The following is a 51,040-nucleotide window of genomic DNA, read 5'->3' as shown; positions in this document are numbered from 1 at the left end:
AAAAAATGGGCCGCCGGAGGCAGCCCATAAATGTGATGTGTTGTTTTGATTTTATAAAAATTAAATCAGGCGGCGTGCGGCTTCGACGACAATCTTCACCGCATGGCTTTCGGTCTTTTTCATGGTTTCCGCGTTAGGAATTTCCTGCTGCGTGCGGTTCACGATGACACCCGCAACCATACCTGCACGCAGACCCTGGCTTGCACACATGGTCAGCAGAGTGGCAGATTCCATTTCGTAGTTCATCACGCCCATTTCCTGCCACTCTTTCATCGATTCTTTGAAACGACGAACAACACGGCCGGAGTAAGTATCATAACGTTCCTGACCCGGATAGAAGGTGTCAGAAGAGGCAGTTACGCCGATATGTGTTTGTGCGCCCACGGCTTCTGCCGCAGCGACCAGCGCTGTAGTACAGGCGAAATCGGCCACTGCCGGGAATTCCATCGGTGCAAAGTGCAGGCTGGCGCCGTCAAGACGCACAGCCGCCGTCGTCACCAGAACGTCGCCGACGCTGATATGCGGCTGAATGGCACCCGTGGTGCCCACGCGCAGGAAAGTGCGGATGCCGAGCTGTGCCAGCTCCTCGACTGCGATAGACGTTGACGGGCCACCGATACCGGTTGAGCACACGATCACAGATTTGCCGTCAAGCTCAGCGCGCCATGATGTAAATTCGCGGTGGGAAGCCAGGCGAACCGGGTTTTCCATCAGTTTGGCAATCTTCTCCACGCGCTCAGGGTCGCCGGGAACAATCGCCAGCGTCGCGCCGTTTAAATCTTTTTTGGTCAGGCCAAGGTGGAAAACTTCAGGCTGAGACATAACAAACTCCTCTGTGTGTAAGGTCAATTATTGGCAGGAGGAACACCCGGCAACTGTACTGAACATTGTGACGTCATTTCGTGACGGTCGTCACTATGATGTAACAACAAGAATAACGCATACATTTAATTTGTGACTCACATCACAAATTATGCCGCTAAAGAGGAAATTTTATACGGCGATGCCTCCATTGCGGACATAAAAAAGCAGACATCGCCCCGTGAGAGGCTCTGCCTGCATAGATATTTACTGTAAATCAGGCGGGAACGGCGTCAGCTGCAGCGCTGCGTGACCAGATCCGGTGCTTCGCCAAATCTTTCAGGAATGCCTTCAACAGGGCACCTTCAGCTTTTTCGCCTTCGATAATCCCCTCTTCTTTCACGTCATCCTTCAGCCCCAGCAGGGATTTAAAGCGGCGCGCGTCACCGCTCAGGCCAATAACTTTCAGATGTTTATAGGCTTCAAGAACGAAATGACGTGCGTCCCCGCTCATCAGCAATGCATCAATGTGCCCGTGGGGCACTATCACGGCGTCAACGGTGATTGACGGCGAACCGGCAAACGTCGCGTCAATCGGTAACGTCGAACCATCATCTGCGGTCACTGTCCCCAAATGGCTGGCCAGTAGTTTAGGGTGAACGCCCGCAGCCTGAAGCGCCTGCAAGGTTTCCAGAACATCGGCCGCGTGAACGCCGTCACCCAGCAGCAGCGCAACCTGACGCCCTTTAATCACCCCTTTGCCGCTGGCATAGAGGCTGAGCGACGGATCGCTGTCCAGACCATTCACCGGTTTCGGGGGTTTGATTTTCAGCGTGTCTGCTGAAAGCGTCACGCCGACGTTTTTCGCCACCTTCTGCGCCAGCGACTGATCGACACGTGCCAGCAAATCCACCACGCGCTCGCGGATATAAGGTCGGGCGACTTTAGATAATTCAAACGAGAACGCCCCGGCAATGTGATCCTGCTCGGTTGGCGTCTGGCTCAACCAGAACAGGCGCGGCTGCGCATAAAACTCAGCAAACGACTCGCTGCGCTGGCGCACTTTTGCCGCATCAATTCGCTCAGGATAACTTTCGAAACCGCCACCCGATGCGGCCGGAGGCGTTTCTCGCGGCCAGTTGTTGTTGATAGAATTCGGCTCGTAGTTTGCCGGATTGGTATCTACATCCTGACGGTGCATACCGTCACGCTGGAAGTTATGGTACGGACAGGTCGGCCGGTTAATCGGGATTTCGTGGAAATTCGGCCCGCCCAGACGGCTTATCTGCGTATCGGTGTAGGAGAAAAGCCGGCCCTGTAATAATGGATCGTTAGTGAAATCGATGCCCGGCACCACGTGTCCCGGATGGAACGCGACCTGCTCGGTTTCCGCAAAGTAGTTATCCGGGTTACGGTTAAGCACCATCTTGCCGATGAGCTGCACCGGCACCAGTTTTTCCGGAATCAGTTTGGTCGGGTCGAGCAAATCGAAATCAAATTTGAATTCGTCCTCTTCGGGGATCAACTGAACGCCCAGTTCATACTCCGGGTAATCGCCAGCCTCGATAGATTCCCACAGGTCACGACGGTGGAAATCCGCATCTTTCCCGGCCAGTTTCTGAGCTTCATCCCACAGCAGCGAGGCTTTGCCCGCCAGCGGTTTCCAGTGAAAACGCACAAAGGTGGATTTTCCTTTGGCATTCACGAAGCGAAATGTGTGGATGCCGAAACCTTCCATCGTGCGGTAACTGCGCGGAATGCCACGATCGGACATCGCCCAGAACACGTTATGCAAGGTTTCCGGTTGCAGGGAAACGTAATCCCAGAAGGAATCGTGCGCGCTGGCGCCCTGCGGAATTTCATTATGCGGTTCAGGTTTTACGGCATGCACAAAGTCCGGGAACTTGTGAGCGTCCTGAATAAAGAAAACCGGCGTGTTGTTACCGACCAAATCATAAATACCTTCATCGGTATAAAACTTGGTGGCCCAGCCGCGAATATCACGGACGGAATCCGCAGAACCCCGCGACCCCTGCACAGTAGAAAAGCGCACAAACACGGGCGTCTGCTTTTTCGGGTCAGAGAGGAAACTGGCTTTGGTGACAGATTTCATGCTGCGGTAAGGCTGAAAATAACCGTGAGCCGCAGCACCTCGCGCATGAACGATACGTTCAGGAATACGCTCGTGGTCAAAATGGGTGATTTTCTCGCGGAGAATGAAATCTTCCAGCAGGGTCGGGCCACGGCTTCCGGCTTTCAGCGAGTTTTGATCATCAGAGATTTTCGTCCCCTGATTGGTGGTCAGCGGCTGTTTTTCACCATTTTTACGATGTCGCTCAAGCGCATCGAGTTTGGCGTTAGTATTCTGCGGACTTTTGGCACTGCCGGAGGCGGTAGGCTCTTTTCCGGGTGGTGTCGGTTGCGGCGAAGGCTGATAAGCGCGATCGGTGGGAGCCAGGTCTCCCAAGCCAGGTTGTGTGGATTTAATGCCCGTGGCGGGGGCGTGGCTTACCGGTAGTGACTCACTTTTCTTGGTTTTTTTTGAAGGTAATTTCGACATTGCACAAGACTCCTAACTTAAGTTTCGGGCGTTCCATGGGTCTTCCGTGACAGTTTTCCTGACTAACTTTTAACTATAGAACATCTCTTGCGCCTTGCTGTTGCCGCTTTCCGGCTATAGTTTTAATCCAAAGCGCAAATTTTCTGTATGGAGACTCCAATGAAAAATGATGAAATCCTCCCCCTGAAACAGGCTCCGACCAGCTTTGCGCCGGCCGTCACGCCGGTTGCGGAAACCACAATCCACACGGATACCGACGGCCTGCACGCCGGACAGACCACCATCCCTTCGCAGGGAGAAGATCTGCCCGCCTACCTTGCTCGTCCGGAGCAGTTCACCGGCAAATTACCTATCATTCTGGTGGTGCAGGAGATTTTTGGCGTACACGAACACATTCAGGATGTTTGTCGCCGTCTGGCGAAACAGGGCTATCTGGCGATCGCCCCCGAGCTGTATTTCCGTCAAGGAGACCCGCGCGATTACACTGAAATCAGCGAGTTATTTGCCAAACTGGTCAGTAAAGTGCCGGATCAGCAGGTACTTTCCGATCTTGACCACGCGGCCCACTGGGCGTCGCAGCACGGCGGCGATATCTCCAAATTAGGCATTACTGGTTTCTGCTGGGGTGGGCGGATCACCTGGCTTTATGCGGCGCACAATCCGCAGCTGAAAGCCGGTGTGGCGTGGTACGGCAAACTGGTGGGCGATAAAACGCTGACCAGCCCGTCGAATCCGGTAGACCGCGCCGCCGCTCTTGATGCGCCAGTGCTTGGCTTGTACGGCGGGCAGGACAGCAGTATTCCGCAGGAAACTATCGAAACCATGCGTCAGGCTATTCGCGCTGCCAATGCCGATGCGGAAATCGTAGTGTATCCGCAAGCCGGGCACGCGTTTAACGCTGATTATCGCCCGAGTTATAACGCGGAAGCCGCAGCCGATGGCTGGCAGCGGATGCTGGATTATTTCGCTCAGTACGGCGTGAAATAAACGCACGTGAAGTGAAAGTTTTCGCATGCGAAAACAGAAAAGGCCTGACGGGTTTTCCCGTCGGGCCTTTTTTATGCGTAAGATTTAATCAGAAATAAAATCGATGATTACAGCGAGAGTTGCCCAAATGCACCCTGCCAGTCTTCTTCGAACTTTTCTACCGCCGCCTGAACCGCAGGCGCACTGATAAACTGCTCCGCCACATCCACCGGCAGAGTGATTGACTGACACCCGGCCAGCAGACAAGCCAGCGCCTGACGCGGCGTTTTAAAACTGGCCGCCAGCACTTTGGCGTGCGGAGCATGCAGCGTCAGTAATTGCTGCAACTCGGTGACCATCGCGATGCCATCACCGCCCTGGGCATCAAGCCGGTTCACATAGGGCGCGACATATTCCGCCCCCGCCAGTGCCGAAAGTAAACCCTGGCCTGCGCCATACACCGCAGTGCCCAGCGTCGGGATTTTACGGGTACGCAGAATTTTGATCGCCGCCAGCCCTTCGGCGGTGACCGGCACTTTGACGACCAGCCCCGGAACACGGGAGTGCAGCAATTCCGCCTCTTCCACCATGTGTTCGGCATGATTCGCCAGAACCTGTGCAAACAGTTTCCCTTCACCGCCCAGCGCATCACGGAGCGCAGGTAACACTTCCCACAATGAGGTCCGCGCTTTGGCAATAATACTGGGATTGGTAGTCACACCCTGCAACGGTAAAATTCGCGACAAACGCTTCACTGCACTGATATCAGCAGTATCCAGATAGAGTTCCATGCCATCTCCTGTCAGAGTTCAAGCTCTTGTTTCAGCAGTGCTTCGATTTGCACCGCCGTCGTTGACTGCATTAACGCATCGCGGAAACTGTCGTGCATAATCCGGCGCGCCAGCTTTGAGAAAATCCGCATATGCTGGTCACCCGCGGCGTGTTTGTTGAGGGTCAGCATGATGACAAACTGCGCCTCTTCATCACCCCATTGCACCGGCTCCTGTAATTTCGCCACGCTGATGGTCGATTGCTCGATGTGTTCAGATTTGGTGTGCGGAATGGCAAAGCCGAAACCAAGACCGGTGGAAAATACCGCTTCGCGTGCCCAGACGTCGGCGGCGAGTTTGCGCGGATAACGGCAGCGACCGGCCAGCATCAGGTTATCGACCATGCCTTTGATAACTTCTTCTTTGCTGCGCCAGTCGGTATTCAGCGCCACGCATTCCGCAGTGATCAGCGGCGCGTCGTTCACCTCCATACGGAACTGCGCCAGCAGGTGTTCAACTTCCAGCGACGTGCGGCACTGCATCGCGCGGTTGAGCAACAGACGGCATTCGCGACTGTCGAGTTTCGACAACCGCGCTTTGGTGACCGGAATCGACGGTGCGCTCATGCTGATTTCATCCAGCCCCAGCCCAACCAACAGCGGCAACACCGAGCCTTTCGCACCCAGTTCACCGCACAGCCCTATCCATTTACCGTGACGATGCACTTCGCGCACAACATGATCGAGGCCGCGCAGGAACGCCGGATTCAGGCTGTTGTAATGACGGGTCACTTTTGCGTTATCGCGATCGACCGCCAGTAGATATTGCGTGAGATCGTTACTGCCGATGCTAAAGAAATCAATCTCTTCGCAGCACTGATCGATGATGAACATCACCGACGGCACCTCCAGCATGATCCCCAGCTGAATTTTTTCATCGAAAGGGATTTGCTCGTTGCGCAGGGACTGTTTGGCTTCTGCCAGACGATCTTTGATCCATAAAATCTCTTCTATCGAGGAGATCATCGGGATCATGATTTTCAGCGTTCCATGTGCCGACGCCCGCAGGATCGAACGCAGCTGAGTGTGGAACAGCGGCAAGAATTCCTGATAAATACGCACAGCGCGATAACCAAGGAACGGGTTATTCTCAGCAGGAATATTCAGATAATGAACCGGCTTATCTCCACCGATATCCATCGTCCGCACGATAATGGTTTTTCCTTTCGCCGCTTCCGTCGCCTGACAGTAAATGTTGTACAACTCGTCTTCCGAAGGCGCACTGACGCGATCCATATACAGCATTTCTGTACGGAAGAGGCCGACCGCTTCCGCGCCGTTGCTGAAAGCGGCACTGGCTTCGACTGAATGCGCAATGTTCGCCGCCACTTCCATCCGCACGCCATCCGCGGTATAGCCCGGTTTGTTGAGATATACGCTCTGCTGCTGGCGCAATGCCTGATGGACGGCCTGCTCCTGACGGTAATAACGACGCACAGGCTCCGTCAACGCGCAGGCTATCAGCCCCAGATCGCCGTCGATCTGCACGTCCTGACGCAGATAAACCTGCAAAGGCTGAGGGTCGACAGCTACCAGCGTAGGAATATTGAACGATCGCGCGAGAATAACCGTATGGGACGTACTGCCGCCGCTGCCGAGGAGCAGGCCTTTCAGATGCTTTTTATCCAGTTCGAGAAACTGGCTGGGGGTCAGTTCATCCGCCAGACAGATGCTGGCTTCACTGAGAGTTTGCTGGGAAGCAAACTGCGCTTCGCCGTAAATATGCTGCAACAGCTGGAAACTGACATCACGAATATCCAGTTCCCGTTCGCGCAGGTAAGCGCTGGACGATTTTGCGAGTTGCGCACTGAAATGCGCGGCGGTTTCCACAATGCTCTGCGCGCAGCTTTTTCCTTCCATCACATGGCTTAGCAACGCGTCGCGCAGGCTGTTATCGCGAAGCAAAGAACGATGCGCTTCAAGCACAGCGGTAATGGTGCCGCTGCCTTCCATTAGCTGTAATTCAATAGATTTTTCGAGCTGTGCCAGCCCGCCGGAAAGCAAACTTTGTTCTTTATCCTTGCCTTGAGACGCAGGCAAATCAGTCAATGCCGCCAGATTCACGTTGGAGAGATTAACCAGTTTGCCCAGCGCACAGCCTTCACTGACGGAACAGGCGCGGTAAATCACCGGGGAAAGATGCGTCAGGGATTCGGGGAGAGGCTCACGATCTGCGGTTTGATCGTGTTCAGGAAGGGCTTCATCACACAGCGGAAACTGATGCTCGATGAAATGCGCCAGCGCTGCCAGTGCTGCCACTTCGTCAACACCTTCGACCGTCACATGGCATTCATCGCCAGACAGAATGTCTGCGCCAATCAGCGACAACACACTTTTACCGTCAGCAACACGGTCAGTGCGAGTGTTATACCATTGAAACGTCGATTCAAATCCATTGCACAACGATTCTATATGGCTCGCCGGACGAGCATGAACCCCATTAACCAGTACGCAGGTGAAGCTCAACTTCTTGGTCATTTCTGAATCCTCATCCCAGATGCCGGTGATCATTACCGGCACTCGCAGAATAGGGTTCCGAGGCTCGCGCTGACTACGAGACAAAAATGACAAACACTGGATAAATGTAATGCATCCCGCTTTTTGCGAGACAGCTCACACTGTACAGGGGTCGATAAACCTCCCGTTATCTCGGGTTATTTGAAGCCGCTCGCATTTTCGATCGAACATTACAAAAGTCCAGTAAAACACAAATCTGTCCACTATTAGCGCCACCGCCCTCAGCCTATTGTTGTCGTCGATACCCTTTTAGTATCTGCGCTTTTTCACCAAAAGAAGCCCTGATATTTGTGATCGTTACGCCCGACACCGGAAGCTCCAGGAGCTAATCATGAAAGACTTGCTCAATATTCTAAAAAATACCCGCCAGCACCTGATGACTGGCGTCTCACACATGATTCCTTTTGTGGTCGCGGGCGGCATTTTGCTGGCCATCTCTGTCATGCTTTACGGTAAAGGTGCTGTGCCGGATGCCTTAACCGATCCGAATCTGAAAAAACTGTTTGATATCGGCGTTGCCGGTCTGACCCTGATGGTACCTTTTCTGGCCGCCTACATCGGTTACTCCATCGCTGACCGCTCAGCGCTGGCACCTGCTGCCATCGGTGCCTGGGTGGGCGCTTCCTTTGGCGCAGGCTTTTTCGGGGCGATCATCGCCGGCCTGCTGGGCGGCATTATCGTTTTCTATCTCAAAAAGATCCCTGTACCGAAGATCCTGCGCTCTGTGATGCCGATCTTTGTGATCCCGATCGTCGGCACCTTGCTGACGGCGGGGATCATGATGTGGGGCCTGGGCGAACCTGTCGGGCTGCTGACCACTTCGCTCACCCACTGGCTGCAAGGGATGCAACAAGGCAGCATTGTGGTACTCGCTATCATTATGGGGCTGATGCTGGCCTTCGACATGGGCGGGCCTGTGAATAAGGTTGCCTACGCATTTATGCTGATCTGCGTCGCGCAGGGCGTGTATACCGTCGTTGCCATTGCTGCGGTCGCTATCGCCACACCTCCCCTTGGCGTCGGTTTCGCCACCCTGATTGGTCGCAAGTTTTACTCCACAGAGGAACGTGAAGCGGGCAAAGCGGCCATGTTAATGGGCTGCGTCGGCATCACTGAGGGCGCAATCCCTTTCGCCGCCGCTGATCCGCTGCGCGTCATTCCTTCCATCATGATCGGTTCGGCCTGTGCAGCAGTCACCGCTGCATTGCTCGGCGCAGAATGCTATGCGGGCTGGGGCGGACTGATCGTACTGCCCGTCGTTCAGGGCAAATTTGCTTATATCGGCGCGCTGCTGGTTGGCATGATCGTGACCGCCCTGTGTCTCAACCTGCTGAAATATCTCGCCGCCAAAAAACAATCCACCAAAAACCACCAGGAATCTGATCTGGATTTGGACTTTGAAATTAACTGACATCAGGGAAAACATTATGACCAACATTATTGCTGTTACCGCCTGCCCGTCCGGCGTTGCTCATACCTACATGGCAGCGGAGGCTATCGAACGTGCAGCCAAAGCTAAAGGTTGGGATTGCAAAGTGGAAACGCAGGGCTCAATCGGTCTGGAGAACGAGCTGACGGCAGAAGACGTGGCCGCTGCGGACATTGTGATTCTCACCAAAGATATCGGCATCAAATTCGAGGAACGCTTTAAAGGGAAAATGACAGTGCGCGTTGGCATCAGTGACGCAGTCAAACGCGCCGACGCCATCATGGAAAAGATTGCCGCACACCTCAAGAACACGGCTGTCACGGATTGAATTTAAGGAGAACAGGATGACTTCCCGCATCGATCGTCTGAAAGCCGCGCTTTTCGCCAGCCCGCGTGAAATCTCGCTGGAACGCGCCTTGCTGTATACCGCAAGCCATCGAAAGACTGAGGGTGAACCGACGCTTCTTCGCCGTGCGAAGGCCACGGCATACATTCTGGATCACGTTGAGATTACTTTGCGCGAAGACGAACTGATTGCCGGTAATCGCACGGTAAAACCACGTGCGGGGATCGTCTCTCCTGAAATGGATCCCTACTGGCTGCTCAAAGAGCTGGATGTTTTCTCCACCCGTCCGCAGGATCGTTTCAACATTTCTGCTCACGATAAACAGGTTTATCGTGAGCAGCTTTTCCCTTACTGGGAATCGCGTTCGATGAAAGACTTCATCAACAGCCAGATGCCGGAAGAGGTCACCGCCGCCACCAAAACGCAGATTTTCAGCATCAACCAGACCGACAAAGGTCAGGGCCACATTATTATTGATTATCCGCGTCTGCTGAACACCGGTCTGGATAATTTAGTGGCTGGGCTACAGCAGCACGTTTCACAGGAGCCAGATAACGCGTTCTACCAGGCGGCGCTGATTCTGTTGCAGGCGGCACAACGGCACATTCTGCGTTACGCCGCGCTGGCGACGCTGATGGCGGAGGAATGTGAAGATCCGCAAAGAAAACAGGAATTGGAAAGAATCGCCGGTATTTCGCTGCATATCTCAGCCAGTAAGCCACAGGATTTCTATCAGGCCTGCCAGTTGTTCTGGTACATGAATATTATTTTGCAGTACGAATCCAACGCCAGTTCGCTCTCACTCGGGCGCTTCGATCAGTACATGTTACCGTTCTATCAACATTCCTTGTCACACGGGGAATCGCCAGCGTTCCTCAAAGAACTGCTGGAAAGCCTGTGGGTGAAATGCAACGACATCGTCCTGCTGCGCTCGGCCTCCAGCGCGCGGTATTTCGCCGGATTCCCGACCGGGTATACCATCTTGCTCGGTGGCCTTACTGAAATCGGGCGCAGCGCCGTAAACGTGCTTTCATTCCTGTGTCTGGATGCCTACCAGAGCATCTGCCTGCCACAGCCCAATCTCGGCGTGCGGGTAAATGAACTCATTGACCGCCCGTTCCTGCTGAAAACAGCCGAAACCATTCGTCTCGGCACCGGCATACCGCAAATTTTTAATGATGAAGTGGTAGTGCCCGCGTTTCTTAACCGTGGTGTGCGGCTGGAAGATGCACGGGATTATGCCGTTGTGGGCTGTGTGGAACTGTCGATTCCAGGGAAAACTTACGGGCTGCACGATATCGCCATGTTTAATCTGCTGAAAGTGATGGAATTAACACTGCATGAAAACGAAGGTAATGCGGCGATCACCTACCCGGATCTGGTGGAAAAGATCTGCCAGAAAATCAGCCACTACGTCAAACTGATGGCGCAGGGCAGCAACATCTGCGACATCGGCCACCGCGACTGGGCGCCCGTTCCGCTGCTCTCTTCATTTATTGAAGGTTGTCTGGAGAGCGGCAAAGACATCACCGCAGGCGGCGCACGCTACAACTTCTCCGGCGTTCAGGGAATTGGTATCGCCAACCTCAGCGATTCCCTGCATGCGCTGAAAGGCATGGTGTTTGACCAGCAACGTCTGACATTTGATGAGTTACTGGCGTCACTGAAAGAAAATTTTGCCAGCGAAGAAGGTCGCGCCATTCGAGCCCGTCTGATTAATCGCTTCGAAAAATACGGCAACGATGTCGATGAAGTTGATCTCATCAGCGCCGATTTGCTGCGTTATTACTGCAAAGAAGTCGAGCAATACCGCAATCCGCGCGGCGGGCAATTTACGCCGGGCTCCTATACGGTTTCAGCTCATGTGCCTTTAGGCGCGGTGGTCGGCGCGACGCCGGATGGCCGCTATGCCGGTGAACAGCTGGCCGACGGCGGGCTTTCACCGATGCTGGGGCAAGATCATCAAGGGCCGACTGCCGTACTGAAATCGGTCAGCAAACTCGATAACACGCTGCTTTCCAACGGTACGCTACTGAATGTGAAATTCACGCCGTCGACGCTCGAAGGTTATCAGGGGCTGAACAAGTTGGCAGATTTCCTCGGCGCATTCACCCGCCTGAAATTGCAGCATGTGCAATTTAACGTAGTCAATGCAGAGCAACTGCGCGAAGCGCAAAAGCGTCCGCAGGATTTCACGGGGCTGGTCGTCAGGGTAGCAGGCTACAGCGCATTCTTCGTCGAGCTGTCAAAGGAGATTCAGGATGACATTATCGGCCGAACCGCGCATCAGCTCTGAGCTGCGCATCCCCATCGTCGTAAAAAGGACCGTCGCAGATAACACCCTGCGCGGACGCATCTTCAACATTCAGCGGTTTTCACTTAACGACGGCCAGGGTATTCGTACCCTTGTTTTCTTCAAAGGATGCCCGCACCGCTGCCCGTGGTGCGCTAATCCCGAGTCTATGTCGCCACGCATACACGTCATCAAACGGCAGGCGAAATGCCTCAACTGCCGGACATGCCTGCAGGATCCGGATGAATGCCCTAGCGGTGCGATGGAATATGTCGGCGAAGACATTACGCTGCCAGAACTCATGAAACGTCTGCTGAAGGACGAAGTGTTTTTCCGCTCGTCCGGCGGCGGCGTCACGCTTTCGGGTGGTGAAGTGCTGATTCAACATGCTTTTGCCAGCGCGTTATTGCAGGAGCTACAGGCTCTGGGCATTCATACGGCTATCGAAACGGCAGGCGATGCGCCGCGGGATCACCTGCTTGCGCTGGCCGATCGCTGCGATCAGGTTTTGTTTGATTTCAAAATAATGGATCCGTCACTGGCACGTTCCATTCTCAACATGAATCAGCCACGCGTGCTGGAGAATTTCAGTGAACTTGCCCGGCGCGGCGTGAAGCTGCTGCCCCGTTTACCACTGATCCCTGGTTACACCCTGAAGCCCGAAAACATGCAACAGATCCTGGATTTCCTTAAACCCTTCCACTTAAATGAAATCCATCTGTTACCCTTCCACAAATACGGTGAAGCCAAGTATCCGCTGCTGGGGAAAACCTATTCCATGCACAAAACGCCGGTGCCTGATGCAGAAACCCTTGCGCTTTATCGTGCGCTGGCGGAAAGCTACGGATATCGGGTCACGCTGGGTGGCTAGGGTGTTAAGCACCGGATCAATGATTTCCGACAAAGGGGCATAGCAATGTCATTGAAATTGGTCGCCGTCACGGCGTGCATCAGCGGTGTGGCGCATACGTATATGGCGGCAGAGCGTCTGGAAAAGCTCAGTGCGCAGGAAAAATGGCAGGTAAAAGTGGAAACGCAGGGCGCCCTGGGCATCGAAAATTCGCTGTCAGAAAGCGATATTGCGCAAGCGGATATTGTCCTGCTGGTCACCGAGATCCAGCTTGAAAACCGCGAGCGATTTGCCCACAGTCGCTGCGTTCAGACGGGTATGCATACATTTTTGCGCACGCCGGAAAAAGTGATGGCTGCCGTCAAAAAAATCGCCACCTCGCCTCAGGGCACGCAGATCGTTTTACCCTAGTTAGGTTAGGGCAGTGCTTGTTCCAACTGGCTACGGTATTGCCGGCGATACTCTGAAGGCGAGCGCTCGGTGCTTTTCTTAAACTGGCGGCAAAAATAGTTGCTGTCGACAAACCCGCAGGCATGAGCGACTTCTTTCACCTTCATGTCGTAGCCTTTCAGCAGATTTTTTGCCTGCTCCAGCCGCACATAATTCAGATATTCATTTAGCCCGACCCCGCCGCTTTTCTGGAACAGATGCGACAGATAATTCGGTGAGATATAAAACGCTTTGGCGACGGAATCGCGGGTCAGCGGCTCACGATAATATTCTTCGATGTGCTGGCGGATCGCCGTGAACAGCGCCTGACTGCGCGACGCGGTCTTAACCGAAGAGCTGAACAGATCCAGCGTATGGCTTAGCAACCCTTTTACCAAAAACTGTGCCGTTTGCTGATCGCTTCGGTGCCACGCGAGTTCATTCAAAGCCTGTAACATAAACGCGCCGACACGAGGTCCGCGCCTGCCAATATTGCCCTTTTCGCTCCCCTCAAAACCTGTACCATCCCAGTGAAGCAAGCTAAATCCAAGCTGCTGTTTGCCAAACAAAATACTCAGCGTCCGCACCGGCTTTTGCCACTGGGGGCTGTTCCAGCCATTTGCCGGAACGAACAATACATCGCCCGCCAGCATTCGCGTCGCCTGACTTTTGCCCTGCTCGTCTTCCCATTCCATCATCTGCTCGCCATCCAGAATCAGTTCCAGACGCGGAAAATCCACCTGATACGCCAGCGCGGGCACCGGATGCTGGGCACCGGCGAAATAGACATGGCGGATCCCTGTGCCGTCTTCAAGTACCGGAGATAAAACAGAAAAAAGTGGATGGGTCATGATCGGGCTACCTCTCAGCATAATCTGGCTATGATAACTAACCCCGGCTGAAGGCAGAAAGGGAACTCGCAGATTTGCGAGGAACGATGGAAAACGGCTCACTGGCCAGCCTTAAGGCCGGGCACAGTGAGCCATAAATATCTTTAAGGGCTGTAAATATTCAGGCTTGCGGAGGCTGGCCATTGGACGCACTCAGGCCACCGTCCACCGGCAGATTCACGCCGGTGACGAATCGCGCATCGTGGCTGGCGAGAAAGGCTATTACATCAGCGATTTCTTCCGGCTCTGCGCCACGGCCAAGTGGGATGCGTTCAGCGAATTTATCCAGCAGCGGCTGGTTGTCTTTAATCCCGGCCGCCATCTCGGTAAACGTCAGTGACGGGCAAACCGCGTTAACGCGCACGCCGTCTTTGCCGTGATCCATCGCAATCGAACGGGTAAAGTTGGTCACGCCACCTTTGGCCGCGTTGTAAAAGCTCATTCCCCAGTCGCCACCCATACCGGAGACCGATGAAATGTTGACGATGTTACCTTTGCTTTTAATCAGCGCGGGCATGAAGAAGCGGGTGCAGTAGAAGACGCCGCTCAGGTCGATCGCCATGATTTTTTGCCAGTCATCGAGACTCGCTTCGGTGACCTTGCCCTGCACCACGACACCTGCGCCGTTTACCAGCACATCCACGCGGCCAAATTTATCTTCGATGACCGAGGCCATGCGTTCAACGTCCTGCGCCGAAGACACATCTGCCAGATGAATATAATACTGCGTGCTGCTTAACGTGCTGGCCACTTTCTCGAGCTTTTCCTTGGTTCGCCCGACCAGCACAACAATCGCGCCCTCTTTGGCAAAACGCCGGGCGGAAGCTGCGCCCATACCTGAACCCGCGCCGGTAACGACAACCACTTTGTCTGTAAATCGGTTCATGTTCTCTCCCTGTCTTAATGAGTTGAAACTTGTATTAAGCCTAGTGGAGAAAGCCGGGCTTTGTAGAAAGCGGCCCGTCACCCCCCCCTCAATCACGCTCCAGCCGCCGTATGCCGCGGGCTGAAAGAGTCGTAACAAAGTACGAATGAACGATAAAAAAAGGGCTCCGGGTATACAGCCCCGGAGCCCAACGTGTCGGCGATTCACCGACATACTTCCACCAACGTACTCTTTACTCACATCCGGTCAGATTTTCTCTGCACGCAGACGCTTAGCCGCTTTCACCATGTTTTCCAGCGACTCGCGGGTTTCCGGCCAGCCACGCGTTTTCAGGCCACAGTCCGGGTTCACCCACAGGCGCTCTGCCGGGATACTGTCCGCCGCTTTACGCAGCAGGTTTTCGATCCACTCCACGCTTGGCACGTTTGGCGAGTGAATGTCGTAAACACCGGGTCCGATTTCATTCGGGTAATCGAATTCTTTGAAGGTTTCGATCAGATCCATATCAGAACGCGAGGTTTCGATAGTGATCACATCCGCATCCAGCGCTGCAATCGAATCCATGATGTCGTTGAATTCGCAATAACACATGTGGGTGTGGATCTGCGTGTCATCTTTCGCAATGGCGGCGTTCAGTTTGAACGCGTCTACCGCCCAGCGCAGATACGCATTCCACTCAGACTTGCGCAGCGGCAGGCCTTCGCGCAGTGCAGGTTCGTCAATCTGGATGATGCCGATACCGGCTTTTTCCAGATCTTCCACTTCGTCGCGCAGCGCCAGACCAATTTGCTTGGCAATGGTTTCGCGGCTGACGTCTTCGCGCGGGAAGGACCAGCAAAGGATAGTGATCGGGCCGGTGAGCATGCCTTTGACCGGTTTTTCGGTCAGCGATTGTGCGTACTTCGCCCATTCAACGGTGATCGCTTCCGGACGGCTGACGTCGCCGATGATGACCGGCGGTTTCACGCAGCGGGAGCCGTAGCTCTGTACCCAGCCGTTTTGCGTGAACACAAAGCCATCCAGATGCTCGCCGAAGTATTCGACCATGTCGTTACGTTCCGCTTCGCCGTGAACCAGTACGTCAATGCCCAGACGTTCCTGTTCTTTAATGGCTTGCCTGATATGTTCGCTGATACCGGTACGGTATTTGGCGCTATCGAGACGGCCTTGTTTGAAATCCAGACGCAGGCCACGGATTTCCGTGGTTTGCGGGAATGAACCGATAGTCGTTGTCGGCCATGCCGGCAGGTTGAAACGGGCACGTTGTGCCACAGCACGCCTGGTGTAAACGTTTGGACGCTCGATATCGGCGGCCGTAATAGCCGCAACGCGTTTACCGACGGCGGGATTATTCACACGGGTCGATTCACGACGGGCGCGAATTGGCGCGCTATATTCCGCCAGTTTTTGCTGTGCTTCTGCGGTCGGATTATTCAACGCAGACGTCAGCAGTGACAGCTCGGCACATTTTTGCAGGGCAAACGCGAACCAGCTTTTCACTTCATCATCCAGACGGCTTTCGACGCTTAGGTCGATCGGGCTGTGCAGCAATGAACAGGAGCTGCCGATCCAGACATGGCGGCCTTCAATCAGTGGTTTCAGGCGGTCGAACCAGGTGCTCAGATCCGCACGCCAGACGTTACGACCGTTGATTACGCCCAGTGAAATCAGCCAGTCTTTTGGCAGCGCGTTGATCACCGTTTTCAGGTCATCGCGACCGGCAACCGCATCAATGTGCAGGCCCTGCACCGGCAACTGACGAACAGTGTCGAGGTTATGGCCGACGCTGTCGAAATAGGTCGTCAGCAGCAGTTTGGTGTGGCCCTGCAATTGCTCATACGCCGGTTTACAGGCATCGAGCCATTCCTGCGGCAGTTCCAGTACCAGCGCAGGTTCATCAATCTGCACCCACTCGATGTCGCGTTTTGCCAGTTCGGCCAGTACTTGCTGATAAACCGGCAGAATATCGTTAATCAGCGAAAGACGGTCGAACTGCTCGCCTTTCACTTTGCCGAGCCACAGGTATGTCAGCGGGCCGAGCAGAACCGGTTTCACTTTGTGGCCGAGCGCCAGTGCTTCGTCCACTTCTTCCAGCAGTTGCGTCCAGGTCAGTTTGAACTGCTGACCTTTCACGAATTCCGGCACCATGTAGTGATAGTTGGTGTTAAACCATTTCGTCATTTCCGCAGCGGCAGCCGGTTTACCGGTCGGTGCACGGCCACGGCCAAGACGGAATAAGGTATCGATATCGACAGACCCGTCAGCATTCTGGTGACGTGCAGGCACGTTACCCAGCAACAGGCTGGTGGTCAGTACGTGATCGTACCAGGCAAAATCGCCGACAGGCAGCAGATCCACACCCGCATCGGCCTGTTGTTTCCAGTGGCGGGCGCGCAGTTCGCGTCCGGTTGCCAGCAGTTCTTCCTGAGTGGAATGACCTGCCCAGTAGCTTTCTTGCGCTTTTTTAAGTTCACGACGCAGACCAACGCGTGGAAAACCCAGTGTGTGATTCAGTATCGTCATCTTTTTAATTCCTGTTTAGCCGTCCAGATGTTTACACATCCATAATCCGCAGGTACTGTATATTGCACAAGCGCAAATTATTCATGTCACAGTGAAGGACTCTCATGATCGAACTGAAACACCTGCGAACGTTGCAAGCACTGCGCAACACCGGGTCACTGGCCGCTGCCGCCTCGCAGCTTCATCAGACACAATCGGCCCTGTCTCACCAGTTCAGTGACCTCGAGCAACGGCTGGGTTTCAGATTATTTGTGCGCAAAAGCCAGCCGCTGCGGTTTACGCCGCAGGGTGAAATCATGCTCAATCTGGCAGAGCAGGTGCTGCCACAAATCCAGCAGGCATTGCAGGCGTGTAATGAACCGCATCAGACTTCACTGCGTATCGCCATCGAATGCCACAGCTGCATTCAGTGGCTGACGCCCGCGCTGGACAACTTCCATCAGAACTGGCCGCAGGTGATGATGGATTTCAAATCCGGCGTGACGTTTGACCCGCAACCGGCGCTGCAACAGGGCGAGCTGGACCTCGTATTGACGTCCGATATTCTGCCGCGCAGCGGTTTGCACTATTCGCCGATGTTTGATTTTGAAGTCCGTTTGGTGCTGGCACCGGATCATCCGCTCGCGACCCAGGCCGTCATCACGCCGGAAGATCTGAGCAGTGAAACGCTGATGATTTATCCGGTGCAGCGCCAGCGGCTGGATATCTGGCGGCATTTCCTGCAACCGGCAGGCGTCAGCCCGTCGCTGAAAAGCGTCGATAACACGTTGTTATTGATTCAGATGGTGTCGGCGAGAATGGGAATTGCGGCGCTGCCACATTGGGTGGTGGAGAGTTTTGAGCGCCAGGGTCTGGTGGTAACCAAAACCCTGGGCGATGGCTTATGGAGCCGGCTATACGCCGCCGTGCGTGATGGCGAGCAGCGTCAGCCGGTCACGGAAGCGTTTATTCGTTCGGCGAGGCAGCACGCGTGCGATCATCTGCCGTTTGTTCGCGACGCGGCACGACCCAACGCCGGTGCACCCACAGTGAGGACATAATCACCGCAGCGCCCAGAATAAAGCTCGGCCAGTGTGGCTGCTGTTGCCAGATAGCCAGATTCACTAACAGCCCGGCCGGGACGTGAAAGTTGTTCATAATCCCGAGCGTTCCGGCATCCACCTGCGTCGCACCGTAGTTCCACATGAAATATCCCAGGCCCGACGCGCCAACGCCTAACCACACCAGAATCCCCCATTGCAACTCCGTGGTCGGCAATTTCTGCGGATTACCCCACAGGAACCACGCCACCACGGCGCACATCAGCGCCCCGATGTAGAACCAGGAAAAGGCCGTATGCTGCGGTACCGGACGGGTTTCCATCAGACGTTTGTATCCCACCTGCCCGATGGCAAAACAGATATTCGCCGCCTGTACCAGCAACAGCCCGATGATGAAATGCTCGCTGATGTGGTCGTAACGGATAATCGCCGCACCTGCCACCGCCAGCAGTGCGCTGAGTGCATAGCCAATACGGATTTTGCGGCCACTGATGAGATCATAAATCAGCGTCACGTACAACGGCGTCATCACGGTAAACAGCAGGAATTCCGGCACCGACAGGTACAGATAGGCTTCGAAGCTGATGAGATACATGATCCCAAGTTGCATCGCACCGACCGCCATGTACAGCAAAATGGTGGTAAGCGCATAGCCTTTCCAGCGCAGGAACGGCAGGAACACCAGCGCCGCCAGCCCCAGACGGACCAACACGGCGAAGACGCTGTCGACCTGTCCGGCGAGATAAACGCCGATCAGACTGAAGGAAAAGGCCCACAAAATGGTGGTGATAATGAGTAAAGGCACGGCAGTTGAGCCCTAAAATGTGAAAGATGGACGATTGTAGCCGAATGAGAAACAATGCGAGATACGAAGGTGGTTTACATCTGATTAATTATAGAACAAACGAGAGCCGCACCACGCTTTGAGGGAAACGTGCCCTCAAATGCCGCGCTCGGGGATGTGATGGCATACACTTAACGGATGACTGGAAATGGAGGATGAACCGATGAAACGCTTATATGGAATGATCGCCGCACTGCCATTGCTGTTGGCCGTTCACGCTGCCGGTGCCGTTGAGAAGGTGCCGAATCCGAACGATCCGCTGCTGACCAATCCGTCGCAACAGCGTATGCAGCAACAACAGCAGAATAACCAGCAAATGCAGAAGCGTCAGCAGGAGCAGGATCTGCGCAGTAATCAGCAACAGCAGCAACTCAAACTACGTTCGCAAATCCAGAGCAATCAGCAACGGTTGCAGATCCAGCAGAATAACCAGACGCTGAATCAGAAATTGAATCAGACGCCGTAATTTTTTATCAGGCGTGGTGTCTTCCACGCCTGATCCCGCCTGTTACCACCACGTTTTATTCAAAATCCGGCCCGATCACATCAATCTTATCCGTACAGATGCAATCCACACCCCAGCGCAGGAGTTCGCGCGCGCGCTCGGGGTTATTCACCGTGTACACCAGAATATGCAGGCCAGCGGCTTTGATTGCGTTTACGCGCGCTTCACTGAGCAGTTTGTGATTGAGGTGCAAAGACACGCATTCCAGTTCGTCGGTCAGCGCTTTCCAGTTTTCGTGCCAGTCGTCGATGAGTAATCCGCGCGGGAGTTCAGGGGCGGCTTTTTTGGCGGCGACCAGCGCGTCGAATTCGAAAGAGGAGAGCAGCGGCGGAACGCTCTGATCTTTCCACAGCTCACGCGCAGCGAGCGCGATGTCAGTGCCTGTTTTTTCATTCAGGCCGGTGGTCGGTTTAATTTCGATGTTCACCATCATGTGGTGGCGCGCACAGCGTTCGGCTACCTGCGCCAGCAAAGGCAATTTTTCGCCTTTAAACGCGGCGCTGTACCAGTCACCGGCGTCGAGTTGCTGAAGTTTCTCCCACGGCTGCTCACCCGCCACGCCCCAGCCATTGCTGGTGCGGTTCAGGGTATCGTCATGCAGCAGGAAGATTTCCCCGCCCTGCGCAAGTTTGGCGTCAAATTCGATCATCGAATGACCGTATTTTGCGCCCACATCAATGGCGGCCAGCGTGTTTTCTGGTGCCAGTGCGCCGCCGCCACGATGCGCCACAATGCGAGGATAAGGCCAGGCTTTCATGTTCATTCCATCCGTAATCCGCTGTGAGTATCGAAAAAGTGTAACGCTTTCGCCGGGAAAGCCAAGCGTAACAGCGAACCCGCCGTCGGGAACACTTCATGCGATAAGCGCACCACGACGCCGCTGCCTGCCAGTTTGCCGTGCGCCAGGTTATCCGCGCCCAGCAGCTCCAGCGTATTGAGTACCATCGGGATCCCGCTTTGTTGATCCTCTGTCAGCTGAATATGTTCCGGACGAATGCCCAGGGTAAGCTCGCGGCCGCCCCATTCCGGGCGCGGGACTGGCAGCGGCAATTCGAAACCGTTTTCCATCACCAGCGACGTGCCGTCCGAGGCGAGCTGACCGGGCAGCAAATTCATCGCCGGTGAGCCGATAAAACTGGCAACGAACAGGCTTGCCGGACGGCGATAGACTTCCGACGGTGTGCCGATTTGCTCGGCGATGCCTTTGTTCATCACGATCACCCGCTCGGCCAGGGTCATGGCTTCGACCTGATCGTGCGTCACGTACAGGCTGGTGGTGCGCAGCCGGCGGTGCAGTTGTTGCAGCTCGAGGCGCATCTGTACACGCAGTTTGGCGTCAAGGTTAGACAAGGGTTCGTCGAACAGGAAAACTGCCGGTTCACGCACGATAGCGCGCCCCATGGCTACGCGCTGACGCTGGCCGCCGGAAAGTTCACGTGGTTTGCGTTTGAGCAGCGGGCCGAGTTCAAGAATACGCGCGGCTTCTTCAACGCGCGCGAGGATCTGCGCTTTGCCGAAACCGCGAATTTTCAGGCCATAGGCCATGTTGTCGAACACGGTCATGTGCGGATACAGCGCGTAGTTCTGGAATACCATCGCGATGCCGCGATCTTTGGGTTCCAGCTCGGTGACGCGCTGGTCGTTGATGTAGATATCGCCGGAGGTAGTGCGCTCCAGCCCGGCGACCATGCGCAGCAGCGTGGATTTCCCGCAACCGGATGGTCCGACCATGACGATGAACTCTCCATCGGCGACGTCCAGATCGATACTCTGGATAATCTGGTTTTTGCCGTCGTAAGACTTAGTTACTGCCTGTAATTTCAAATTTGCCATTTCGGTTTACTTCTCACTGTCTACCAGACCGCGCACAAACCAGCGCTGCATCAGGAGCACCACCGCCAGCGGTGGCAATAATGTCAGGATCATGGCCGCCATCACCTGATTCCATTGGGTCGAGCCGTCGCCTGAGGAGATCATGCTTTTAATCCCGGCTACCGCCGTGCCCATCGAGGCATCGCTGGTGATCAGAATCGGCCACAGATACTGGTTCCAGCCATAGATAAAGGTGATGACGAACAACGCCGCGAGGTTAGTTTTCGACAGCGGCAGCACGATGTCCCAGAAAAAGCGCATCGCACCCGCGCCGTCGATACGCGCGGCTTCCAGCAGCTCATCCGGCAGGGTCATGAAGAACTGGCGGAACAGGAACGTCGCGGTCGCCGAAGCCATCAGCGGCAGCGTCAGGCCGGTATAGCTGTCGAGCATATGCAGATTAGCGATCACCTGTACTGTCGGGAAAATACGCACTTCCACCGGTAACATCAGCGTCATAAAAATAAGCCAGAAGAACAGGTTACGTAGCGGAAAGCGGAAATAGACGATCGCGAATGCCGAGAGCATTGAGACAGAGATTTTGCCGACGGTGATGACGATCGCCATGATGAAGCTGTTGATCAGCAGACGTCCGAATGCCGGACTGTTATTGCCGACGCCCTGCGTCCAGATAGCGCTGATGTTTTCCCATAAATGCGAGCCGGGAATGAGCGTCATCGGCACGTCAAAAATCTGTTTGTTATCCAGAGACGCTGCGACAAACGCGACGTACAGCGGGAAGAGGATCACCAGCACGCCGAGCAGCAGCATGATGTGGCTGAAAATATCCAGCCCTCTGCGGTTTTCAATCATTGGTAACGCACCTTACGCTCGACGAAGCGGAACTGAATGAACGTCAGGCCAATCACCAGCATCATCAAAATAACGGACTGCGCGGCGGAGCTGGAGAGATCCAGACCGGAGAAACCTTCACGGTATACTTTATAGATAAGCGTGGTGGTCGCCTGTACCGGACCACCGCCGGTCGCGGCATCGATCACCGGGAAGGTATCGAAGAAGGCGTACACCAGATTCACCACCAGCAGGAAGAAACTGACCGGCGAAATCAGCGGCAGCACCAGATTGAAGAAGCGCCGCACCGGGCCTGCACCATCAATCGCGGCGGCCTCCACCAGTGATTTGGGAATGGACTGCAACGCGGCGAGGAAGAACAGGAAGTTGTAGCTGACCTGCTTCCAGACCGATGCCAGCACCACCAGGAACATCGCCTGTCCGCTGTTTTGCGCGTGGTTCCAGTTGTAGCCGATCGACGCCAGGAAATGCGAAATCAGGCCTAGGCCGGGGCTGAATAAAAACATCCATAAGACGGCAGCCACGGCGGGTGCGACGGCGTAAGGCAGGATCATCAGCGTCTGATAAATACGGCTGCCGCGAATGACGTGATCGACCAGCGCGGCGAAAAACAGCGACACTGCCAGCCCGATAAACGCCACCATAAAGCTGAATTTTAGCGTGGTGTAGAAGGATTCGAGGTAGTACGGATCCGCAAACAGCTGCGTGAAGTTAGTCATGCCAGCAAACTGGCTGGATAACCCGAACGGATCCAGCGTCTGCACCGAATACCACAGCGCCTGACCGGCAGGCCACAGGAAAAATATCGCGGTGATCAGCAGCTGCGGCAACACCAGTGCGTAAGGCAACCAGCTGCAACCAAAACCGGGACGGTGTGAACTCATAATGGTTTACTCATTGATTTGAAAGGCTCCCTCCCTGGCGAAGGGGCGGGTGCAAACCAGGTTAGTTTTGTATTTGGCTTTTAGCTCCTCCCCTGCGAAGGAGAGGGAGAAAAACAAGCTGGTTTTGTATTTAGCTCCTCCCCCTGCGAAGGGGGAGGTTGGGAGGGGGTTTAGCAAACAACGTCTGATTCACAGTTGCCATTAATATCCCACCCCAACCCCCTTCGCAGGAGAAGGGGCTAAAAATTACTTCGTCGAAGCCTCGAAGCGGCGCAGAAGAAGATCCCCGCGTTGTACCGCAGTGTCTAAAGCTTCTTTCGCCGTTTTCTTACCGCTCCACACGCTTTCCAGCTCTTCGTCCACGACCGTACGAATCTGCTGCATATTGCCCAGACGCAGGCCTTTGGTGAACGCTAACGGTGGCTTGTTCAGCATCTGGCGGGTTGCGACGTCAGAACCTGGGTTCTTCTCGTAGAAGCCTTCTTTTTTGGTCAGCTCATACGCGGCGGTCGTCACAGGCAGATAGCCGGTTTTCTGGTGCCATTCGGCGGCGATTTCCGGGGTGGTCAGGTATTGCAGGAATTCGGCGACGCCTTTGTAAGTGCCTTTGTCTTTACCGTTCATCACCCACAGGCTCGCGCCGCCGATGATGGCGTTTTGTGGCGCGCCCTTCACATCCGCGTCATAAGGCATCATGCCCACGCCGTAGTTGAATTTGGAGTACTGACGGATATCCGCCAGTGAGCCGGAAGACGCCGTGGTCATCGCGCAGTCGCCGTTATAGAACTTGGCGGTGGACTCGTCTTTACGACCAAAATAGGTGAAGTCACCTTTTTTATTCATGTCTTCAAGCATCTGAATATGTTTGATTTGCTCTGGTTTGTTAAATTCCAGAACCGCCTCAGTGCCGTCGAAGCCATTGTTTTTAGAGGCGATCGGCAAACCGTGCCAGGCGCTGAAGTTCTCAATCTGGATCCAACCCTGCCAGCCGCTGGCATAACCGCACTTCATGCCCGCTTCACGCAGTTTCTGGGTATAGACGGCCATGTCCTGCCAGGTTTTAGGTGGCTGATCCGGGTTCAGACCGGCTTTCTTAAAGGCATCTTTGTTGTAATACAGCACCGGCGTGGAGCTGTTGAAAGGCTGGGACAGCAGACGGCCTTTAGAGTCGGAGTAATAACCGGATACCGTCGGCACGAACTGGGAGACGTCCTGTTTCAGACCGGCATCGCTGAACACTTCATAGACAGGCTTGATGGCTTTACTCGCCATCATGGTGGCGGTGCCGACTTCATAAACCTGCAAGATGGCGGGCGCGTTACCGGTGCGGTATGCGGCAATCCCTGCGGCCAGGCTTTCGTCGTATTTGCCTTTATAGACAGGCACGATTTTGACATCCGGGTGCGTCTGGTTAAAACGGTCGGCCAGAGAGTTCACTTCTTTGCCTAACTCGCCGTCCATGGAATGCCAGAACGGAATCTCTGTAACCGCCATCGCCTGGGTGCTGAACGCGAATGCCAGTGCGATGCAAAGTGTCGTTTTTGTAACAGCGTGCTTAAGCATGCTTGTCTCCTGAAGAGGGCTGGTGTGATGTCAGTTGGTGTAAGGATTTTCTGATTCGGGAGCTAACATGACACGGCTAAATGACAGAAAAATAACCGTTAAATGACATTGATGTGACAGAAGCGTTAACTGGAAGTGACGGACACATGGCAAAAAAAAGGCGCACCGGATAAGCGGGGCGCCTCAGAGAAGAGAATGCGGGGGATTACAGCGCGCGTTTCAGGCGGGCAACGGCCTCGTGCATTTGCTCTTCGGTCGCGGTGGCAAAAGACAGACGGAAGGTGGAGTGATCCGGGTTGTCGGCATAGAAGAATTCGCCCGGCACAAACACCACGCCCTGCTCTAACGTCTTTTTCATCCACTCGGCGCAGTTACGCGGCTCGCGAAAACGCGCCCACAGGAACATCCCGCCTTTCGGATATTCAAAGGTCAGTACGTCGCCAAGCTCGCGTTCCAGCAGTTCAGCCATGACTTCACATTTCTTTTTATATGCAGCGCGGATGGTTTCGATCTGCGCAGGCAGACGCCCCAGGCCGAGATAGCATTCGGCTATCGACTGCGACAGCGCACTGGCGTGCAAATCTGCCGCCTGTTTAATGATCGCCACTTTATGCAGCAACCAGTCAGGCATGATCACCCAGCCCAGACGCAGGCCCGGTGCCAGAATTTTGGAGAACGTCGAGGTGTAGATGATGTTCTCGGCGTTGCCGTAGAGCGCTTTGGACAGCTCAAACAGCGTCGGCTGGCGTTCGTCGGTAAAACGCAGTTCGCCGTACGGATCATCTTCCACAATCAGGAATTCATGTTGAGTCGCCAGTTGCACCAGTTGCTCACGACGCGCACGGCTCAGGGTCACGCCGCTCGGGTTGCCGAACGTCGGCACCAGATAGACGCCTTTGATTTTGCGGGTTTTCAGCAACTCAGCCAGTTCATCGACAATCATGCCGTCGCCGTCAGAACCGACGGAAAGAATCTGCGCTTCGGCCAGTTCCAGCGTTTGTAACGCCGCCAGATAGGTCGGGCGTTCCACCACGAAAATATCATCCGGGTTCACGACGGCACGCATCACCAGATCCAGCGCCTGCTGGGAACCGGCGGTGACCACGATATCGTCAGCACTGGCCACCACGCCGCGCTCTGCGCACAGCTCAGCAATACGCTCACGCAGCGTATGACTGCCTTCCGTCAGGCCGTACTGGAATGCGTGCTCAGGCTGTTCAGTGATCGCCCTTTGCGTGGCTTCACGCAGGCCATCGAAATCAAACAGCGCCGAAGAAGGAATGCCACCCGCCAGCGAAATAACGCCTTCCATTTTGCTATGTTTGAGCAGTTCCCGGATGGCTGAACTTTTGAGCCTGACCATACGGGCGGCGAGTAAACCTTCTGTGTTCATTGTTGCTCCAAATGATGCGTAAAATTTAATGAGATGTTAAGTAGGGTAATTTAAACCAAAAATAAAAACCGCAAAGCGCCTGCAGTGCGATTTTTTAATGATGCGATCTGCAGCTGATTATCGCCGGATTTTACGCCTCAAGATAGGTCTGCATACGGCTTCATTCACCCGCAAAGCGGGTATCCGTATTTCCCAGCACGCCACCACGGCCAGCAACCTTCGGTACAATCTGCAGGAGAAATAGCCGTAGATAATGGCAAGGTGGTTGCGATAACAAGTAAGAGTGGACACTACCGTCCTGATAAGGGCAGTTTTGTCCGTATATTATATTGGCTTAAACAGCATGGGGTGAACCTACAAGGTATTGCCGCCTGTCTCGCAGAACCAGGCCATAAACAGCAGTTTTTCGATGCGGAGGAAGTATGGGCAAATGGCGGCCTGCCCGGAGTAAAATATATAGAGCCACGCCGTGTTACGCCAACTTAACGTAACTCAAAACCAGTCTGCCCAACCAGACTGGTTTCAAATTTATTATTGTAATATCAAGCGCCTAAATACGCCGCGCGCACCGCTTCGTTGGCCAGCAACGCCGCGCCGGTGTCTTCCAGCACGACATGACCGTTCTCCAGCACATAACCGCGATCGGCGAGTTTCAGCGCCTGATTGGCGTTTTGCTCCACCAGGAAGATGGTCATCCCCTCTTCGCGCAGTTGCTGGATAGTGTCGAAAATCTGCTGAATGATGATCGGCGCAAGCCCGAGTGAAGGTTCATCGAGCAGCAGCAGACGCGGCTGGCTCATTAGCGCACGACCAATCGCCAGCATCTGTTGCTCACCGCCGGACATGGTGCCGGAACGCTGGACGCGACGCTCTTTCAGGCGCGGGAACAGCTGGAAAACGCGCTCCAGACGCGAGTGGAACTGTTCACGAGTGGCAAAGAAGCCGCCCATCGCCAGATTTTCTTCCACCGTCATCCGCGAGAATACGCGACGGCCTTCCGGCACAATCGCGATATCGCCGCGCATGATTTTGGCGGTCTGCCACTGCGTGATGTCCTGCCCTTCGAAAATAATCGAGCCGTGCGACGCGCGCGGTTCGCCACACAAACTGCCGAGCAGCGTGGTTTTCCCCGCGCCGTTCGCGCCGATCAGCGTGACGATTTCACCTTTATTAATGCTCAGGCTGACTTCGTGCAGCGCCTGAATTTTGCCGTAATGGGCGGATACCTGATTGAATGACAACATCGTGTTCTGTCCCTTACCCTTCGCCAAGATACGCACGGATCACATCCGGATTGTTACGAATTTCAGCCGGTGTGCCCTGCGCCAGCGGCGTACCCTGATTTACCACGTAGATGCGGTCGGAAATGCCCATCACCAGTTTCATATCGTGCTCAATCAGCAACACCGACACGCTGTGCTGGTTACGCAGTTCGGCGATCAGCTGGTTCAGCTCTTCGGTTTCGCGCGGATTCAGTCCGGCAGCAGGCTCATCGAGCATCAGGATTTCCGGACGCGTCACCATGCAGCGAACAATCTCCAGACGACGCTGCTGACCGTACGCCAGATTACCCGCCTGACGGTTCGCCAGCTCAAGTAAACCGACGCGCTCCAGCCAGTCGGCGGCGCGATCCAGTGCATCAGCTTCGGCACGGCGAAAGCCCGGTGTTTTGAACAAACCGGCCAGCACGCCACTTTTCAGATGCTGATGCTGGGCGACCAGCAGGTTTTCGATCACCGTCATTTCGCGGAACAGTCGCACATGCTGGAATGTCCTGACGACGCCCATACGGGCAATTTTCTGCCCCGGCAATCCTTCAAGATGCTGTTCGCGTAGTTTGATGGTGCCGCCGCTCGGTTTGTAGAAACCAGTCAGGCAGTTGAACACCGTGGTTTTACCGGCACCGTTCGGGCCGATCAGTGAAACGATTTCGCCCTGATTAAGGTTCAGCGCCACGTTATTGACTGCCAGCAGGCCGCCAAAACGCATCGTCAGACCTTCAACGGCTAACAGAGGTTGCGTGCTCATGCCTGTTCCCCCTGATCGGCGATTTGTTTTTTAGACAGCTTCAGTTTGAGCTGCGGGCGCTTCATCGGCAGTAAGCCCTGCGGACGCCAGATCATCATCAGCACCATCAAAGCACCGAGAAGTAACATGCTGTATTCGTTAAGATCACGCATCAGCTCCCGCGACACTACCAGCAGGATAGCCGCCAGGATGACCGCAAACTGTGAGCCCATTCCGCCGAGCACCACGATAGCCAGCACGAAAGCGGATTCCGCAAAGGTAAAGGATTCCGGGCTGACGAAGCCCTGACGTGCAGCAAACAGCGTACCGGCGAAACCGGCAAACGCAGCGCTGATGGTGAACGCGGTGAGTTTGATGCGGGTCGGATTCAGGCCAAGAGAGCGGCAGGCGATTTCATCTTCACGCAGCGCTTCCCACGCACGGCCCAGCGGCATCCGCAGCAAACGGTTGATGATGAACAGCGTGGCGACCACCAGCAGCAGCGCGACCATGTAAAGGAAGATAATGCGGTCGCTCGGGTCATAGGCGACGCCGAAGAAGTTGCTGAACGTGTCCCAGCCACCGTCGCGCGGTGTCCGGCTGAATTCCAGTCCGAACAGCGTCGGTTTGGGGATCTGGCTGATGCCGTTCGGGCCGCCGGTCAGTTCGGTGTTATTAAGCAGCAGAATACGCACGATTTCGCCGAAACCGAGCGTCACGATCGCCAGATAATCACCTCGCAATCGCAGCACCGGGAATCCGAGCAGGAAACCAAACGCCGCCGAGACCAACCCGGCCAGCGGTAATGCCTCCCAGAAACCAATGCCGTAATAATGGTTGAGCAGCGCGTAGGTGTAGGCGCCGATGGCGTAAAAACCGCCGTAGCCCAGCACCAGCAGGCCCGATAAGCCCACGACGACGTTCAGACCGAGACCCAGCATGATGTAGATGAGCGTCAGCGTGGCGATGTCCACCGTGCCACGCGAGACGATAAACGGCCAGGCGATAGCAGCGATGATCAGAACCAGCGCCAGCAGTTTTTGTTTCGGCGTCGAGCCGTCAAAACTCGGCAGAACCCAGCCCGGCCCGGAGACTTTCTTCAGACCGCTGCTCACCATCGGGCGGAACAGTTGGAAAACAAAGACAATCGCACAGCCGATGGCGATCCACGTCCAGCGCACTTCGCCCGCGCCGTTCACCACCAGTTTGGTGCCGTCGAGGCTCAGTTGCAGCCCCATGATGAATGCCGCCAGAATCAGCAGGACAAACGCAGAGACCAGCGCATTTAAGAGGTTCAGGCGCTTCATACTTTCTCTACCTCCGGACGGCCCAGAATACCGGTCGGCAACACCAGTAACACGACGATCAGAAGCGCGAAGGAGACCACGTCTTTGTATTCAGTACTCAGATAAGCGGAAGTCAGCGCTTCGGCCACGCCAAGGATCAGGCCGCCGATCATTGCGCCCGGAATGCTGCCGATACCGCCAAGCACCGCCGCGGTGAAGGCTTTCATCCCGGCCATAAAACCGATGTACGGGTTAATTACGCCATAGAACTGACCGAGCAGCACACCTGCCACCGCCGCCATCAGAGCGCCGATAACAAACGTCAGGGAGATCACACGGTCTGTGCTTATCCCAAGAAGGCTCGCCATTTTGAGATCTTCAGCGCAAGCGCGGCAGGCACGGCCCATGCGCGAATAGCGAATGAACAGCGTCAGTGCCAGCATGGCGATAAAGGTCACAACCCAGATGATCAGCTGCATGGTGCTGATGGTCGCCGCGAAGCCGTTAGTTTCGCCGATCGTCCACTGGCCGGTGACCAGGCTCGGTAAGGCGAGATCGCGCGAGCCCTGCGTCAGGCTGACATAGTTTTGTAAGAATATGGACATCCCGATGGCGGAAATCAGTGCGATCAGACGTTTGGAGTTACGCACCGGCTTATACGCCACGCGTTCAATACTCCAGCCGTAGGCACTGGAAATCACAATCGCCGCGATAAATCCGGCACCGATCAGCAACCAGCTGGCATCGATACCCATCATCATCAGGGCGGCAATCACGATAAAGGAGACATAGCTGCCGATCATATACACCTCGCCGTGGGCGAAGTTGATCATGCCGATAATGCCGTAAACCATGGTGTAACCGATGGCGATCAGCGCGTAAGTACTGCCCAACGTTACGCCGTTGAACATCTGCTGAGTGAAATAGAGGAACTGCTCTGACATACCCTATCCTTATAAATCAAGGGTTTGATAACTTGTGCTACTCCTCCCCCTGCGAAGGGGAGGTTGGGAGGGAGTTTAGTAAACAACACTGTTGCCATTAATACCCCACCCCAGCCCTCCCCTTCACAGGGAGGGAGCGGAGGACCACTTTGGTGCGGTTTTATTTGATAGGGGTAGACGTGCCGTCTTTATGCCATTCGAAAATACCGAATTCGAATCCTTTCAGATCGCCCTTCTCATCCCAGCTCAGCGGTCCCATGACGGTATCCACTGAAGCTGATTTCAGGTTTTTAGCAATGTCTGCCGGTTCCATGCTGCCACTGCGTTCCATACCGGTGGTCAGCGCCTGCAATGCGGCGTAAGTCGTCCAGACGAACGGACCGGTTGGATCCAGTTTCTTGGCTTTCAGGGAATCAACGATTGGCTGGTTAGCCGGCACCTGGTCATAGCGTTTTGGCAGGGTAACGAACATCCCTTCAGACGCATCACCGGCGATGTTAGACAGTGAGGAGTTGCCCACGCCTTCCGGCCCCATGAATTTGGCGTTCAGACCGGCCTGTTTGGACTGGCGCAGGATCTGGCCCATTTCCGGGTAGTAGCCGCCAAAGTACACGAAGTCGACGTTATCTTTCTTCAGACGTGCCACCAGCGTGGAGAAATCTTTGTCGCCTGCGGTCACACCTTCAAACAGCACGACGTTACCGCCGCCTTTTTTCAGCGCGTCCTGAACAGAGCGTGCAAGGCCTTCGCCGTACTGTTGTTTGTCATGCACAACGGCAATACGTTTTGGCTTAATGGTGTCGAGGATGTATTTCGCCGCCGTCGGGCCCTGATCGGAATCCAGACCGGTGGTGCGCATCACCATTTTGTAACCACGGGTGGTCAAATCCGCGTTGGTCGCGGCTGGCGTAATCATCAGCACGCCTTCGTCTTCATAGATATCGGAAGCGGGCTGAGTAGAAGAAGAACACAGATGGCCGATCACGTAACGGATACCGTCGTTGATCACTTTGTTCGCCACGGCGACGGCTTGTTTCGGGTCACACGCATCGTCGTATTCGACGCCAACCAGTTTGTCGCCTTTTACGCCGCCTTTGGCGTTGATATCAGCGATAGCTTGTTTTGCGCCCGTAAATTCCATATCGCCATACTGGGCAACCGGCCCTGACATTGCGCCGACGATGGCAACTTTAATGTCTTTTGCAAACGCAGCCTGGCTCATTGCCAACGCGATACACCCTGCCAGCCAGATCTTACCCTTTGTTACTTTCATCCGATTACCCCGTTGATGTGTGTTGTGGTTTGCTCTTTCTTTGCCTGTTCAAAACATCATCACTTAAGAAATTTAGTATAAGTAATAACGAGTTACCGGCTTATTTCGTCTAATTTTCAAATAAGACTTTATAATTCATATCATTAAACAGGAATTTTCTTCTGCAAATCAAATAGCACAATCAGAAATATGAGGTGTAAACAGAATTTTATCTGGGCGAATACGCGGTTCCTTTTCAAACAATCAGTGGTTAACGCTGGCATTATTGATTAAAGCCAACATTTATCGCTTATACAGGGATCTGAAAAAAAGTTTTCGACTTGATACTGTACAAAAAAAGTTACGCACCGTTTTTAGTGGATTCCGCTACACTGGCTTTCCCATTTTCTGACCTGTCCGCCTCATGAAATTAACTATCCAAAGACTCACTTCACTCAGCGCACAAGACCTGATTGATCTGGCAAAAATCTGGCCTGAGCAAACCGAAAGCGATTGGCAAAACTGCCTGAAACCGGACCGTGCGTTATTCGCTGCCGTCTTCAACGAACGTATTCTGGGCGCAGTGAAAATCCGGCTAAACGGCACACACGCCGAACTCAGTGACCTGCTGGTGCGTGAAGTGACACGCCGTCGCGGCGTCGGGTTGTATTTGATGGAAGATGCGCAGGTACAGTTGCCTCAAATCAACAGCTGGGAGATGAAGGCGGAACCTGAAAGAGTACTGGATGCGTTTATGCGGGCGTGCAGGTTTGTACGCGAAGGGAATGTCTGGAAGAAATAACGTCTGGGTTTCAGGTATAAAAAAAGCGACCCGAAGGTCGCTTTTTCACGTCAGAAACGCACTTATCAGGCTTCGATCGCCACGCGCAGTTTCTTCATCGCGTTCTTTTCCAGCTGACGAACACGTTCTGCTGAAACGCCGTACTTATCGGCCAATTCCTGCAGAGTGGATTTATTGTCGTCATCCAGCCAGCGCGCACGAATGATATCCTGGCTACGTTCATCCAGACCTTCCATCGCGGAAGAGAGCTTGTCTGTCGCGTCACGATCCCAGTTATCTTCTTCGATGCTTTCTGCGAAGTCAGAACTCTTATCTTGCAAATACAGCATCGGCGCCATCGCCGCGCCGTCGCGTGGTTCGTCATCCGGCGTTGGGTCGAACGTCATGTCCTGTGCGGCCATGCGCGATTCCATTTCCAGCACATCTTTGCTGGTCACACCCAATTCGCGGGCAACGTGCTCCACTTCGTCGTGGCTGAACCAGCCCAAACGCTGTTTGTTTTTGCGCAGATTAAAGAACAGCTTACGCTGTGCTTTCGTAGTCGCGACTTTCACGATGCGCCAGTTACGCAGCACATATTCGTGAATCTCTGCTTTGATCCAGTGCACCGCAAAGGACACCAGACGCACACCGACTTCCGGATTAAAACGGCGAACCGCTTTCATCAGGCCGATGTTACCTTCCTGGATAAGGTCTGCCTGTGGCAAACCGTAACCTGAATAGTTGCGGGCAATGTGAGCAACAAAGCGCAGGTGAGACAGGATCAGGTGTTTAGCCGCTTCCAGGTCACCGTCGTAATGCAGCCGTTCAGCCAGCGCCCGTTCTTCCTCTGCGGTGAGCATAGGATAGGCATTGGCCGCCCGAACATAGGCTTCCAGGCTACCTTGGGGTACTAATGCTAAAGCGCGCATTTCTTTGGTCATTCAAGCCTCTCATGTATGACGTAATGCAGGTTTTATACCACGTTGCTGCGGGATGATACCGCCTCGCTGCCGGTCTGCTTTTAACGAAAAGTGACCACAACAAAGCAACGCCGAGCCCTTCATATTCGCTGCTCTTCGACCACGAATTTTACATAAAGTTCATGGACGGTTTCAACAGTCTGAAGACTCTAAGTGACAGACTGACTATTGGATAGTGAATTTGTGCCATTGCGGGGAAAGCAGGAAAAGATGATGCGAAATGATGTGAAGCAGCTCTCCCCCTGTGACACGATTCTTGAGCAGCAGGGGGAGATTATAGCAAAAATTTACTACTGTGGTGTAAATCGCCGTAAATGTTGCACCGTCGCCAGCCAGGCGGCGATCCATCCAATCATGGCGGAAACCAGCAACAGCAGCAGGCTTTCGTCCCAGCCCAGCCCGTGCAGGTCAAAGGTCGTACCGAAGACCTGTGCGACCTGAGTCACCACGCTCTCAAGGCGCAGCACCAGTACTTCGGAGAGTACCAGTGACAGCAATGCGCCTGTGAACCCGAGCATCGCGCCCCCATTGAGGAAGGGCCGCAAAATGAAGCCGTCGGTCGCGCCTATCAGCTTCATGACGTTGATGGTATCGCGGCGGCTGAAGATGCTCAGACGCACACTGTTACCAATGACAAGGAACACAGCGATCACCATCAGGATGCCGATCATCGCGGCTATCTGCCCCACCAGACCGGTTAGCGCCGCCAGACGGGCAAACCAGCTGTCGTCCATACGCACTTCATCCACGCCCTGCACAGCCGCCACACGATCGCGCAAGGTGTTGAGCGTTGCAGAGTCCTGGAAATTCATTTTCGGCGTAATGATGGCCACCGCAGGCAACGGATTTTGCTCAAGCATATCCATCGCGCCGCCAAAGCCAGACCAGTTGCGGAATTCGCCCATCGCTTCCTCGCGGGAGAGATAGTTGACTTTATCGACGCCCGCTTCGGTTTTAAGGGTTTTCACCACGTTTTCGGCCGCGTTGTCATCCAGCGCTTTGTCGAGATACACCGTCAGCTGTGGCGTCGGGTACCACTGTTCGGCCGCCGTACTGACGTTTTTCCATACCAGATAACATACGCTCGGCAGCGTCAGGGAAATCGCAATCACCATTACCGTAAGCAGCGTGGCCAGCGGCTGACGCAGCATGTCCGCCAGCGCGTTCATCCACGCATAGCGCCACTGTTCACGCCAGCCCCCTTGCAACGCTTTACTTTTCGCTGCGCGGGCGCTTTTTGCGGTTTTCGTCGGGTTTGGACTGTTCGCCATTAGTACACTCCTCCCGACATCCGGCCCTGACTCAGCGTCAGCGTGCGGTAATTACGACGGGCAATCAGACCCACGTCGTGCGTCGCCATCAGCACGGTGACGCCAACCCGGTTAAATTCTTCGAATAAACGCAAGATACCTTCCGACAGTTCACCGTCAAGGTTACCGGTCGGTTCATCCGCCAGCAGCACCGCAGGCTTGTTGACCACCGCGCGGGCAATGCCCACACGTTGTTGCTCACCACCGGACAGCTGGATCGGCAGGTTTTTGGCTTTATCCAATAACCCGACTTTATCCAGCGCGGCCGATACGCGGCGACGAATGTCTTCCGTACTGGCACCGGCGATAATCAGTGGCATCGCCACGTTGTCGTACACGGTGCGATCCATTAGCAGATGGTGATCCTGGAAGATCATCCCTATCTGACGGCGCAGGAACGGCACTTCACTGGATTTCAGGCGGCTGATGTCGTGGCCGCCAAACAAAATCTGCCCGGCGCTCGGACGCTCAATGCCGCAAATCAGCTTCAGCAGGGTACTTTTACCCGCACCAGAGTGACCGGTCAGAAATGCCATTTCCGCTTGCTGGATGTGAAAATTGACGCCCTGAAGCGCCTGTCGTCCGCCCAGATAAGCTTTACTGACCTGTTCAAAGCGAATCATCCGTATTAATCCTCTCGGGCAAAAAGTGCCTCAATAAAATCGTCTGCCTTAAACGGCCTCAAATCTTCGATACCTTCGCCGACCCCGATATAACGAATCGGAATGCTGAACTGATCGGCGATGGCGAATATCACGCCGCCTTTTGCGGTGCCGTCCAGTTTAGTCAACGTAATGCCGGTTAGCCCGACTGCTTCGTTAAACAATTTGGCCTGACTGACCGCATTCTGGCCGGTGCTGGCGTCAAGCGTCAGCATAACCTCATGCGGCGCGTCTTCGTCGAGTTTCTTCATCACGCGGACGATCTTCTTCAACTCTTCCATCAGATGCGCTTTGTTTTGCAGACGTCCCGCGGTATCGGCGATCAACACGTCGATACCGCGGGCTTTGGCCGCCTGAATGGCATCGAAAATCACGGAAGCTGAATCCGCGCCGGTATGCTGTGCAATCACCGGGATCTTGTTGCGCTGACCCCAGACCTGCAATTGCTCCACCGCCGCCGCACGAAACGTATCGCCCGCCGCCAGCATCACCGATTTACCCTGCGCTTCAAACTGACGCGCCATTTTACCGATGGTGGTGGTTTTCCCGACGCCGTTTACGCCGACCATCAGAATGACATACGGGGTTTTTCCGCTGACATCCAGTGGCTGCTCTACTTTTGACAGAATTTCGGACATTTCTTCCTTCAGCTTGCCGTAAAGCGCATCGGCGTCTTTAAGCTGCTTGCGGGAAGCGTGTTCAGTAAGAGAAGTGATGATTTTGCGCGTCGTTTCGACACCAACGTCGGCGATCAGCAGCTGTTCTTCCAGCTCTTCGAACAGATCGTCGTCGATTTTCTTACCGCGGAACAGGCCGACAAAGCCCGAGCCAAGATTCTGCCTGGTTTTCACCAGGCTGCGTTTCAGGCGGGTAAAGAAACCTTCTTTGGTCGGGCGTTCCTGCTCGGTTTCCCCGGCAGGCAGCACAACGATAGGATCCATCGCGACCGGCAGCGGCTCATTTTCAACGACGACATTATCATCGACCGCATCCAGGGAATCTTCGCGGGCGTCTTCGGCGATTTCAGCCGCTGACTCAACGAAGTCGTCTTCAATGATCTGCTCTTCCAATACCACCGGTTCATCAACGACCGGCGCATCAACAATAATGGGTTCTTCGATTTCCGCTTCAATAACAACAGGTTCAGCAACCGCAGATTCTTCAATGACCTGCTGCGCCGCCACCTGTTCTGTGATGTGAACAATTTCTTCTGCCAGTTCCTCAGCGGCCTCTAAACGTGCAGGCTCCTCAACATCGGGTTCCGGTTCTGTCAGGGGTTCAGGCTCGATAACCGGCTCAGGTTCGGCGATCGGTTCCGGCTCAACGGGAACGCCGGGTTCTTCGACAACCGGCACCTCTTCGCGCGTTTCTTCTTTCTGCTGCTCTTCTTCCTGACGGCCACGGCCAAACCAGGAGAAGAAACCGCGTTTTTTATCTTTAGCCATTTTACAACTTCACTCCTCGCCGCTAATGATTGGCGAACGGATTATTAATAGGGTTATAGTCGGGCAGTCTATCACTTTCCCCTTCCGGCAACACGCCCGCGTGTTGAATTCCGCTGGTTTTTCAATCGCCCATGTTAAACATTTGCCCATTCCCCGCACACCGGTAGAATAGCCCTCCAAACGATATGCAACGAAGCCGACGGCTTCGGATTACACAAGCGAACTATGGCAAAGAAACCCAACACTCCCGCCGCAGGCCAAATCCGAATTATTGGCGGACTCTGGCGCGGACGTAAACTTCCGGTTCCACACAGTCCGGGTTTGCGCCCGACCACCGATCGCGTGCGCGAAACGCTGTTTAACTGGCTCGCGCCAGTGTTACAGGGCGCACATTGTCTGGACTGTTTTGCAGGCAGCGGCGCGCTGGGTCTGGAAGCGTTGTCACGCTATGCCGCCAGCGCCACCCTGCTGGAGTTCGAACGCCCGGTTGCGCAACAGTTAGAGAAAAACCTGGCGCTGCTAAACGCCAAAGATGCGAAAGTATTTAACGTCAATACATTGAACTGGCTGGCAAAAGCCGGAAGCGCCTTTGACGTGGTTTTCCTCGATCCGCCTTTTCGCAAAGGCATTCTGCAAGACACACTGAATTTGCTCGAGCAAAATCAGTGGCTGGCTGATGAGGCCTGGATTTACGTCGAAACGGAAGCCGAACACGACACACTTGATGTGCCCGCCAGCTGGCGGTTACACCGTGAGAAAGTCGCCGGACAAGTTGCTTATCGTCTTTACCATCGCGATGTGACGCCTGAAACCGGCTCACCTGAACAGGAGCAGTAAGATGTTGATCAATATTGGTCGGTTGTTGATGTTGTGTATTTGGGGGTTTCTGGCATTTAACCTGATTCATCCATTCCCGAAACCGATCAAATACTTTCTGGATGTGGCGATTGTCTTCATGTTCTTCATGCACGGTTTGCAAGTGATGTTGCTTAAAGCCACGCAGGGAAAAGAAAAAGATACGATTGGCCCGTGGCTGCAAACGCGCATTTTTCTGTTTGGCGTGTTTGAACTGATGGCATGGCAGAAGAAACAACCGCCGCTGCCAACCAAAAAGTAATCTCTGTTTTTACGGCGCGTCCTGCGCCGTAAAAGCCACAAAACGGCTGCCCTTCACGCTTAATACCCCCTTTTGGCCTTTCGCCAGCTGGTGATATGCCGCTTCATCCAGCACGAGTTTCAGCTCTGAACCGCCGTTTTGCGGTTTGAAATAGCCTTCATACTTTTTATCTTCGACCGGGATCTGCTCCCGCTGGCGCGATCGCCGGTTGGGCGACAGGTATTCACGCTTGGCCGTCACTTCCACCTGCAATGTACGAAGCGGCGCGGCGTCGTTATCAGCATTGGTACGGCGCTGCTGAAAATACTGGCGGGTGGCGAAAATCGCGATGACCACGATAAACGCAATAAAAATCATCGGAGGTTTAGTCATTGTTTGTCTGTATTCGTTGAAGATGAAGGCGATAATGGAATCAGCCTAATTTAGCATGTGGGAATTCGCCACACAGCCTGAAACAGGGATTTCTGATTGTCGAAGGCAGCGCCAGTCTCCTACACTGAGATCAAATACAGGAAAACAGGATGCGTTTTCCTGCACGCAGACACTGGCATGGGTTTGATGTTTTGTTTTGAAATATAAAAGGATAAACAATGAGTTGGCCATTCCTCGCTGTATTTTTTTCCGGCTGGTTGTTCGTTGATGCCAGCTACCGCGGCCTGCGCTGGCAGCGCTGGGTCTTCAAACCTGTCACCTTATTACTGCTGCTCTTACTCGCCTGGCAGGCACCGACGCTCAATGTGTACAGCTATCTGATCCTGCTGGGTCTGGCGGCGACATTGGTGGCCGATGGCCTGCTGCTGTTGCCAGAAGAGCGGTTTATGTACGCCCTCGGCGCGTTCTTCCTTTCGCATCTGCTGTATACGCTCAGTTTCGCCAGCCAGATGACGATTACCTTTTTCTGGCCGCTACCGCTGGCCTTGTTGGTCATTGGCGCGCTGCTGCTGGCGGTTATCTGGTCAAGGCTGGCCGAGCTTAAATGGGCAGTAACCACTTACATCGCAATGACACTGCTGATGGTCTGGCTGGCGGGAGAACAGTATTTCGCGCGCAGCACCGACATGGCATTCTCGCTGTTCTGCGGAACCGTCCTGCTTCTGCTGGGCAATATTTTCTGGTTGCTCAGCCGTTACCGGTTCAAGTTCCGCGTCGCCGACGGGCTGGTTGCTGCCTGCTATTTCGGCGGTCATTTCCTGATTGTGCGATCGCTTTATTTGTAACCGGTATTAAAATCACTGCGGCGGAACCTTCCGGTTCCGCCCTCTCAAATATCGCTTGACCCTGGAGTCTACTCCAACGTTTAAACTGCCTGTAATCTCATTCGGTTTCAACCCGGAGGCAGTATGATCCCACTTCAAAAAAATACCGGCTGTACCTGCGGTTGTCAGGGCAAACGTGCGCCCGGACTGCACATCAATAAAATCAGCGCCGTTGCGCCAGCCCCTTGTTGCAGCGATAAACCAGCCGTTGCGGCATCAGCATGCGCTTCCACAGACAGCTGCTGCGCACCAAAAACAAGTGAACACTCACACACCACAGCCGACGGCACACTGGAAGGCTCGCCGGGTGAAGATGATCCCAGCGCGCCACTCTCCGGCAACCAGCAATACAGCTGGCGTGTCGAGGGGATGGATTGCCCGGCCTGTGCCCGTAAAATCGAAAATGCCGTATCAGGCCTGAACGGCGTCAGTCGCGCCAAAGTGCTGTTCGCCACCGAAAAACTGGTGATTGACGCCAGCCATGATATTTCGCAAAACGTTCTGCACGCCGTCACCGGCGCAGGATTTACCCTGCAATCCCTCGATAAAACGCAGAATCCCCCCGCGCAGGACGCATCACTGCTGAAAGAATATTTGCCGCTGATCGCCCTTTCCGCACTGATGTTACTGAGCTGGATCCTCGATATTTTCAATCCGCAGGCCGGTGAAATTGCGTTTATCGCCACCACGCTGGTCGGCCTTTGGCCGGTGTTGCTTCAGGCGATCCGCCAGACACGTTCCGGTTCGCCTTTTGCCATCGAAACGCTGATGAGCATCGCCGCGCTGGGTGCGCTGTTTATCGGTGCCACCGCCGAAGCTGCGATGGTATTGCTGCTGTTTATGATCGGTGAACGTCTCGAATCCTTTGCCGCCAGTCGCGCGCGCAGTGGGGTGAAAGCACTGATGGCGCTGATCCCGGACACCGCCGTACGGGTTATTGATGGCAAAACAGAATCCGTGCCGGTCGCCAGTCTGCGTCCCGGCGATATTATTGAAATCGCCGCCGGTGGGCGTCTGCCTGCCGATGCAGTTTTGCACAGCGCCGCCAGTTTTGATGAAAGCGCGCTGACCGGTGAATCGGTACCGGTCGAGCGCCTGCCTGGAGAAAAAGTCCCGGCGGGCAGCCTGTGCGTCGATCGTCTGGCGCGTCTGGAAGTCGCCTCCGCACCCGGCAACAGCGCTATTGACCGCATCCTGCAACTGATCGAAGAAGCCGACGAGCGCCGGGCGCCGATCGAGCGTTTCCTCGATACCTTCAGCCGTTACTACACGCCGATCATCATGCTGCTTTCGCTACTGGTCATTATCATTCCGCCGCTGGCGATGGGGCTTTCGTGGGAAACGTGGATTTATCGCGGTCTGACGTTACTGCTGATCGGCTGCCCGTGTGCGCTGGTGATTTCGACGCCTGCGGCGATCACGTCCGGACTGGCGGCGGCCACGCGTCAGGGCGCGTTAATCAAAGGCGGTGCAGCGCTGGAACAGCTGGCGCTGATCGAAACCGTGGCGCTGGATAAAACCGGCACGCTGACCGAAGGTAAACCAGAGGTCACCGACGTGTTGGTGCTGAATGGCGCCAGCGAAGGCGAAGTGTTAAGCCTCGCGGCTGCGGTCGAAGAAGGTTCACATCATCCGCTGGCGCAGGCGATTTTAGCCCGCGCGAAAGCTCATAATCCGCTGCCAATCACCGCACAGGATCGCCGGGCACTGGCCGGTTCCGGCGTGGAAGGGATTGTCTCGGGCAGAAAGATTCAGGTGCTGGCACCAAAGCGCGTGGAAGAAAGTGCGCTGAGTGCGGCCGCCACAACACAAATCGCCGGGTGGGAATCCACCGGTAAAACTGTGGTCGTCGTGATGCAGGACGCGCAGGCCATCGGTCTGGTGGCGATGCAGGATCGCCTGCGCGATGACGCCGTCGACGCGTTACGCAGTCTCAAAGCGCTCGGCGTATCGGCAGTGATGCTGACTGGCGATAATCCGCGTGCGGCGAAAACCATTGCTGACCGGCTGGGCATTGATTTCCGCGCAGGTTTACTGCCCGCCGATAAAGTCTCCGCGGTCACTGAGCTGAACGCCATGAAACCGGTGGCAATGGTCGGCGACGGCATCAACGATGCACCGGCGATGAAAGCCGCAACAATCGGGATTGCGATGGGCAGTGGCACTGACGTGGCGCTGGAAACCGCCGATGCTGCGCTGACGCACAACCGCCTGAGCGGGCTGGCGCAGATGATCAGCCTGTCGCGCGCGACGCGGGCGAATATCCGTCAGAACATCACCATCGCGCTGGGGCTAAAGGCGATTTTTCTGGTCACCACCATTATGGGGCTGACCGGCCTGTGGCTGGCGGTGCTGGCAGATTCAGGCGCAACGGCACTCGTCACTGCCAACGCCCTGAGACTGTTACGCAATAAATCGCGCTGAGGATTACGGGTGGGTCTCGCCGATCCGCCCTTTGCACAGCAGATAACGGTACGGCAGGCTTTCGGTATCAGACGCTAACAACGTGTGTTCCATAAAGCGGCAGAAGCCGGGAATATCGCGGGTCGTTGCCGGATCATCGGCGACGATCAGCAACGTTTCGCCGTCTTTCATGGTACGTACCGCTTTACGGACCATCATTACAGGTTCCGGGCAACGCAGGCCCAGCGCATCAAGCTGATGGTCCGGGTTGATAAAGGGATCGGTCATTTCGTTTCTCAACATTTTCAGCGGCAATGCGCGATTGTACGGTAATGGGCCACAGTTTAACCCGCTGGTTTTCTCACGCAACCTGCGCAAACCGTTGCGCTATAATTAACCTCCGGATTTGTTGCGCAAACGCTGCGCAACAGATACTATGCGCGCCGCACCGGAAATACCGGTGTGAAAGAAAAGACACTCTTGGGTTCCCTCACCCCAATTCACTAAAAAGGTCACATCATGTATTCCTTTACTGCTCAACAGCGGTTTTCCGCGTTGATATGGCTTTCGCTTTTCCACATCGCCATCATTACTTCCAGTAACTATCTGGTTCAGTTGCCCGTCTCCATTTTTGGTTTCCACACCACATGGGGCGCGTTCACGTTTCCGTTTATTTTTCTGGCCACCGATCTGACCGTGCGGATTTTCGGTGCACCCCTGGCGCGACGGATTATTCTTTCCGTGATGGTGCCTGCACTGGCCATCTCCTACGTCATTTCCGCCCTGTTCTTTGAAGCGCAGTGGCAGGGTGTCGGCGCACTCAGCAGCCTGAACATCATGGTGGCACGCATCGCGACCGCCAGCTTTATGGCGTATGTGCTGGGTCAAATTCTCGACGTTCACGTCTTCAACCGCCTGCGCCGGAACCGCCGCTGGTGGATAGCACCGGTTGCCTCGATGTTCCTGGGAAATATCAGCGATACGCTGTCGTTCTTCTTCATCGCGTTCTACAAAAGCACCGACGCCTTTATGGCCGAACACTGGGTGGAAATCGCGCTGGTGGATTACACGTTCAAAGTGCTGATCTGTCTGGTGTTCTTCCTGCCAATGTACGGCGTGCTGCTGAACATGCTGCTTAAGCGGCTGTCCGCTCAGGGAAATCACACCTCGTCGGCCATGCGCGCGCACTAGCGGTTAACAAGGGGCTTTCGCCCCTTATCAGATCCGCCTTCACCAAAACACAAATCGCGCCATAATCTGACTTGCATTTGCGGCGTGAATAGGTTGCCATAAGGCCGTTAAGTCAACATCTAAGCCTGATGAACAGGCCACTTAAGGAAGACCGATGCGTAACTTCGCTAAAATGATGGGAATGGCAGTACTGGTCGCCGGTCTGGCGGCGTGTGACGGTAAAACGACTGACGCACCGGCAGCAGATAAAGCAGCCGCCGCCGCGACAACCACCGCGCCAGTCAGCCTGCTGGATGGAAAAGTCACCTTCTCCCTTCCGCAGGGAATGAGCGACCAGAGCGGTAAGCTGGGCACTCAGGCAAACAACATGCACGTGTACGCCGACAGCACCGGTCAGAAAGCGGTGATTGTGATCCTCGGGGATAACACGACCGAATCGCTGGGAACGCTGACTGCCCGTTTGCAGGATCAGCAAAAAGCCCGCGATACCAACCTGCAGGTTGTGACGAACAAATCGATTCAGGTTAACGGCCAGACGATGCAACAGTATGACAGCGTGATCACCTCTGCCGGTCAGAAAGCTTATTCGTCTATCGTGCTGGGTAAAGTGGACAGCCATCTTCTGACGCTGCAAATCACCCTGCCGGCTGACAATCAGCAACAAGCGCAGGCGGATGCCGAAGCTATTATCAATACCCTGAAAGTTCAGTAATCTTCACTTTCAGCGGCACTCTCAGGCGGAGCTTTGGCTCCGCTTTTTTGTTGCTGATCTGCCAGGTTTGACACCTCATCGCGTTGTCCACAGAGTTAAAATGGTTTTTTTCGCTCACATTCGAAGGGAAACGCGCGCGATCACGTTAACGAACGGGATACCTCTCAAAAACGTGATCAAACCTTGCATTCCGGCCTTCTGACGTTTCATTTTGTTACTCAATATCGCAAAATCCGCCTCCTTAGTCATAAAACTGTAACAATTATGTCATCTATCACAGTTCATCGGCGCTCTGCCCGTTAGCATGATGTTCGTTTTGGAACATATCCGCATTGCCCTTTGTCAGTGGCTCATGATGAGTCAGACCTGATTTATGCCATGGGAGGCATGTATGCTCAGTATCTTCAAACCCGCGCCACACAAAGCGCCCGTGGATGAAAGCCACGTCGACCCGCTCTATCGCCGTCTCCGCTGGCAAATCTTCATGGGGATTTTCTTCGGTTACGCGGCCTATTATCTGGTGCGCAAAAACTTCGCGCTGGCAATGCCTTATCTCATCGATCAGGGTTTTTCGCGCGGCGATCTGGGCTTTGCGCTGTCCGGGATTTCCATCGCTTACGGTATCTCGAAATTCATTATGGGCTCGGTCTCCGACCGCTCTAATCCGCGCGTATTCCTCCCTGCGGGTCTGATCCTCGCCGCCGCTGTGATGCTGTTTATGGGCTTTGTGCCATGGGCAACCTCCAGCATCGCCATCATGTTCGTGCTGCTGTTCCTGTGTGGATGGTTTCAGGGCATGGGCTGGCCGCCGTGCGGACGCACGATGGTTCACTGGTGGTCACAGAAGGAGCGCGGCGGAATTGTCTCGGTGTGGAACTGCGCGCATAACGTCGGCGGCGGTATTCCTCCCCTGCTTTTCCTGCTTGGCATGGCGTGGTTTAACGACTGGCATGCGGCGCTGTATATGCCCGCTTTCGGGGCGATCCTGCTGGCGGTATTTGCCTTTATGACCATGCGCGACACTCCGCAGTCTTGCGGTCTGCCGCCTATCGAAGAGTATAAAAACGATTATCCGCCTGACTACGTGAAAGAGTCTGCCGAGCAGGAACTGACGGCGAAGCAGATCTTCATGCAATACATTTTGCCCAACAAACTGCTTTGGTATATCGCGCTGGCGAACGTGTTTGTTTACCTGCTGCGCTACGGCATTCTCGACTGGTCACCGACCTACCTGAAAGAAGTGAAGCACTTCGCGCTGGATAAATCCTCGTGGGCGTATTTCCTGTATGAATATGCGGGCATACCGGGGACTCTGTTGTGCGGCTGGATGTCAGACAAAGTGTTCAAAGGCAACCGCGGCGCTACCGGTGTATTCTTCATGGTGCTGGTGACCATCGCCACGGTGGTTTACTGGCTGAATCCGGTGGGCAATCCGGGCGTTGATATGGCCTGTATGATCACCATCGGCTTCCTGATTTACGGCCCTGTGATGCTGATTGGCTTACACGCGCTGGAGCTGGCACCGAAGAAAGCGGCGGGAACGGCGGCGGGCTTTACCGGATTGTTCGGTTATCTGGGCGGCTCGGTTGCGGCAAGTGCCATCGTTGGTTACACCGTGGATTACTTCGGCTGGGACGGCGGCTTTATCGTGATGATTGCCGGATGTGTGCTGGCGGTTCTGCTGCTGGTATTAACTATGCTGAGTGAAAATAAACACAAGGCGCAGCTGGCGAAAAATGCCTGATTCCAAATGTCATGACGCATAGCAAAAAGGCACCGAACGGTGCCTTTTTCTTTTACTGATTAACAGACTTCATCGTCGGGATTATTCAGACAGATACATTCTGCGCAGGTAATGCGGTACCGCATCGTCGGCGTTAGAACCGATGATTTCCGCATCCGGCATCGCTGCTTTCAGGCGCGGCAGGGAGCCACTCATCAGGCAGCCTTTTCCGGCCATGCTCAGCATCTCAAGGTCATTCAGACCATCGCCAAAGGCGATACAGTCTTTCAGCGTGTAACCCATCAGTTTCGAGACGTATTCCAGCGCGTGGCCTTTCGATACGCCGCCTGCCATCACTTCCAGACAGACCGGCAGCGAGAAGCTGACGTTTACACGATCGCCCCAGCGCGCATTGATCGCTTCTTCCAGCGGCAGCAGTTTCTCGTGATCTTCGCAGGTGAAATAGACTTTGCAGATGCCATCCGTTTCCAGCAGACCCGGTTCGTACAACTTGTATTTGAACACGGATTCACGGAAGAAATCGTCCTGGTCGGCGCGGTCGCGGTTCATGTACCAGTCGTCGTTACGGTAAACGTTGGTCAGAATATCCGGATTGTTGTGCATGATGCCGAAAAGATCGCGGGCAATATCTTCGTCCAGATTGTGGGAGAAAATCAGTTCACCGTCGGTGTTATGCACGCGCGCACCGTTCGAGGTGATCATATAAGCGCTGATTTCCAGATTGTCACGCATCTGCGCGACATCGATATGGTGACGCCCGGTGGCGAACACAAAATGCACATCGCGCTGCGTGAGCAGCTTGAGCGTCTCTTTTGCGAACGGGCTCAGGGTATGGTCAGGTGATAGCAGTGTGCCATCTAAATCGGAAGCAACAACATGGTACATAGCGTAGGTTCTAACCTCTGATGGAGTTGTGCGCGGCGTACCGCGGATTAATGCTGTCGCGCAAAAAAGCGCATGATAGCGTCCAGCGCCTGTGCCCGGAGGTCGTCCCGCTCGAACAGGATCTCATGGCGCGCGCCTTCAATGACCAGCGGTTTATCCCCTTCACAAGGGTGACCCGCAACGGCCATGGCCTGACAAAAAGCAAGATGAGACCGGTTGTCGACCACACGGTCTTCGCTTGCCTGCAATAAAAGGACGGGCGTGGTGATTTTCTCGGCTTCTTTCAGGATATGCATCCCGGCGTCGATACCTTCACGCACCCAGTGATACGTTGGCCCGCCGACTTGCAGCTCGGGATAATCGGCGTAGTAGCGCAGATTGCGGCGATAACGTTCGCGGCTGTGAGTCAGACGATTCACCACAAACGGCAGTGGCCGCCAGTGGCCCGTGCCGAGCGCATAGCCATCGCGACGAACCGGACGGTTTTCCGCCCAGTTGAGGATCCGGCGGGATATCCAGCCCGGCATCGGCAAATAAATGCCGGTCATCGGGGCCAGCAAGGCCGCCGCATCAAAGCTTTGCGGGTTCTTCGCCAGATACAGCGCCAGAATTGCCCCCCCCATAGAGTGTGCCAGCGCGAACTTTTTCTCGTACTGACGGGGCGCAATTTCCAGCTGATAAAAGCGCTCAAAATCTTCTACATAATCATCAAAGTGCTGGACGTGACCGCAGTGTGGATCGTCAAGCATCCTGCCGGAACGCCCCTGCCCGCGATGATCGACAATCATTACATCGTAGCCACAGTGGAATAAATCGTAGGCTACTTCGGGGTATTTTACGTAACTTTCGATACGGCCCGGTGACACCATGATGACTTTATCATGATGAGGGGAACAGAACCGGACGTAGCGGATCGGGACATCGTCAACGCCGTTAAACTCACCTTCCTCACGCGTACGCCAGAAATCAAGCAAAGGCCCGGTCGCAAAGGCGGCAAACTCCTTTTCACGTGTTAACCAACTTGCGTAATTCGCAGACATTCAATTGATCCAAATTTGTGAGTCGCAGAGGAGAAAAGTGTTATTTGTGAGCTATAGCACAACTATAGACAATGGCGTATTGTGCCATAAAACAACATAAAACGTATTCAGGGAGTCTCGCAATGACACTGGACTGGTGGTTAACCTACCTGCTCACTACTTCTATTTTAAGTCTGTCCCCAGGTTCCGGCGCAATCAATACGATGAGCACCGGCATCAGTCACGGCTATCGCGGCGCAGTGGCGTCGATTGCCGGATTGCAACTGGGATTGTCAATCCACATCGTGCTGGTAGGTATCGGCCTTGGCGCGCTGATTTCACAATCGCTGCTGGCGTTTGAGATGCTCAAATGGCTGGGCGCGGCGTATCTCATCTGGCTGGGTATCTGCCAGTGGCGCTCTGCCGGGGCGATTGACCTGAACGCTCTGGCCAGCAGTATGCCGCGCCGTCGTCTGTTCAAACGCGCCATTCTGGTGAACCTCACCAATCCCAAAAGCATCGTCTTTCTGGCGGCACTGTTCCCGCAGTTTATCATTCCTCACCAGCCGCAGGCTGCACAATACGTGGTGTTAGGCGTTACGACGGTGGTGGTCGATATCATTGTGATGATCGGTTACGCCACGCTGGCAACGCGCATTGCGGGCTGGGTGAAGGCGCCAAAACAGATGCAGTTGCTCAACCGCATTTTCGGTTCGCTGTTTATGCTGGTGGGGGTTTTACTGGCGAGTGCGCGCAAAGTTTAAGTCCTCAGAATGCAAAAAGGGTCCGGTATTTAGCCGGACCCTTTTTTATGCGCTTAACGTTCAGATCAACGATTTACAATTAACGCGATACCGAATCCGGCAAATACCACGCCCGCGACGCCATCAATCCATTTGGCTAAACGCTGATAGCCGCGACGCATTTTCGGCAGCGCAAAGACCATGGCGACTAGAGAGAACCAGGCCAGGGTTTCAATCACGATTAACAGGAATATGGCTGAACGCTCGCCGCCGCTGACGCTGTCGCCCACGAACATCGAGAACACGCTGCCGAAGTAGACGACGGCTTTCGGGTTGGACAGATTGGTCAGCAGCCCGCGCATAAAGGTGCGACCACGCGCGGGTAATGCGACAGCGACGTCGGTTTCAGCTCCGCCGTCCTGCTTTTTAGAACGTGCAGATTTCAGTAACTGCCACCCCATCCAGCACAGGTACAGGCCACCGCCGACGGTAATAATCTGATGCAGCCAGGCCATTTTTTGCAGGATCAGATGCAGGCCCATCAGCGCCACCGCTGCCCATACCGCGACACCCAGCGTAATACCAATGACCCCCATCATCGCTTCTTTACGCGAGCGGCTGGCCGCCGTTTGCGAAACAAAGAAGAAGTCCGGACCGGGACTGGCCAGTGCGATCATATGCACCATCGCAACCATCAGAAACAGCGTCAGCATGATTAACTCTCTGTGTTATGTGTAGGTATTCGAATCTGTTAGTCGTCGCCGTTATCGATGTGATCGCGGATCATCGCCATAAACGGTCGCCCGAATTTTTCCAGCTTGCGCTGGCCGACGCCGGTGATATCCAGCAAATCGCTTGGGCTTATCGGCAGATGTTCAGCCATTTCCAGCAGCGTTGTGTCGTTAAACACCACGTACGGTGGCACATTATTGTCATCGGCCAGCGACTTACGCAGCTTGCGCAGTTTGGCAAACAGCTTGTGATCGTAATTGCCGCCATAAGCTTTCTGGCGGGACGGGCTTTTAATCTTCAGCGTTTGAATACGCGGTACCGCCAGCTGCAAAGGGATTTCTCCGCGCAGTACCGGACGCGCCGCTTCGGTCAACTGTAATGCCGAATGCATGGCGATATTTTGCATAATCAGCCCGAGGTGGATCAGCTGGCGTACCACGCTGGTCCAGTGTTCGTTGCTGTGTTCTTTACCGATGCCGTAGACGCTCAGTTTCTCATGCCCGTATTCGCGGATGCGCTGATTATTCGAGCCGCGCAGCACTTCGACCACGTAACCTAAACCAAAGCGTTGTCCGACGCGTGCGACCACTGACAGCGCTTTTTGCGCGTCCAGCAGGCCGTCGTAGCGTTTTGGCGGATCAAGACAAACGTCGCAGTTACCGCAGGCGTTCTGTTTGCCTTCGCCGAAGTAATTCAACAACACCAGACGGCGGCAGGTTTGCGCTTCCGCAAAAGCGTTCATCGCATTCAGTTTGTGACGTTCGACATCCTGTTGCGCACCGGCCGGTTTTTCTTCCAGACAGCGGCGCAGCCATGCCATATCGGCCGGATCGTACAACAGCACCGCTTCGGCAGGCAGGCCATCACGCCCGGCACGGCCCGTTTCCTGATAGTAAGACTCAATGGTGCGCGGAATATCAAAGTGAACCACGAAACGCACGTTGGGCTTGTTGATGCCCATGCCGAACGCCACGGTGGCGACCACAATTTGCAAATCATCACGCTGGAAACCTTCCTGCACGCGGGCGCGGGTATCGTTGTCCAGACCGGCGTGATAAGCACCCACGCTCAGACCACGGCTTTGCAGGCGCGCGGCGGTGTCTTCGACTTTGGCGCGGCTGTTGCAATAAATAATGCCGCTTTTGCCGCGCTGGTCTTGCACGAAGCGAATCAGCTGATCGAGCGGTTTAAACTTCTCCACCAGCGTGTAACGGATATTGGGACGATCGAAACTGCTGACCTGAATCAGCGGATCGTTAAGCTCCAGCAGACGGACGATGTCGTTGCGGGTCGCTTCATCAGCGGTCGCCGTCAGCGCGATCACCGGCAGTTGCGGATAACGCAGTTTGAGCTGGCCCAGTGCACGGTATTCTGGTCGGAAATCGTGTCCCCATTGGGAAATACAGTGGGCTTCATCGACGGCAAGCATCGCCGGATTCCACTGTTGCAACTGCTCGAGGAAATCCCCCAGCATCAGACGTTCCGGCGCGATATACAGCATTTTGATGCGGCCGGTACGGCAGCCTGCCATCACTTCCTGCTGTTGCTCGCGGGTTTGGGTCGAGTTCAGGCAGCCGGCTTCAACACCCGCCGCCATCAGTTGGTCGACCTGATCTTTCATCAGGGAGATGAGCGGTGAAACCACCAGCGTCAGGCCGTCCATCACCAGCGCAGGGATTTGATAGCACAGCGACTTACCGCCGCCGGTCGGCATCACCACCAGACAATCCCGGCCAGAAATGGCGGTATTGATGATCGTTTGCTGACCCGGTCTGAATTGCTGATAGCCGAAGGTATCGCGTAATACCTGATGAGCCAGCTCTTCTTTATTTATCACTGCCGCCGTAGACACTCAATTCCCCAACTGTTCAAACCACCCGGCTAAGCCCTAAAGCCGCCGGGGCTGTACTGCAACAATATTATATACCCTAAATAATTCGGGTGGCAGGAAGGCGGCAAGTGAGGGCATCCCGATAAACTTATCTGAGTAAGTGATTCGGGGAACCGGGCGCAACCAGCAGATCTGCAACCTGAAGTATGACGGGTATTACATCATATCGTTAAGCATGATACCCACACCCACGCGAGTTTGCTTGTGGTTGTAGTCAATCAATGACTCACCGTAACCACTGAACACCTGCGTGTAGAAGCGTACGTGCTTGGAAATCGGGTAGCTCCAGCCAGTGGTCGCGCCGCCGTAGCCGGTGTTCCAGTTGTAACGGCTTTCCACACTGAACACGCTGTCGCCCCACGCATAACCGACTTTCAGACGGTAATACCCCATGTATTTGGTGATGTCGCGGTTATCATCATTTTCTTCACTTTCAGGAATGCG

At 54.7% G+C, this 51,040-nt stretch carries 47 protein-coding genes (1 of these 47 running past the window's edge); 17 read left to right on the top strand and 30 right to left on the bottom strand.

The features are described from left to right. Positions 1 to 60 precede the first annotated feature (60 nt). Complete coding sequence (gene udp / locus TU92_RS06995; protein WP_112165624.1) at positions 61 to 822, bottom strand: uridine phosphorylase; 762 nt, start codon at positions 820 to 822, stop codon at positions 61 to 63. A gap of 256 nt (positions 823 to 1,078) precedes the next feature. Continuing rightward, the gene (katE, locus tag TU92_RS06990) at positions 1,079 to 3,361 is read right to left on the bottom strand and encodes a catalase HPII (RefSeq protein ID WP_112165622.1); all 2,283 of its coding nucleotides are present in this window, start codon (positions 3,359 to 3,361) and stop codon (positions 1,079 to 1,081) included. A 159-nt stretch (positions 3,362 to 3,520) separates the two neighbouring features. On the opposite strand from katE, the gene TU92_RS06985 reads away from it, so the two are divergent. Then, positions 3,521 to 4,348 carry a dienelactone hydrolase family protein gene (locus TU92_RS06985; protein ID WP_112165620.1) on the top strand — a complete coding sequence of 276 codons (828 nt, stop codon included), beginning with the start codon at positions 3,521 to 3,523 and terminating at the stop codon, positions 4,346 to 4,348. Positions 4,349 to 4,455: 107 nt separating this feature from the next. Here the strand turns inward: TU92_RS06985 and fsa are convergent, their stop codons facing one another. Together fsa and ptsP are read right to left on the bottom strand one after the other, a co-directional pair. After that, entirely contained in the window at positions 4,456 to 5,118 is a 663-nt protein-coding gene (gene fsa / locus TU92_RS06980) for a fructose-6-phosphate aldolase (RefSeq protein WP_112165618.1), read from the bottom strand. A gap of 11 nt (positions 5,119 to 5,129) precedes the next feature. After that, a complete protein-coding gene (ptsP, locus tag TU92_RS06975) occupies positions 5,130 to 7,634 on the bottom strand; it encodes a phosphoenolpyruvate--protein phosphotransferase (protein WP_112165633.1) in 2,505 nt (834 codons plus the stop codon). Positions 7,635 to 8,004: 370 nt separating this feature from the next. Here ptsP and TU92_RS06970 point away from each other — a divergent pair, with 370 nt between their 5' ends. Genes TU92_RS06970 through TU92_RS06950 form a run of 5 tightly spaced genes read left to right on the top strand, consistent with a single transcriptional unit; the run spans position 8,005 to position 13,002 of the window. Further along, the gene (locus tag TU92_RS06970) at positions 8,005 to 9,084 is read left to right on the top strand and encodes a PTS fructose transporter subunit EIIC (RefSeq protein ID WP_112165616.1); all 1,080 of its coding nucleotides are present in this window, start codon (positions 8,005 to 8,007) and stop codon (positions 9,082 to 9,084) included. Positions 9,085 to 9,100: 16 nt separating this feature from the next. Next, entirely contained in the window at positions 9,101 to 9,430 is a 330-nt protein-coding gene (locus TU92_RS06965) for a PTS fructose-like transporter subunit IIB (RefSeq protein ID WP_112165614.1), read from the top strand. Between the two features lie 16 nt (positions 9,431 to 9,446). Further along, entirely contained in the window at positions 9,447 to 11,744 is a 2,298-nt protein-coding gene (locus TU92_RS06960; protein WP_112165613.1) for a formate C-acetyltransferase, read from the top strand. Continuing rightward, complete coding sequence (locus TU92_RS06955) at positions 11,710 to 12,612, top strand: [formate-C-acetyltransferase]-activating enzyme (protein ID WP_112165611.1); 903 nt, start codon at positions 11,710 to 11,712, stop codon at positions 12,610 to 12,612. The genes TU92_RS06960 and TU92_RS06955 overlap by 35 nt, the downstream gene beginning before the upstream one ends. Positions 12,613 to 12,657: 45 nt before the next feature. Further along, positions 12,658 to 13,002, top strand: a complete 345-nt coding sequence (locus TU92_RS06950) for a PTS fructose-like transporter subunit IIB (RefSeq protein ID WP_112165609.1) — start codon at positions 12,658 to 12,660, stop codon at positions 13,000 to 13,002. A gap of 5 nt (positions 13,003 to 13,007) precedes the next feature. Here the strand turns inward: TU92_RS06950 and TU92_RS06945 are convergent, their stop codons facing one another. From TU92_RS06945 to metE, 3 genes are all read right to left on the bottom strand, one after another. Continuing rightward, complete coding sequence (locus TU92_RS06945; protein WP_112165607.1) at positions 13,008 to 13,871, bottom strand: AraC family transcriptional regulator; 864 nt, start codon at positions 13,869 to 13,871, stop codon at positions 13,008 to 13,010. Between the two features lie 160 nt (positions 13,872 to 14,031). Beyond that, positions 14,032 to 14,796 carry a meso-2,3-butanediol dehydrogenase gene (budC, locus tag TU92_RS06940; RefSeq protein WP_112165605.1) on the bottom strand — a complete coding sequence of 255 codons (765 nt, stop codon included), beginning with the start codon at positions 14,794 to 14,796 and terminating at the stop codon, positions 14,032 to 14,034. Between the two features lie 246 nt (positions 14,797 to 15,042). Further along, the gene (gene metE, locus TU92_RS06935) at positions 15,043 to 17,319 is read right to left on the bottom strand and encodes a 5-methyltetrahydropteroyltriglutamate--homocysteine S-methyltransferase (RefSeq protein ID WP_112165604.1); all 2,277 of its coding nucleotides are present in this window, start codon (positions 17,317 to 17,319) and stop codon (positions 15,043 to 15,045) included. A 104-nt stretch (positions 17,320 to 17,423) separates the two neighbouring features. Here metE and metR point away from each other — a divergent pair, with 104 nt between their 5' ends. Next, positions 17,424 to 18,359, top strand: a complete 936-nt coding sequence (gene metR, locus TU92_RS06930) for an HTH-type transcriptional regulator MetR (RefSeq protein ID WP_112165602.1) — start codon at positions 17,424 to 17,426, stop codon at positions 18,357 to 18,359. Here the strand turns inward: metR and TU92_RS06925 are convergent. Then, positions 18,265 to 19,164, bottom strand: a complete 900-nt coding sequence (locus TU92_RS06925; protein WP_112165600.1) for a carboxylate/amino acid/amine transporter — start codon at positions 19,162 to 19,164, stop codon at positions 18,265 to 18,267. The two genes, metR and TU92_RS06925, sit on opposite strands and share 95 nt — an antisense overlap. 202 nt (positions 19,165 to 19,366) lie before the next feature. Here TU92_RS06925 and TU92_RS06920 point away from each other — a divergent pair, with 202 nt between their 5' ends. Next, a complete protein-coding gene (locus TU92_RS06920; protein WP_112165631.1) occupies positions 19,367 to 19,669 on the top strand; it encodes a DUF2756 domain-containing protein in 303 nt (100 codons plus the stop codon). Between the two features lie 55 nt (positions 19,670 to 19,724). Here the strand turns inward: TU92_RS06920 and ugpQ are convergent, their stop codons facing one another. The 11 genes from ugpQ to TU92_RS06865 form a co-directional block, all read right to left on the bottom strand. Then, positions 19,725 to 20,465, bottom strand: a complete 741-nt coding sequence (gene ugpQ / locus TU92_RS06915) for a glycerophosphodiester phosphodiesterase (RefSeq protein WP_112165598.1) — start codon at positions 20,463 to 20,465, stop codon at positions 19,725 to 19,727. Between the two features lie 2 nt (positions 20,466 to 20,467). Continuing rightward, entirely contained in the window at positions 20,468 to 21,541 is a 1,074-nt protein-coding gene (locus tag TU92_RS06910; RefSeq protein ID WP_112165596.1) for a sn-glycerol-3-phosphate import ATP-binding protein UgpC, read from the bottom strand. 6 nt (positions 21,542 to 21,547) lie between these two features. Further along, a complete protein-coding gene (ugpE, locus tag TU92_RS06905) occupies positions 21,548 to 22,393 on the bottom strand; it encodes a sn-glycerol-3-phosphate ABC transporter permease UgpE (RefSeq protein WP_112165594.1) in 846 nt (281 codons plus the stop codon). Beyond that, positions 22,390 to 23,277 carry a sn-glycerol-3-phosphate ABC transporter permease UgpA gene (gene ugpA / locus TU92_RS06900; RefSeq protein ID WP_112165592.1) on the bottom strand — a complete coding sequence of 296 codons (888 nt, stop codon included), beginning with the start codon at positions 23,275 to 23,277 and terminating at the stop codon, positions 22,390 to 22,392. Before ugpA ends, ugpE begins: the two co-directional genes overlap by 4 nt. Before the next feature lie 246 nt (positions 23,278 to 23,523). Further along, positions 23,524 to 24,840, bottom strand: coding sequence for a sn-glycerol-3-phosphate ABC transporter substrate-binding protein UgpB (gene ugpB, locus TU92_RS06895; RefSeq protein WP_112165589.1), 1,317 nt, complete (start codon positions 24,838 to 24,840; stop codon positions 23,524 to 23,526). A gap of 205 nt (positions 24,841 to 25,045) precedes the next feature. Continuing rightward, positions 25,046 to 26,233: an aminotransferase-like domain-containing protein gene (locus tag TU92_RS06890; RefSeq protein ID WP_112165587.1), complete on the bottom strand. Its 1,188-nt coding sequence runs from the start codon at positions 26,231 to 26,233 to the stop codon at positions 25,046 to 25,048. A 542-nt stretch (positions 26,234 to 26,775) separates the two neighbouring features. Continuing rightward, positions 26,776 to 27,477: a high-affinity branched-chain amino acid ABC transporter ATP-binding protein LivF gene (gene livF / locus TU92_RS06885; protein ID WP_112165585.1), complete on the bottom strand. Its 702-nt coding sequence runs from the start codon at positions 27,475 to 27,477 to the stop codon at positions 26,776 to 26,778. A 13-nt stretch (positions 27,478 to 27,490) separates the two neighbouring features. Then, on the bottom strand, positions 27,491 to 28,261 hold the full coding sequence (gene livG, locus TU92_RS06880) for a high-affinity branched-chain amino acid ABC transporter ATP-binding protein LivG (RefSeq protein WP_112165584.1): 771 nt from the start codon (positions 28,259 to 28,261) through the stop codon (positions 27,491 to 27,493). Further along, positions 28,258 to 29,547: a high-affinity branched-chain amino acid ABC transporter permease LivM gene (locus tag TU92_RS06875; RefSeq protein ID WP_112165582.1), complete on the bottom strand. Its 1,290-nt coding sequence runs from the start codon at positions 29,545 to 29,547 to the stop codon at positions 28,258 to 28,260. The genes livG and TU92_RS06875 overlap by 4 nt, the downstream gene beginning before the upstream one ends. Next, positions 29,544 to 30,470, bottom strand: coding sequence for a high-affinity branched-chain amino acid ABC transporter permease LivH (gene livH, locus TU92_RS06870; RefSeq protein WP_112165580.1), 927 nt, complete (start codon positions 30,468 to 30,470; stop codon positions 29,544 to 29,546). The genes TU92_RS06875 and livH overlap by 4 nt, the downstream gene beginning before the upstream one ends. 160 nt (positions 30,471 to 30,630) lie before the next feature. After that, positions 30,631 to 31,743: a branched-chain amino acid ABC transporter substrate-binding protein gene (locus TU92_RS06865; protein WP_112165578.1), complete on the bottom strand. Its 1,113-nt coding sequence runs from the start codon at positions 31,741 to 31,743 to the stop codon at positions 30,631 to 30,633. A gap of 403 nt (positions 31,744 to 32,146) precedes the next feature. On the opposite strand from TU92_RS06865, the gene panM reads away from it, so the two are divergent. After that, on the top strand, positions 32,147 to 32,524 hold the full coding sequence (panM, locus tag TU92_RS06860) for an aspartate 1-decarboxylase autocleavage activator PanM (RefSeq protein WP_112165576.1): 378 nt from the start codon (positions 32,147 to 32,149) through the stop codon (positions 32,522 to 32,524). 65 nt (positions 32,525 to 32,589) lie between these two features. Here the strand turns inward: panM and rpoH are convergent, their stop codons facing one another. The 4 genes from rpoH to ftsY all read right to left on the bottom strand — a co-directional run bounded on the left by rpoH (position 32,590) and on the right by ftsY (position 36,903). Further along, a complete protein-coding gene (gene rpoH / locus TU92_RS06855) occupies positions 32,590 to 33,447 on the bottom strand; it encodes an RNA polymerase sigma factor RpoH (RefSeq protein WP_112165574.1) in 858 nt (285 codons plus the stop codon). Positions 33,448 to 33,776: 329 nt separating this feature from the next. Next, complete coding sequence (ftsX, locus tag TU92_RS06850) at positions 33,777 to 34,757, bottom strand: permease-like cell division protein FtsX (protein WP_112165572.1); 981 nt, start codon at positions 34,755 to 34,757, stop codon at positions 33,777 to 33,779. Next, a complete protein-coding gene (ftsE, locus tag TU92_RS06845; RefSeq protein ID WP_112165570.1) occupies positions 34,757 to 35,419 on the bottom strand; it encodes a cell division ATP-binding protein FtsE in 663 nt (220 codons plus the stop codon). The genes ftsX and ftsE overlap by 1 nt, the downstream gene beginning before the upstream one ends. A 5-nt stretch (positions 35,420 to 35,424) precedes the next feature. Continuing rightward, positions 35,425 to 36,903, bottom strand: a complete 1,479-nt coding sequence (gene ftsY / locus TU92_RS06840; RefSeq protein ID WP_112165568.1) for a signal recognition particle-docking protein FtsY — start codon at positions 36,901 to 36,903, stop codon at positions 35,425 to 35,427. A gap of 225 nt (positions 36,904 to 37,128) precedes the next feature. Between ftsY and rsmD the strand changes: the two genes are divergently transcribed. Both rsmD and TU92_RS06830 read left to right on the top strand, forming a co-directional pair. After that, a complete protein-coding gene (rsmD, locus tag TU92_RS06835; RefSeq protein WP_112165566.1) occupies positions 37,129 to 37,740 on the top strand; it encodes a 16S rRNA (guanine(966)-N(2))-methyltransferase in 612 nt (203 codons plus the stop codon). Between the two features lies 1 nt (position 37,741). Beyond that, entirely contained in the window at positions 37,742 to 38,020 is a 279-nt protein-coding gene (locus TU92_RS06830) for a DUF1145 family protein (RefSeq protein WP_112165564.1), read from the top strand. Positions 38,021 to 38,029: 9 nt separating this feature from the next. Here the strand turns inward: TU92_RS06830 and TU92_RS06825 are convergent, their stop codons facing one another. Beyond that, positions 38,030 to 38,392, bottom strand: coding sequence for a DUF2500 domain-containing protein (locus tag TU92_RS06825; RefSeq protein ID WP_112165562.1), 363 nt, complete (start codon positions 38,390 to 38,392; stop codon positions 38,030 to 38,032). Between the two features lie 218 nt (positions 38,393 to 38,610). Here TU92_RS06825 and TU92_RS06820 point away from each other — a divergent pair, with 218 nt between their 5' ends. Both TU92_RS06820 and TU92_RS06815 read left to right on the top strand, forming a co-directional pair. Continuing rightward, a complete protein-coding gene (locus TU92_RS06820; RefSeq protein WP_112165560.1) occupies positions 38,611 to 39,237 on the top strand; it encodes a lysoplasmalogenase in 627 nt (208 codons plus the stop codon). 123 nt (positions 39,238 to 39,360) lie between these two features. Beyond that, positions 39,361 to 41,700 (top strand): zinc/cadmium/mercury/lead-transporting ATPase, encoded by a 2,340-nt coding sequence (locus tag TU92_RS06815; protein ID WP_112165558.1) that lies wholly within the window; start codon positions 39,361 to 39,363, stop codon positions 41,698 to 41,700. A gap of 3 nt (positions 41,701 to 41,703) precedes the next feature. Here TU92_RS06815 and tusA read toward each other — a convergent pair whose 3' ends face one another. Further along, entirely contained in the window at positions 41,704 to 41,967 is a 264-nt protein-coding gene (tusA, locus tag TU92_RS06810) for a sulfurtransferase TusA (protein WP_112165629.1), read from the bottom strand. Between the two features lie 231 nt (positions 41,968 to 42,198). Between tusA and TU92_RS06805 the strand changes: the two genes are divergently transcribed. From TU92_RS06805 to glpT, 3 genes are all read left to right on the top strand, one after another. Further along, a complete protein-coding gene (locus tag TU92_RS06805) occupies positions 42,199 to 42,870 on the top strand; it encodes a 7-cyano-7-deazaguanine/7-aminomethyl-7-deazaguanine transporter (protein WP_112165556.1) in 672 nt (223 codons plus the stop codon). A 154-nt stretch (positions 42,871 to 43,024) separates the two neighbouring features. Further along, the gene (locus TU92_RS06800; RefSeq protein ID WP_112165555.1) at positions 43,025 to 43,582 is read left to right on the top strand and encodes a DcrB family lipoprotein; all 558 of its coding nucleotides are present in this window, start codon (positions 43,025 to 43,027) and stop codon (positions 43,580 to 43,582) included. Between the two features lie 391 nt (positions 43,583 to 43,973). Beyond that, positions 43,974 to 45,326, top strand: a complete 1,353-nt coding sequence (gene glpT, locus TU92_RS06795) for a glycerol-3-phosphate transporter (RefSeq protein ID WP_112165553.1) — start codon at positions 43,974 to 43,976, stop codon at positions 45,324 to 45,326. Between the two features lie 81 nt (positions 45,327 to 45,407). Here the strand turns inward: glpT and yigL are convergent, their stop codons facing one another. Together yigL and pldB are read right to left on the bottom strand one after the other, a co-directional pair. Then, entirely contained in the window at positions 45,408 to 46,211 is an 804-nt protein-coding gene (yigL, locus tag TU92_RS06790; RefSeq protein WP_112165551.1) for a sugar/pyridoxal phosphate phosphatase YigL, read from the bottom strand. Positions 46,212 to 46,258: 47 nt separating this feature from the next. Then, positions 46,259 to 47,251, bottom strand: coding sequence for a lysophospholipase L2 (gene pldB, locus TU92_RS06785; protein WP_112165549.1), 993 nt, complete (start codon positions 47,249 to 47,251; stop codon positions 46,259 to 46,261). 122 nt (positions 47,252 to 47,373) lie between these two features. On the opposite strand from pldB, the gene rhtB reads away from it, so the two are divergent. Further along, a complete protein-coding gene (rhtB, locus tag TU92_RS06780; protein ID WP_112165547.1) occupies positions 47,374 to 47,994 on the top strand; it encodes a homoserine/homoserine lactone efflux protein in 621 nt (206 codons plus the stop codon). 65 nt (positions 47,995 to 48,059) lie between these two features. On the opposite strand, the gene rhtC is transcribed toward rhtB, so the two are convergent. The 3 genes from rhtC to pldA all read right to left on the bottom strand — a co-directional run. Next, a complete protein-coding gene (gene rhtC, locus TU92_RS06775; RefSeq protein ID WP_112165545.1) occupies positions 48,060 to 48,686 on the bottom strand; it encodes a threonine export protein RhtC in 627 nt (208 codons plus the stop codon). 38 nt (positions 48,687 to 48,724) lie between these two features. Next, a complete protein-coding gene (recQ, locus tag TU92_RS06770) occupies positions 48,725 to 50,557 on the bottom strand; it encodes an ATP-dependent DNA helicase RecQ (RefSeq protein ID WP_112165543.1) in 1,833 nt (610 codons plus the stop codon). Positions 50,558 to 50,752: 195 nt separating this feature from the next. After that, positions 50,753 to 51,040 carry the 3' end of a phospholipase A gene (gene pldA, locus TU92_RS06765; RefSeq protein ID WP_112165541.1) on the bottom strand. It continues 591 nt past the right edge of the window, so 288 of the gene's 879 nt are visible here — the last part of the coding sequence; its start codon lies beyond the right edge, outside the window; it ends in the stop codon at positions 50,753 to 50,755.

Source organism: Rahnella inusitata, assembly GCF_003263515.1.
GTDB lineage: Bacteria > Pseudomonadota > Gammaproteobacteria > Enterobacterales > Enterobacteriaceae > Rahnella > Rahnella inusitata.
This window is presented reverse-complemented; position numbering and strand designations above follow the sequence as displayed.

Coding starts and splice junctions, on each gene's coding strand:
- ptsP (WP_112165633.1), bottom strand. CDS start 7,634: ATGACCAAGAAGTTGAGCTTCACCTGCGTACTGGTTAATGGGGTTCAT.
- ftsX (WP_112165572.1), bottom strand. CDS start 34,757: ATGGCGAACAGTCCAAACCCGACGAAAACCGCAAAAAGCGCCCGCGCA.
- ugpA (WP_112165592.1), bottom strand. CDS start 23,277: ATGAGTTCACACCGTCCCGGTTTTGGTTGCAGCTGGTTGCCTTACGCA.
- rpoH (WP_112165574.1), bottom strand. CDS start 33,447: ATGACCAAAGAAATGCGCGCTTTAGCATTAGTACCCCAAGGTAGCCTG.
- TU92_RS06875 (WP_112165582.1), bottom strand. CDS start 29,547: ATGAAGCGCCTGAACCTCTTAAATGCGCTGGTCTCTGCGTTTGTCCTG.
- TU92_RS06815 (WP_112165558.1), top strand. CDS start 39,361: ATGATCCCACTTCAAAAAAATACCGGCTGTACCTGCGGTTGTCAGGGC.
- TU92_RS06830 (WP_112165564.1), top strand. CDS start 37,742: ATGTTGATCAATATTGGTCGGTTGTTGATGTTGTGTATTTGGGGGTTT.
- panM (WP_112165576.1), top strand. CDS start 32,147: ATGAAATTAACTATCCAAAGACTCACTTCACTCAGCGCACAAGACCTG.
- livG (WP_112165584.1), bottom strand. CDS start 28,261: ATGAGCACGCAACCTCTGTTAGCCGTTGAAGGTCTGACGATGCGTTTT.
- TU92_RS06985 (WP_112165620.1), top strand. CDS start 3,521: ATGAAAAATGATGAAATCCTCCCCCTGAAACAGGCTCCGACCAGCTTT.
- TU92_RS06945 (WP_112165607.1), bottom strand. CDS start 13,871: ATGACCCATCCACTTTTTTCTGTTTTATCTCCGGTACTTGAAGACGGC.
- glpT (WP_112165553.1), top strand. CDS start 43,974: ATGCTCAGTATCTTCAAACCCGCGCCACACAAAGCGCCCGTGGATGAA.
- katE (WP_112165622.1), bottom strand. CDS start 3,361: ATGTCGAAATTACCTTCAAAAAAAACCAAGAAAAGTGAGTCACTACCG.
- rhtC (WP_112165545.1), bottom strand. CDS start 48,686: ATGCTGACGCTGTTTCTGATGGTTGCGATGGTGCATATGATCGCACTG.
- ugpE (WP_112165594.1), bottom strand. CDS start 22,393: ATGATTGAAAACCGCAGAGGGCTGGATATTTTCAGCCACATCATGCTG.
- udp (WP_112165624.1), bottom strand. CDS start 822: ATGTCTCAGCCTGAAGTTTTCCACCTTGGCCTGACCAAAAAAGATTTA.
- TU92_RS06910 (WP_112165596.1), bottom strand. CDS start 21,541: ATGGCAAATTTGAAATTACAGGCAGTAACTAAGTCTTACGACGGCAAA.
- TU92_RS06970 (WP_112165616.1), top strand. CDS start 8,005: ATGAAAGACTTGCTCAATATTCTAAAAAATACCCGCCAGCACCTGATG.
- TU92_RS06955 (WP_112165611.1), top strand. CDS start 11,710: ATGACATTATCGGCCGAACCGCGCATCAGCTCTGAGCTGCGCATCCCC.
- budC (WP_112165605.1), bottom strand. CDS start 14,796: ATGAACCGATTTACAGACAAAGTGGTTGTCGTTACCGGCGCGGGTTCA.
- TU92_RS06800 (WP_112165555.1), top strand. CDS start 43,025: ATGCGTAACTTCGCTAAAATGATGGGAATGGCAGTACTGGTCGCCGGT.
- TU92_RS06825 (WP_112165562.1), bottom strand. CDS start 38,392: ATGACTAAACCTCCGATGATTTTTATTGCGTTTATCGTGGTCATCGCG.
- rsmD (WP_112165566.1), top strand. CDS start 37,129: ATGGCAAAGAAACCCAACACTCCCGCCGCAGGCCAAATCCGAATTATT.
- ugpQ (WP_112165598.1), bottom strand. CDS start 20,465: ATGAAAGCCTGGCCTTATCCTCGCATTGTGGCGCATCGTGGCGGCGGC.
- TU92_RS06805 (WP_112165556.1), top strand. CDS start 42,199: ATGTATTCCTTTACTGCTCAACAGCGGTTTTCCGCGTTGATATGGCTT.
- TU92_RS06820 (WP_112165560.1), top strand. CDS start 38,611: ATGAGTTGGCCATTCCTCGCTGTATTTTTTTCCGGCTGGTTGTTCGTT.
- TU92_RS06865 (WP_112165578.1), bottom strand. CDS start 31,743: ATGAAAGTAACAAAGGGTAAGATCTGGCTGGCAGGGTGTATCGCGTTG.
- tusA (WP_112165629.1), bottom strand. CDS start 41,967: ATGACCGATCCCTTTATCAACCCGGACCATCAGCTTGATGCGCTGGGC.
- TU92_RS06920 (WP_112165631.1), top strand. CDS start 19,367: ATGAAACGCTTATATGGAATGATCGCCGCACTGCCATTGCTGTTGGCC.
- TU92_RS06890 (WP_112165587.1), bottom strand. CDS start 26,233: ATGAACACAGAAGGTTTACTCGCCGCCCGTATGGTCAGGCTCAAAAGT.
- pldB (WP_112165549.1), bottom strand. CDS start 47,251: ATGTCTGCGAATTACGCAAGTTGGTTAACACGTGAAAAGGAGTTTGCC.
- ftsE (WP_112165570.1), bottom strand. CDS start 35,419: ATGATTCGCTTTGAACAGGTCAGTAAAGCTTATCTGGGCGGACGACAG.
- yigL (WP_112165551.1), bottom strand. CDS start 46,211: ATGTACCATGTTGTTGCTTCCGATTTAGATGGCACACTGCTATCACCT.
- livF (WP_112165585.1), bottom strand. CDS start 27,477: ATGTTGTCATTCAATCAGGTATCCGCCCATTACGGCAAAATTCAGGCG.
- fsa (WP_112165618.1), bottom strand. CDS start 5,118: ATGGAACTCTATCTGGATACTGCTGATATCAGTGCAGTGAAGCGTTTG.
- TU92_RS06950 (WP_112165609.1), top strand. CDS start 12,658: ATGTCATTGAAATTGGTCGCCGTCACGGCGTGCATCAGCGGTGTGGCG.
- ftsY (WP_112165568.1), bottom strand. CDS start 36,903: ATGGCTAAAGATAAAAAACGCGGTTTCTTCTCCTGGTTTGGCCGTGGC.
- livH (WP_112165580.1), bottom strand. CDS start 30,470: ATGTCAGAGCAGTTCCTCTATTTCACTCAGCAGATGTTCAACGGCGTA.
- TU92_RS06965 (WP_112165614.1), top strand. CDS start 9,101: ATGACCAACATTATTGCTGTTACCGCCTGCCCGTCCGGCGTTGCTCAT.
- metR (WP_112165602.1), top strand. CDS start 17,424: ATGATCGAACTGAAACACCTGCGAACGTTGCAAGCACTGCGCAACACC.
- rhtB (WP_112165547.1), top strand. CDS start 47,374: ATGACACTGGACTGGTGGTTAACCTACCTGCTCACTACTTCTATTTTA.
- metE (WP_112165604.1), bottom strand. CDS start 17,319: ATGACGATACTGAATCACACACTGGGTTTTCCACGCGTTGGTCTGCGT.
- TU92_RS06960 (WP_112165613.1), top strand. CDS start 9,447: ATGACTTCCCGCATCGATCGTCTGAAAGCCGCGCTTTTCGCCAGCCCG.
- ugpB (WP_112165589.1), bottom strand. CDS start 24,840: ATGCTTAAGCACGCTGTTACAAAAACGACACTTTGCATCGCACTGGCA.